This is a genomic window from Nocardia sp. NBC_01503, from assembly GCF_036327755.1.
GTDB lineage: Bacteria > Actinomycetota > Actinomycetes > Mycobacteriales > Mycobacteriaceae > Nocardia.
In genome coordinates this window covers 1,142,267-1,197,560 of the sequence record NZ_CP109596.1, presented here as the reverse complement: position 1 = coordinate 1,197,560, position 55,294 = coordinate 1,142,267, and the positions used below count along the sequence as shown (strand labels likewise).

Sequence of the window (55,294 nt, the reverse complement as noted above, 5' to 3'; positions counted from 1 at the left end):
CACCAGGGGGTTACCCTAGTGGCGGGGGAGGAAACGGCCTCAGACGGTTTGCAATTCGGCGCGCTTGGCCTCGCGGGCGAGCAACCGGTCGCGCTGTTCCTCGAATTTGAGGGTATCGGCCTCGAGCTTTTCGACGTAAGCGGCAAGGGTTTCGCGCGCCTTCTCACCGCGCGGCCCGAAATCGTTGCGCTCGAAAACATTCCAGTTCTTGAGCACCGGCTGCACCACCTCTTCGAGGTGCTGGCGCAGATCGTAGATGCCGTGCTTGGCCATGAGCACGCCATTGCGTCGGAAGTTGGGCATTCCCGCGCCCGGCATCACAAAGTTGGTGAGCACCTTGGTGATTGCCTCGATCGCCTGATCGGGCACCAGGTCCAGGCCCGCACCGCAGAGCGTGCGATAGAAGATCATGTGCAGGTTCTCGTCGGCGGCGATGCGCTGCAGCATGCGGTCGGCGATGGCGTCATCGCAGACGCGTCCGGTATTGCGGTGTGAGATACGGGTCGCGAGCTCCTGGAAGGTCACGTACGCGACGTTCTCCAGGAAGCCGCCCCAATCATCGGGAGACGCAACGCCATTGGTCATGTGGATCATCCGCGCCTCTTCCAGCGCGACCGGATCGACGCCGCGCGTCACCACCAGGTAGTCGCGAATGACGATGCCGTGCCGGTTCTCCTCGGCGGTCCACCGCCCGACCCAGGTGCCCCAGGCCCCCTCCTGGGAGAAGTTCTCCGCGATCTCCCGGTGGTAGGAGGGCAGATTGTCCTCGGTGAGCAGGTTGGTCACCATGGCGATCTTGGCGACCTCGCTGAGCGAGGATTGCGAGGGATCCCAGTCCACACCGCCCATGGCGGCGAAATTGCGGCCCTGATCCCACGGCACGTAGTCGTGCGGGTGCCAGTCCTTGGCCATCGACAGGTGGCGGTTCAAGTTCTGTTCGGCCACCGGTTCGAGTTCTTGCAGGATCTCCAGCTGGGTCAACTCTCGGGTCACACACGCCTCCTGTGTCATGCGCCGGTTGGCAGAACGGCCGGAATGGTGTTGCGCGGGACAGCTCGACGAAAGGCAAATCTGTGGTCGCCGATGCTACGCGGATGCGGCACGATTGTGCTCCAGTCCGCACGTCGGCGTGAGGCATTCTGACATCTCCGCGCGATAGGGTGCACGCATGGGTTATCCGGAGGAGGCATTGGCACCCGAGGAACGGTTGCTGTTGCATCGTCATCCGCATTGGAAGATGTTGTTCTGGCCCGCCGTGACTTTCATCCTGATCACCGCATTGGCCGGATTCGGTCTGGGTGTCGCCGCACGCAACACCGAGGGCACTCTCGCCTCCGGTCTGCTGATCGGTATCGGCGTGCTTTGGCTGGTGATCGTGTTGTGGCGCAGCGTCATCCCGTTGATCCGCTGGAAGTCCACGCATTTCATCATCACCGATCGGCGTGTCCTGATTCGGCAGGGTGTACTGACGCACACCGGAATCGACATTCCGATGAACCGCATCTCGAATGTGCAGTTCCGGCACCGGTTGTTCGATCGAATGCTGGGTACCGGCACGCTCATCATCGGGTCCGCGTCGGAGGATCCGTTGGAGTACGACGACATTCCGCATGTGCAGCAGGTGCACGCGATGCTCTATCACCAGGTCTTCGATGTGATCCACGGTGATCCACGAAAAGCGGATCAACGCGATGGTGGCTATCGCGGTTCCGCGGATAACTACCCGTAGGCTTGCTCCGTGACCGCTGTACTGCTGGCCGAAGACGACGAGGCCATTGCCGCGCCGCTGTCGCGAGCGCTCGGGCGTGAGGGCTATTCGGTGACCGTGGAGAGCTATGGCCCCGCGGTGTTGGAGCGCGCCCTCGAAGGCGGCCATGACCTGCTGATCCTCGATCTCGGACTACCCGGTATGGATGGTCTGGAGGTATGCCGTCAGGTGCGGGCGCGCGGGGCGGATCTCGCGGTGCTGATGCTCACCGCGCGCACCGACGAGGTCGACTTCGTGGTCGGGCTGGACGCGGGCGCGGACGACTATGTCGGTAAGCCCTTCCGGCTCGCGGAACTGCTGGCGCGGGTGCGAGCCCTGTTGCGGCGCAGTGGAATCGGGGACGAAACGGTCGAGGTGGGCGGAATCCGGCTGGAGCCCGCGGCGCGGCGCGTACTGGTGAACGGTATGGAAGTGAACCTCGCCAACAAGGAGTACGAGCTGCTCAAGGTGCTCATCGACCGCGCCGGACAGGTGGTTTCGCGCGAAACCATTCTGCGTGAGGTGTGGGGTGACGCCGATCTACGCGGTTCGAAAACCCTGGATATGCATATGTCCTGGCTGCGTCGCAAGATCGGTGACGAGGGCCCGGTGGCGGAGCGCCGAATCGTGACGGTGCGCGGCGTAGGCTTCCGCTTCAACACCGACTAGGTCCGTGCCGTCGATTTGTCCGTGCTGTCTTATGTGCCGTCCTGGTGCGCCCGAATCGAACGCCGAGCGAAGCGAGGCATATCGACCATGAGACGCAGAATCCTGCTGTCGATGGTGGCTGCTCTCACCCTCACCACACTGGTTCTCGGTGTGCCACTGGCCTTCACGGCCTGGCAGTGGGTCGAGGACATCACCCGCAATGAACTGCGCAACCGCCTGGATCGGATCGCCGTGGAGGTGGTGGCGCAGGAGCGGGACGACGGGCTCGTGCACGGGGAGTTGGATCTGCGTTCGGTGCGGCCGCTGATTCCGGCGGACGGGCGGCTCACCATCGTGTATCCGACACCGCAGGACAATGCCTCGCGTGTCGATGTGGGCGCGAACATGGTGGATGATCCGCTGGCGGAGTCCCTGGCCATGGGCACCTCCGGATCGCTGCGACTGGAAACCCCTGCCGCGCCCATGCATTCGATGCAGCGGCAGGCATTGGGGGCGGTCGCGGCGCTGGTGCTGATCTCGCTGGGCGCGGGGATCGCGGTGGCGGTGGTGACGGCTCGGCGGGTCGCGGATCCGCTGCGCGATGTGGCGGCGCGTGCCGCACGCCTCGCCAAGGGCGATTTCCGCGCGGATTCGCGGCGGCACGGTATTACCGAACTCGATCGCGTATCGGACGTATTGGACTCCGCGACAGTCGAAATCGCGGGTCGCCTGCAACGTGAGCACGCACTCGTCGCCGATGTCTCGCATCAGTTGCGCAGTCGCCTCACCGCGGTCCGGCTCCGCCTGGACGAACTCTCCACCCATGACGATCCCGCCGTCGTGCACGAGGCGGAAGAGGCCATGGCACAGGTGGATCGGCTCACCGACGCCATCGACGAACTCGTCCGCGCCTCCCGCGACGAAGGGGCCGCCGACCGCGATCCGGTGCCGGTGGTCGCGGAACTCCGTGGCGTAGTGGCGGAGTGGCGACATCCCTTCGCCGAGGCGGGCCGCAAACTCGTCCTGCTGGGCGATCCCACCCTGCGCGCGCCCGTCACCGGTTCCCGCCTGCGCGAGGCGGTCGCGGTGCTGGTGGACAACGCCCTCATGCACGGCGGCGGCACCTGCACCGTCTCGGTCCGCACCGTCACCGGCGGTTTGGCCTCCCGCGAACCCCTGGTGGTCGTCGAGGTCGCGGACGAGGGTGATGGCGTGCGAGACGAACTCGCCCCGCACATCTTCGACCGCGGCTTCTCCGCCGCGGGCTCCACCGGCGTCGGCCTGGCCCTGGCCCGGGCCTTGATCGAGGCCGACGGCGGCCGCATGGAGCTCCAACGCCGCCGCCCCGCCCTCTTCGCCGTCTTCCTCGGCTCCAGCGGCGTCCCCGCCCGCCCCACCCCCAACGGCCCGGTCACCGAACCCCGCTGAGAGAAACGGGGGTGGTACTGGTCATCGCCCCAACTCACAGTCATCCCGGCATGTGTTCGGCCGGGATCCACACCACCATCGGAGATCCCGGCCGAAGCTCGCCGGGGGCGGGGACTTTCTCTATCGATTCCTTAACCATTCGCTAGCGCCCACCGAGTAATCCCTCCATACCTTCGGATTCGTCAGACAGACCGGCGAGAGATCGTCGACGAACCGAAGGAGTTGCCATGCGTAAGACCACCGTTCGCCGCGGCGCGATCGTGAGCGGAATCGCGGGAGTCGCCGTATTGACCGCGCTGCTGGCCCCCGCCATCGCCAATGCGGCCGAACCGGGCGTGCCCGCGGTGGCGGAGGCCGACGCACCGATGGTGACCGAGCCGGGTGCCCCCGAAGTCACCGTCCCCGATGCGGCGGAGGTGGCGCGGCCGGGCATGCCAATCCAAGTGGACCCCAACCTGCCCTACCCGTCCGACCCCTCGGAGACCGTTCTGGTCACCCGGGACGACGAGGGTCACGTCACCATCCAGCGCGGCCGTCCGGGTCAGCTCCCACCCGGCGCCGTCCCGGCCGTCCCGCTCGAGCCGGGTCAGCACGGCGTTACCGTGGTCCCGCGCGACACCATTCCGGCGCTGCCCGCGCCATCCACCGGCAGCGCGGGCTGAGTACCGGCGCGCGGGGCGCTGTGTGAACCGGCTCGGTCGCTTGGGAATCGGTCGATGTGAGCCGTCTCGGGTGCGCGGCACGGGGTGCGCGTCATCGTGGGCGGGTGGGAGGCGGTCGGATACCGGTGGTCGGCCTCGGTCCGCGGTGGGTGAATCGTTGCCGCAGGTCGGTGGTTCGCTCACAGTCTGTGCACGGGTGGGCTCAGTAGGGTCGGGGCTGTGAACAGTCCGCTGATCTTGGTTGTGGACGATGACGCGCGGGTGCTGGCGTCGGTGGCGCGGGGGCTGCGGCTGTCCGGTTTCGAGGTGGAGACCGCGACGGACGGGGCCGCCGCGCTGGCGCGCATCACCGCGAGCGCACCGCAGGCCATGGTGCTGGATCTGAATATGCCGCTGCTGGACGGGGTTCAGGTGGTGACCGCGCTGCGATCGTTCGGCAATGACATTCCGATCTGTGTGCTGAGTGCGCGGGCGGAGGTCACCGATCGGATCGGGGCCCTGGAGGCCGGGGCCGACGACTATCTGACCAAGCCCTTCGATCTGGGCGAACTGGTCGCCCGGTTGCGCGCCATGCTGCGCCGGGCGCCCGCGCCCGCGCATGAATCGGATCGCATCGTGGTCGGCCCGCTCACCATTCAGCCCAGTGCCCGCCGCGCCTACGCGAACGATATCCGCCTCGATCTCACCAAACGCGAATTCGATCTGCTCACCGCCTTATCCGCCGCACCCGGCCAGGTGTTCACCCGCGCGCGACTGCTGGATCGGGTGTGGGGCTACGACTTCGAAACCCAGACGAAAGTGGTCGACGTGTTCGTCTCCTACCTGCGCCGCAAAATCGAGGCCACCGGTTCGCCCCGCCTGATTCACACCGTCCGAGGGGTCGGCTTCGTACTGCGGGACGACGCGTGAACCCGCCCCGCCGGTCGGGCGGCCCGGCCCGCCGCGCCGACTGCGGCGTGACGCCGAAGGCCATCTCATGAGGTGGCCGCGCTCCCTGCGGCGGCCGTGGTCGCTGCGGACCCGCGTCGCGCTGGCCAGTGCCGCGACCGCGGCCGTGGTGGTCGCGGTGATGAGTACGGTGCTCTTCGCGGTGGCGAGCAGCGATGCCCGGACGCAGGTCGGGACGGTGGTGCAGGCATTGGCGATCCGTTCGGCGGACGGAACAGTCACCACCGAGGGGCCGCAGGCGACCGTCACGACTCGGGATCCGGCCGGGTTGCCCCATCCGGCCGCGCCGCTGGTGACGGCTCCCGGTACCGAAATCAGCGCGCTCCCAGCGCTACCCGCTCCGAATCTGGAGTACGCCCGCACCATTCCGGTGGACGGTCAGACGGTGGTGCTGGCCGTACCGCAAACGGTGGCAACCGATTCCGCGACCAAACAGCGCACCCGGATCATCGCCATCGGTGTCGCCGGCACCGTGCTCGCCGCCCTGCTGGGCTGGTTCTTCGCCTCGCGTGCGGTGGCCCCGCTGCGCCGATTGACCGCCGAGACAGCGGAATTGGGTGACCGACTGGAGCTGGATTCCCCGAAACCCTCGGCCGCGAGCGAGACCGCGGAGCTGGCCGACGCCATGAACTCCATGCTCGGCCGGATCGCCGACGAACGCCGTCACACCAGCGAAGCCCTGGTCACCGCGAGGGATTTCGCCGCCACCGCCGCGCACGAACTGCGAACTCCCTTGACCGCCATGCGCACCGACCTGCAGGTCTTGCGCGGTATGCCGCTCTCGGAGTCCGAGCGCACCGAGATCCTGGATGAGGTGCTCGCCGGTCAAACCGCGATAGAGACCACCCTGCATGCCCTGGAGCGCTTGGCCGTCGGCGATCTCACCACCGAATCCGATTGGGAGGATGTCGATCTGGGGCAGCTCATCGATCAGGTGGTCGATGACGCCCTGCGAGCGAATCCCGGTGTGCGCATCGAAACCGAAGGCGTGGAACCCATTCGACTGCGCGGCCTGGCCGCGGGCCTGCGTTCGGTGCTGGAGAACGCCATCGTCAATGCCGTCCGGCACGGCTCCTCGACCCATATCGATATTGCCGCCGGAACCAGCGGCGATACCGTCACCCTCACCATCGACGACAATGGCTCGGGCGTCCCCGCATCAGAACGCGAGCGTGTCTTCGAACGCTTCTACCGGGCCAGTCGCACCCCCGGCAGCGGTCTCGGACTGGCCTTGGTCGCGCAGCAGGCAGACTTACACGGCGGGACCGCCACTCTCGACGACAGCCCGCTCGGCGGCACCCGGCTGGTGATGACGATGGAGGTTGGTCAGCGTCGCATATGGGAGGGCGACAACTGATTTGGTGAGTTCGGGGTAACTCCCGGGGTACCCCCAGCGCGTGACCGGCGGCACGCGAATGGGACTTGTCGGGCACTAACCTCGCCCATTCACCTGAATTCGTGGCACCGGCTCTGGATGTGACGAAAGGTGCTCTGACCCGCAATAATTGGCTTGTCTAGAGTCAAGTATCGCAGTTCGAGGAGCACCTTTCAGGTGAAGCTTATCTCGCCGTACCCATCGTTCACAGTCGATGACGCCGGAACCGGCATCGTCTCCCAAGCCGGTGCGGCGTTGCTGCTGCGCACCGCCGAGAAAACCGGGTTGACCAGCAACGTTTCGACGACATTGATGTCATGGCGGAAACCCCTGGCAATGCACGACCCGGGCAAGATCGTGATGGACCTCGCCGTGAGCATCGCGATCGGCGGCGACGCCGTGGCCGATGTCGCGGCGCTACGGTCCGAGCCCGGCGTGTTCGGTCATGTCGCGTCCGATCCGACGATGTCCCGGCTGGTCGCCGCTCTGGCCCAAGACACGACAAAAGCGTTGTCCGCCATCGCTTCCGCGCGTGGCGCTGCCCGTGCCACGGCGTGGAGACTCGCCGCCGAACACGCACCCGATCACAGCATCGACGCCGATCATCCGCTGATCGTGGATGTGGACGCCACGTTGTTGGACGCACACTCGGAAAAGGAGAACGCCGCGCCCACGTTCAAGAAGGGTTTCGGCCTGCACCCGTTGTGCGCGTTCATCGACCACGGCACCGACGGCACCGGCGAACCCGCCGCGATCCTGCTCCGACCGGGCAACGCCGGCTCCAACACCGCCGCCGATCACAAGAAGGTCCTCGCGCAGGCCCTCGCGCAGCTGCCGTGGTCCCCGGGCTACCGGGTAGGCCGGAAAGTGTTGGTGCGCACCGACTCCGGCGGAGGAACCCACGAGTTCCTGAACTATTGCCACCAGCGCCGCCTGCAGTACTCGGTCGGGATCACCCTGACCGAGGCCATGGAAACAGCGATCGACAAGCTCCCGAAAAAGGTCTGGACCCCGGCCTACGACGCCGACGGCCAGGTCCGCAAGGGCGCATGGGTCGCCCAGATCACCGGCCTGCTCGACCTGAAGAACTGGCCCACAGACATGCGGATCATCGTCCGCAAAGAACGCCCGCACCCCAGCTGCGGTTCACCGACCGGGACGGCCTGCGGCTGACCGCGTTCGCCACCAACACCACCAAAGGTCAACTCCCCGACCTCGAACTGCGCCACCGCGCCCGCGCCCGTTGCCAGGACCGTATCCGCCACGCCAAAGCCACCGGCTTGCGGAACCTACCGTTCAAATCCTTTGCGGCCAACCAGATCTGGGTCGCGCTCGTGCAACTCGCGCTGGACCTCACCGCATGGATGGCCATGATCGCCCTGCACGGGCACCCGGCACGCCGATGGGAACCGAAAACGCTTCGGCTGCGCCTGTTATCCGCCGCCGGGCGCATCGCCCGCCACGCCCGCACCACCCGGCTCCACCTCGCCCGCCACGCGCCCTGGACCGCACTGATCACCACCGGCCTGGACCGCCTACACGCCACCTGACCTGCACACACCGCACCGACAACCCAGGAAGGAGCACCACCCACCGGGCACGTGGAACCCGGCCGCACCGACGGACACCCGGCGATGCACCGCGCCCCGACCCGAAAAACGAGCCTTGCCGCGCCGGCTACGCCGGCACAGCAGGCTCAAGAAAGATCGAGGCTAGTAAGGGCTTTCGAGGGCGGTTGGGGTGCTGGCGATTTCCAACGCTGTTGCTGGATAGGCCGGTCCGGCAGTGTAGAAGCGGGCTCGTGTCTTACCGACTGGTTCGAGCACCCGAAGTGCGACGAGGTCGCGTAGATCGCGTTGCGCTTGTTGCAGACTCAGCCCTTCGGATTGTTCATAACGGGTTCGCCGGACTCTGCCGGACATCGCGACATCATGCAGTGCGCTGATAACACGTTCATCCAGACGAATACCTGCGACGTACTCCTCAAGTATCGCCCACACTGTTCCGGACCGGACCCAACGGGCGTGCACGGTTTGGGCTTGCTGGTGGTACGCGGTCAGGTTGAACCGAATCCATTCGGACACATCCTGATCCGGTCGGTAGGTGCTGCCGCGTCGGCCGAGGACTTGGTAGTACTCCCAGGTGTTTCCGGGCCTGCCGAGCCAGGCTTCGATGGATGAGAACTCCGGTGCGAGAACGCCTTCCCTCGCGATCATCAGAGTTTGAAGTGAGCGTGACATACGCCCGTTGCCGTCGGCCCAGGGATGGATCGACACCAGATGCAGGTGAGCCATGGCCGCACGCACGAGAGGATGCGTACCGTCGTCGGTGTTGAGCCAATCGACGAGCTCGCCTGTCAGCGCCGGCACGAGATCCGCGTCAGGGGCGGTATAGGCGGCGATGCTCGGGTCGCGGGCGTCGGTCACGTACACCGGGCCGGGTCGCCATTGCCCGGCTGGGCGACGCTCGGTGTGCCGGTGCCCTTGCAACATCCAATGCAGCGCGTTGAGGAAGCCTTTGCTGTAGGCGAAGTCGTCTACCTCGTGCAGGGTCTGGATGTACGTCATCATCCGCTCGTAGGCGAGCGTCTCTGCCTTGTTCTCCTCGGAGACCTCGACATCGCGTTCGCCGGCGATCAGATCTTCCACATCAACGGTGGAGACTTTGAATCCCTCGATGGAGTTCGACGCGGCAACAGAGTCCGCGGTGAGGAATTTACGGAGCCCACCTGCCCATTTACCAGGTTTCGCCTGAATCTCATGACGTAGCTGCTCGCGCATCCGATCCACCTCGGCCAGGACGCGGGCATCGTCGGCTGTTAGCGCGGACGCGGGAAACAACATGACACAACAATAGGGTGACGTAGTCATTACGTCAATCCATACGGGGTAGCGTGTCCCTGCTGGGTGACAGTGGGAGCAGCGCCATGTCGTCGCACTTCAAGGGTCGCCCGGCGGCATTGAACAAATGGTCCACAAATGGTCCACAAATCGTGCATCGAAACGAGCCGATATTTGGAAGTTCCAGCGTCACAAGGAGTTTCATTTCCGTCCTCACTTGACTGCGGTCAAGTGCATGCCGAACAGGGAAACCCCTGGTCAGGGCGATTTGAATGGGCCCGGAGTCGGCGATTCAACAGAATTTCGTGACTGAAAAAACAGGTCAGAGCCGGTTCGAAAACCGGCTCTGACCTGCACTCTGTCGGGCTGACAGGATTTGAACCTGCGACCACTTGACCCCCAGGACTAATGATCAGGCGTTTCTGCACGTCACACGCGGTTTTACTTTGTTCGCGAAGTCTATGCGACGTGGGAACGTTCGGAGCTGAGCAACACGTGTGGTCCCAACTTGGTCCCAGGCGGTCCGGTCCGGTTGTTCCACCCCGGGCCAACCCAACGCTTTGTCAGCCCGTTGCGCCGAACGATTTGCGCCGGAATTGGCGTGGTCGTTGGTTATCAGGGATCTCTGGGTGCTGCGAGTACCATTCGCGCATCTTCTGTGCGGCTTGGAGTTCGGGGGCCGAGGTGTAGCGGGTCAGTGAGTACACGAACATTGCCGTGAACCAGCCCACCCCGACGAACATGCCGATCGTCAGCAGTCCGGCTCCCAGCGCGGAACCACCGAACGCGGCAACCCCGGCACCCAGCCCCGCGCCTGTGACACTGGGTTGCCGCTTTCGAGGCGGGGTCAGCTGTCGTTTGGGGTTCATGTCGCGGAAGCCAAGGTAGTGACTGACCGCGACCACCGAGACCACCACGATCCACAGAATGATCCGCCCAACCGAATTCGCATCCTTGTTGATGGCCATGACCAGGCCTCCGACGAGGAGAGCTCCGACGCACAAGATGATTGCCCACAGAACCGAGGCGAGCACCCGCCTGGCCCAGTAACTCGGTCCTCGCCGGTACCACGAGGTCCCGAGACCCTTGATCGACTCGACCGGTGGCACGCTCCACGACTGATCGTTCGTGCTCATCCGAATGCCTTGTGCCACAAGCTGGTTGTCGCGCTCTTCGTTGCGTTCCAGGCACTACCGCCGAGATCAGCCATGTCGTGGCCGGTGTTGGAGAACGTATTGCCCAAGCCGTGCGTGACGCCGCTCACCACACCGCGGTCGTGTATGTCTTCGGCCCAGTGCTCATGGAAGCCCTGATAGAAGGTGTCCCCAACTCCGACGACAATTGCCCCGGCACCTGCGGCGACCGCGAGTACCGGCGCGGCTTCGGGTGCCAGCGCCACGGCGGCGGCACCGGCTGTGAGACCGAGAGCGGCCGCACCGTAGTCGTAGGCGCGAGCCGTGGTCGGGTTCTGCCCCTTCGAGATATCGTCGCGCGCTTGAATTTCCGCGACCACTCCGGAGGCGGCGACATCTACGACCGGGATCTCCTTCAAGAAGTTCAGGCCCTTCGGGGTGACCTTCTCCAGCGCCGGGATGAGCTTGTCCGCGTCTTTGATCTTCACGTTCAGCAGGTCCGACAGGGGGGCTTCGCCCTTGCCTGCCTCGGCGGCGGCGAGCTTGTTCTCCAGTTGAGTCAGGTCTTTGTTCGCAGCGAAGGTGTTCATCCGGGCAGGATCGTCGATGGGCAGTTGCCCACCCTTGGCGATGTAGTCCGAGTGGGCTTTGGTGTAGTCCTTGAACGCCTGGTCCAGTGTCTGGTCCGCGGCCTTGATCTTGTCCGGCAGGGTCTTGCCCCACAGGGTGTTCTTCTCGTTCGGCACCGCGTAGAGCCCGCGCAGGTAGTCGGCGAGGGTGACTCGTTTGTCCCAGCTGAAGTCGCTGTCGTGGTCGGTCGGCTTGATCGGGGAGGCTAGGTCGTTGAGTTCTTTGGCGGCTTGCAGCCGAAACCGTTGCGCCAGCTTCACTGCCGAATCGTAAGTGGCGCTGTAGTCCGATTGGGCCTGGCGCGCCTTCTTGGCGGTGTCTGAATCCGGGTCGCCGGTGATGACCAGCGGCAGTGGTTTGCCGTCCTCGCCGATCTGCGCGCCTAGGAGCTTCGCGTCATTGGCGGCGTTGTAGAGGTCGGCTTCGATCGCCTGTAGGTTGTCGCCCAGATCGCCGAGCGTCTTTCCGGCACTGCTGGTGACGGTGGCCACCGCACCGACCTGAATGGATGTCGAGGTCCAGGCTTTGCGGAACGAATCCGCGCCGTCGCCGGTCCATCCGGCGTCGCCGACAATGGTGTCCACCTTCGAGCTCAGCGCTTGGACGATGTCGTTGGTCGAATCCGGTGCCGTTTGCATGGCCGTGCCCATGGCCTGCAGACCTGCCAGGTCGCCGCCGATCCAGCTCATCCGGCACTCCTTTCGGTCTGTCAGTCCAGGTTCTGAGTGAGGTCGTCGAACAGCTTGCGGTTGTCGATGTCGTGGCGCTCATAGGAGTCCCGCGCGTAGGCGAGTTTGTCCGAATGCGTCTGGATAGTGCGGACCACCTGATGGTTGAGGATCTCGAGCAGCTCGAGGATGCCCTTCATCGCCTCGTTCAAGGTGCCGTCGCCCGAGTCCACCGCTGCGGGGAGGAAGCCGGGTACTCGACCTTCGTACGTCGTCGCTTCGTCGCCGAACGTCTTAGCCATCGACTTCAAATCGTCGAGAACGACTTCGAAACCACTCATATGCGGAACACCACCGTGTCGGACTCAGGAATCTCAATATTGTTTTGGTAGCGCTGCATAGCAGCGAGCCGATTGCTCGTCCACCAGGTTCGACAGGTTTTCTCGAGAGGATCGAGCACGATCGAGATGGCGGAGGTGCCGAGCAATTGGGGCAGGGCCGCCGATTGAACCATGATCCAGGGCTGGTGTTGCCCCAGCCGTTCGATCAAGCGCTCGACGTTCGAGAATACGATCGCGACCGGCGCTCCTGTGACTTCCGCGCTGAGTTCGATAGAAACACCCTCGTCGTCCGGGTGCGGGTGCGCGGGAACCACGATGACCTTGGGAAGTTCGACCCCGATCTTGGTCGGTGGCTCCATCGCCGGCTGCGGACTAACTGGTGCAGGTGGCCGGGTGGGTTGCGACGGTTCGTCATCCCAATCGTCGTAACCACCGAAATGCACATTCTGGATCACCATTCCCGAGCGACACCCCCCACTGGTTCAAGATTGGCTAGGCGGCAGCCTAGCAGGCAGAACACATATTGCCCTGTGAGGCAAATCATGCGGAAGACCGCCAACCCGGAACCGGCGATTCATGTATCAGAACGAGTGAGGAGCGGCGGCCGGGCAGAAACACGGCCACTCATTCTCCTTGCGGTACGCGGCGCCAGAAGGTGCGGCTGTAGCCAGTAGGTGCGGCAACCACGACGCCCACGACACTTTGGCGGTGTTCGGGACGCGCATTGAACCCGCCGGCACGGCCGAGCTGCGCACTGAGGACGATGGTCCTATCGCAGAGAGCTTCCGCAGCCTTCAGTGCTTCCAAGTCGGCGGGGGCGGGGTTGTCGTTATCGACGACCTTCATCGGCCGATTCCAGGCTGTATAACCCTCTGGCACATGGGCATCGATCCAGAGGATTTCTAGCTCTCGAACCCACTTACCAGGCTGATCCTTGGTAGGTGGAACGACGTCGCCATGTGCCTGGGCCCAGTCATAGAGGATATTTGTGCCCTGCTCGATCAGCGCTTGCTGTTGGGCAAGTTGGTATTCGTGGTGCCTCTTTGCAGCGATCCGTCGTTGCTCATTGAGCCTATCGAGCTCGGCAATCCAGTCCGCCGCACCGATTTCATCGATCACTGTCTCGACCGAGGGGCGATAGGTACCCAGGATGTACGAACCGTCTTGTCCATTCACATCGGCGGGCCAGTCCGGGGCGATGATTTGATACGAGACCAGGCTCCCATCGACACGGAGCCATTCGTCTTTAGCCGGGCGCTGAAGTCTCGGGGAGGCGGAAAAGCTGCGGGGCCGCGTTAATTTCAAGTTTTAACTATGTCCGAGTTGTTCCTCGTTGACGAGGTCCTCGAACTCTTCGGCGAGTTCCTTCATTTCATCCGGGAACACCCACTTGCGCATGGCCCAGAATCGGAATGCCATCTGCAGCAGATTTCCGATGATGAACGCGCTGAAGAAGTCGGCGATGTTCTCGACGGTGAAACTCACGTTCGGCTGGCGTAGGTCGAACACGTAGCTGGAGATGTACAGCGGCAGGCTGGCCAGCAGCACGCCGATACCGCTCACCGCGAAGAACAGCAGCGCTTCGTGATGCTTTTCGCGGCCGCCGCGCTTGTCGAAGGTCCACTCGCGATTGAGGATGTACGACACGATGACCGCGATGGTGCCCGACAGGATGCGGGCGACCGTGGGCTTGGTGTCCAGTACGGTCCATTTGAGCAGATAGAAGATGCCGAGATCGATGACGAAGGTCGTCGCACCGACAATCGCGAACTTGAGCAGTTCGGAATGCTGGTCTGCGAGGTCCCGCAACGGTTTGGGCAGGACGTTTATCACCTTGTCGACAAATGACACCCCGCGAGTCTACGTGCCATACCGACTCGAAGGGCAACCCGCGGGATCCGGGGGCATCCCGTCATGACAACATTTACGAACGTGAGCGCACGTTCCTTCGATTCCTCCGCGATGCCCACCGTCACCATGATCGGTGGCGGTCAGCTCGCGCGCATGACCCATCAGGCGGCCATTGCGCTTGGGCAGCGGTTGCGCGTGCTGGCCGAGCGCCCGGACGATCCTGCGGCGCAGGTCACACCGGATGTGATCTTCGGCAGTCATCAGGATCTGGCGGCGCTGCGCAAGGCCGCGGTCGGCTCGAACGCGGTGACCTTCGATCACGAGGGTGTGCCGACCGAGCATCTCGAGGCGTTGATCGCGGAGGGTGTGAATGTCCAGCCGCCGCCGCGCGCGCTGATCTTCGCGCAGGACAAACTGATCATGCGCCGCAAACTGGCCGAGCTGGGTGTGCCGATTCCGGCGTTCACCGAGGTGACCTCGATCGCCGACGCGGTCGCCTTCGGTGATGCGCAGGGCTGGCCCTTCGTGCTCAAGGCCGTGCGCGGTGGCTATGACGGTCGTGGCGTATGGATGCCCGCCGATGCCGCCGAGACCGAGCGCATTGTCACCGATCAACTGGCGCATGGGGTTTCGCTGCTGGCCGAGGCCAAGGTGGATCTGAAGCGTGAGCTGTCGGCCATGGTGGCGCGCTCCCCGTTCGGTCAGGCCGCGGCCTGGCCGGTGGTGGAGACCATTCAGCGGCACGGTCAGTGCGCCGTGGTGATCGCGCCCGCCCCCGGCCTGTCCGAGTCCCGCGCCACCGAGGCCGCGGCCCTGGCGTTGCGGCTGGCGGCCGAATTGGGTGTCACCGGTGCGATGGCGGTGGAGCTGTTCGAAACGCACTCGGGTGAGCTGCTGGTGAACGAGCTGGCGATGCGCCCGCACAACTCCGGGCACTGGGGTATGGACGGCGCCTGCACCGGCCAGTTCGAACAGCATCTGCGCGCGGTCCTGGACTATCCGCTGGGTTCGACCGCCCCGCTGGCGCCGGTGACCGTCATGGCGAACATTCTCGGAGCCGAGCAGGCTCCGTCGATGTCCATGGATGAGCGCCTGCACCACCTGGCCGCCCGCCTCCCCGAGGCGAAGGTGCATCTCTACGGCAAGGGCGAGCGCCCCGATCGCAAGATCGGGCATATCAATATTCTCGGCGACGATGTCGCCGGCACCCGCGAAAAGGCGGAGCGCGCGGCCCACTGGATGTCGCACGCGATTTGGACCGACGGATGGGATCCGCATCATGCCTGAGACCGCACAAGTTGGCCTGATCATGGGCAGCGACTCCGACTGGCCCACCATGGTCGCCGCCGCGGAAGCCTTGGCGGAGTTCGGAATTCGCTTCGAGGTAGGCGTCGTCTCCGCCCACCGCACCCCCCAGCGCATGCTCGACTACGCCAAGGAGGCCGCCGGTCGCGGCATCCAGGTGATCATCGCGGGTGCGGGCGGCGCCGCCCACCTGCCCGGTATGGTCGCCTCCGCCACCCCCCTCCCGGTCATCGGCGTCCCCGTCCCGCTCAAGCACCTCGACGGCATGGACTCGCTCCTCTCGATCGTCCAAATGCCCGCCGGGGTCCCGGTGGCCACGGTCTCCATCGGCGGCGCCCGCAACGCGGGCCTGCTCGCCGTCCGCATCCTCGCGGCCGCCGACCCCGAACTGCGTTCCCGCATGGAGCAATTCCAGTCCGCCCTGGAAAAGATGGTCCTGGAAAAGGATCAGGCCCTGCGAACCCAACTCCTGGGCTGACCGATTCCGTGCGCCCACCCAACTACGGTGGGCGTGTGGCCCCCGACGACGCGACTGCCCGCCGTTTGACGGTGGTGGATCATGCCCTGCGGCTGTTTGCCGAAAAGGGGTATGAGGCAACGACTGTGGATGAGATCGCGGAGGCGGCGGGGATATCGCGGCGGACGTTCTTTCGGCAGTTCCGGTCCAAAGAGGATGTGGTTTTCGCCGATCACGAGTCGCAGTTGGCGCAAGCTCGGGCGTTTCTGGATGGGGCGCAGGGGGATCCGTGGGACGCGGTGGTCGATGCCGTGGTCGCGGTGTTCGAGCGGTTCACGCAGTGGCGGGAGTTGGCGGCGCGCCGGTATCAGGTGGTGCGGCAGGTGCCGACCCTGCGCGAACGCGAGATCGTGACCGTGTTTCGGTACGAGCGGTTGTTCACCGACTATCTGCGGGCGCGGCTGGGGGGCGAATTCGATTTGGCGCTGGTGCAGTTCACGGCGGCGGTGACGGCAACGCACAACTATCTGCTGCGGCGCATGGTGCGGGGGGAGTCCGCGGCGAGTCCGGCGGATCTGCGGGCCGCGCTGGCCACGATTCCGCGGGGCGGGGTGGGTCGTGAGAGTGCCACCTCGGATCAGATGGTGGTCGCGGTGTTTCCGCGGGATATGCCGTCACGGCAGGTCGCCGATCTTCTGGCGCGCCGTCTCGATACGCTGTGATCGGCCCGCAGTGGCGTAAGTGACACTGCGTGCCACGCTTTCGTAGGGCAGTATGTGCATGTGGCCGCGATATCGCGGCGTATACTCGGCTTTGAATGGCACTGAGTGCCGAGACGCTGGTGAGGTTGGGAGACCAGCGGCGAACCGACCCGAACGCACAGGAGACGAACCCCATGGCGGGCAACCCCGATTTCGATCTGTTCAAGCTCGAGGACTTCCACGATGAGCTGCGCGCGGCGATTCGCGCCCTGTCGGAGAAGGAGATCGCCCCGTACGCGAAGGATGTCGACGGCAACTCCCGCTTCCCGCAGGAGGCGCTGACCGCCCTCAACGCCGCCGGCTTCAACGCCGTGCATGTGCCCGAGGCGTACGGCGGCCAGGGCGCGGACTCCGTCGCCACCTGCATCGTGATCGAAGAGGTCGCGCGCGTCTGCGGCTCCTCCTCGCTCATCCCCGCTGTCAACAAGCTCGGCACCATGGGCCTGATCCTGCAGGGCTCCGAAGAGCTCAAGCAGCAGGTGCTGCCGACCATCGTCGAGGGCGGGATGGCCTCCTACGCGCTGTCCGAGCGTGAAGCCGGCTCCGATGCCGCCTCCATGCGCACCCGCGCCAAGGCCGACGGCGACGGCTGGATCATCAACGGCTCCAAGTGCTGGATCACCAACGGCGGCAAGTCCGATTGGTACACGGTCATGGCCGTGACCGACGCCGACAAGGGCGCCAACGGCATCTCCGCGTTCATGGTCCACAAGGACGACGAGGGTTTCGTGGTCGGTCCGCTGGAGCACAAGCTGGGCATCAAGGGTTCGCCCACCGCCGAGCTGTACTTCGAGAACTGCAAGGTTCCCGGCGACCGCATCATCGGTGAGCCCGGCACCGGTTTCAAGACCGCCCTGCAGACCCTGGATCACACCCGCCCGACCATCGGCGCGCAGGCCGTCGGTATCGCGCAGGGCGCCCTGGACGCGGCCATCGCGTACACCAAGGACCGCAAGCAGTTCGGCAAGACCATCGCGTCCTTCCAGAACACCGAGTTCATGCTGGCCGATATGGCCATGAAGATCGAGGCCGCCCGCCTCATGGTCTACACCTCGGCCGCCCGCGCCGAGCGTGGTGAGAAGAACCTCGGCTTCATCTCCGCCGCCGCCAAGTGCTTCGCCTCGGATGTGGCCATGGAGGTCACCACCAACGCCGTCCAGCTCTTCGGCGGCGCCGGCTACACCACCGACTTCCCGGTGGAGCGAATGATGCGCGACGCCAAGATCACTCAGATCTACGAGGGCACCAACCAGATCCAGCGCGTGGTCATGTCGCGTCAGATCCTGCGCTGATTTCATAGCGCGCCGCTTCTTCGGAAGGCGGTATCGGGTTCGCCCGGTGCCGCCTTCTCGCGTGTCCGGGGGTGTCGCCGCGCCCCCAATTCCCGGGTGTCACAAGGGTTTGGCCTCGGACGTTGTGTGTTGCTCTGGGAAATAAGAGGTTTCAAGACTGTTCGAAGTGGGAATGCGGGGGCACTATGGAGCCATGGCCGGAGTCGAAATCACCGACACCTTCGTCCGGCGCACACTGGCCGACGGACGGGTGGAAGAAGTCGCGTGGCGGGAGCTGGCGGAGGTGCGAATCATTACCACGGCCGATGGGCCGTTCGCCGAAGACGTGTTCTTCGTGCTGATCGGGGCCACCGGTAAAGGATGCGTGGTGCCGCACTCCGCGGCGGATACCGCGTTCCTGGCTCGGCTGCAGGCGCTACCGGGATTCGACAACGAGAAGGTTGTCGAGGCGATGCTGACCACCGCGGACCGGCAGCTGCTGGTGTGGCGAGCGCAGCGCCCGGATGGTGGGCGCGCGAATTAGCCGACCAGATCGGCGTATTCGGGGTGCTCGCCGATGTACTTCTCCACGTACCAGCAGGTCGGAATGATCGAGAAACCTTGTGCGCGAGCATCGTTCAATGCGAACTCGACCACCTGCGCGGCCACGCCGCGGCCCCGGAACTCGGGGAAGGTGAGGGTGTGCTGGATATCGCGGACCCGGCGCTCACCATCGACGCGCTCGGCGTAGTCGGCGTAGCCCGCGAGCGTGTCGTCGAGATAGATCTCGTAGCGGGTGTCGTCGACATTGTGTTCCAGCCGGGTACTCATGGTCGGTGTGAACTCCCTTGTGGTGCGGATTGTTCCGTGCGGCCGGTCAGAGGACCGCGCCGGGATTCAGTATTCCGTGCGGATCCAGTGCGTTCTTGATCTGCCGCGTGAGCGCCATCACGTCCGGTCCGAGCTGATCGGGCAGCCATGCCTTCTTCAACCGTCCGACGCCGTGTTCACCGGTGATGGTGCCGCCGAGCCCGATGGCCAGATCCATGATCTCGCCGAAGGCCAGGTGCGCGCGCTCGGACTCGGCCGGATCGTTCGGATCGTGCACGATGAGCGGATGGGTATTGCCGTCCCCGGCATGCGCGATCACCGAGATCAGCACCCGGCGTTCGCGCGCGATATCGGCGATGCCGTGCACCAGGTCCCCGAGCCGGGGCAGCGGCACCCCGACATCCTCGAGCAGTAGCGGCCCTTTGCGTTCCACCGCCGGAATGGCGAATCGTCGTGCGGCGCAGAAGGCTTCGCCCTCATCGGGATCGTCGGTGCGGAAAGCCTCGGTGGCCCCGGCCTTTTCGCAGGCCGCGAGCATGATGTCGGCCTCGTACCCGGCATGCTCGCCGGGTGCGTCCGAGCGCGCCACCAGCAGTCCGGCGGCCTCGCGATCCAGGCCCATACGCAGTTCGTCCTCGACCGCGTTGATGGCCACCGCGTCCATGAACTCGAGCATGGAGGGCCGCAGCGTCCCGGTGATGGCCAGAATCGCCGCCATCGCCGCCGAGAGCGTCGGGAAGCTGGCCACCACCGTGGACTGCGGCGGCTGCGCGGGCAGTAGCCGCAGCGTGAGTTCGGTAATGATCCCGAGCGTCCCCTCACTGCCGACGAACAGTTTGGTCAGTGACAGCCCGGCGGAGTCCTTGAGTCGCGGCCCGCCCAGTCGTACCGCCGTCCCGTCCGCGAGGACGACCCGCATTCCGAGCACGTAATCGGTTGTGACGCCGTACTTCACACAGCACAGCCCGCCCGCGTTGGTGGCGGCGTTCCCGCCGATCGAACAGATCTCGAACGAGGAGGGGTCGGGTGGATACCAGAGCCCGTGCTCGGCGACGGCCCGCTTGACCTCGGCGTTCAACAGTCCGGGCTGTACCACGGCGGTCCGCGTGACCGGGTCGACGCTGATCTCCCGCATCTTCTCGGTGCTGAGCACCAGCGCCCCGGGCTGCGCGGTGGCCCCGCCGGAGAGTCCGGTCCCGGCCCCACGCGGCACGATCGGCACCCGATGTTCCTGTGCCCAGCGCACCACGGCGGCAACCTGTTCGGTGGTCGCGGGCCGCACCAGCGCGAGTGCGATTCCGGCGTCCGGGTCCAGTGCCCGGTCTTGTCGATAGGCCCCGAGGACGTCGGGATCGGTCACCAGCATGCCCTCGGGCAGCAGGGCGCGGAGCGAGTCGAGATCGGTGCGCGGTTCCACACTCGAGAACCTACGCGAAGACTCCCGAGAGGGGGCGAGTGCCCGATTGGTCGCATTTCCCGGAATTGTTTACCGACTGTTCCCCGTGTCGGGGTGCCACGGTGATTGCCGCACACACTCTTATCGGCCAGCATGCGAACTCATGCTGTCGACACCTCTCAACCCCGCCGGAGACGTACCCGACACCGGCATTCCCGCGCATCTGGCCGCCGCCATGACCATGGCCGAGCAGTACGAGTGGCATCGCGCCTATCTGCGCCGCCATTCGGTATCGCGCCGGAACTTCCTGCGCGGCGCGGCGGCCGCTGCGGCGGTGGCGACAGCCGGTATCTCACCTTTCGCCGCGCGCGCCTACGCCGAGGACGCGCGGTTGGGCGTGGCGGGACGGCATATCGGCTTCGGCGCGGATGCCACCTCGCAACTGCGCTTCTCGGCGCAACTGTCCCGAAACCCGGGCTCCACCAAGGTATTTCTGGATCATGGCGCGACACCCGCGCTGGGCGGCACCGTCGAGGCCGAGGTGCGCAATCTGGTGACCCAGATCCCGAGCGCCGACGGGGGAGTGCTCGCTGCGGAACAGTTCTACGTACACGCGCCCCTGGACGGCCTGCCCGGCCGGATGCCGCACTTCTACCGCTGGCGCACCGCAGACGGTTTCGCCGGTGATATCCGCTCGGCCGCCACCGCCATGCCCACCGCCCGCGCCGCCGTACTCCCGTTCCGTTTCACCATGATGGGTGATCAGGGCACGGACGACACCCCGGGTCAGCCCGCCGGTCTCGCACCCGGCGACTACGACGATATGTACTACAAGCCCGACAATGAACCGGGCGTACGGCATACCGAGAACGTCATGCGCCAAATCGTCGCCGCCCGACCGGATTTCCATGTTCTCGCCGGTGATATCGCCTACGCCGACCCGTCCGGCGCGGGCAAACCCCCGCAGTACGTCGCCTCCGGCGGCACCGCGGGACATGGCTTCGACAAGTTCAATCCCTATGTCTGGGACGTGTACTTCGGTGCGATCGAGTCGAGTGCGTCGACGACCCCGTGGATGTTCGCCACCGGCAATCACGATATGGAGGCCGCGTACGACACCCACGGTTACGGCGGACACCTTGCGCGCCTGGACTTTCCGGGCAACGGCCCCACCGGGTGCCCGTCGGCGTACTCGTTCACCTACGGCAATGTCGCGGTGCTCTCCCTGGACGCCAATGACGTCTCGTACGAGATCGGCGCGAATACCGGATACTCCGGCGGAGCCCAGAACGGTTGGGTGGAAAGGACTCTCGCGGGTTACCGCTCGAATCCGGATATCGATTTCATCGTCTGCTTCTTCCACCACTGCGCGTACTCGACCACCGATTCGCATGCCAGCGACGGCGGCGTTCGCGACGCCTGGTGCGCCCTGTTCGACCGCTACCAGGTGGATCTGGTGTTGCAGGGCCACAATCACGTCTTCGAGCGCACCGACCCGATTCGCGGCAATTCCCCGAGTAAGGCGGCGGGCGACAATTCCATCGTCTATCCCGAGACCGACGGCACCGTGTACTACACCGTTGGCGGCGGCGGCCGCCCCCGCTACGGTTTCCAGCCCGGCTCGCAGGAGAGCTACCGCGGCCATGAGATCGGCGATACCGCGGTCCCGAACAGCTTTGTCTGGACACCCGGCGGCACCAAACAGGATGAGGCCGCACCCTGGTCCCGCGTGCGTTTCCGCAACTACTCGTTCATCCGAGTCGATGTGCGCCCGGGCTTCTTCTCCAGCGAGATGGATGTGATCGCGGTCGACGAATACGGCCGCGAATTCGACAAGGTGACCTATCGCCGCCAGGTGCGCGGGTAACCGGGCGAATAACGAAGCGGGGCATGACATTCGGAGTGAATGTGATGCCCCGCCGGTGCGCCCGACGTGAATTCCGTTTCAGCGAGCGGTGGCGCGGGGGAGGGTGAGGGCCGCGCCGAGCACGACCGTCACGATTCCGAACGCGACCAGTGCCACGATCTCCATGGCGTGCACGAAGTCGCCGAGCCCGTGTGCCCCACCCAGTGCGCTGAAGAAGATGGTGCCCAGAACCGTTGCGCCGATGGCATTTCCGAACTGCTGTGCGGTGGTGAGCACGCCCGCCGCCATACCCGACTGGTGTGCCGGGATACCGGAGGACAGCACCGCCCCGATGGCCGAGGGAATGGTCATACCGTTCCCGGTGCCGACCAGGATCATGCCCGGAATCAGCGTCAGCGCGGTGATCGAGGACCCGTACCAGGCGAGTACGCCGACGGTGATGGCCAGCCCGGTCAGGCTGATGCCGGTGCCCAGCACCATGACTCGATTCCCGATCCGCTCGGCCACCTTGCGGGCGAACAGCGAACTGGTCGCGAAGGCGATACCCAGCGGCGCGAAGGTGAGCCCCGCGGCCAGCGGTGACATGCCGAGCCCGTTCTGTAGCAGCAGGGTCAGGCAGAGCATGAATCCCGCGAAGAAGGCCAGGTACCCGCCCGAGATGAGCATGCCCGCCGCGAATACCCGCTCCCGAATGAGCCCGGTGTCGAGCACCGGCTGCCCGCCGCGTCGCGCCAGCGCGCTCTCATAGCTCAGGGTGAGCAGCAGCACCGGCAGCGCCGCGGCCATGGACGCCCAGGTCCACACCGGCCAGCCCTCGGGCCGACCCATCGTGACGGGAATCAGCACCAGCGCGAGCGCCGCCGAGATCCCCAGCACCCCAATCGGATCCAGCCGCGGCCGATGGGTCTGCTCATGCCGGGGCAGCCACCGCGCCGCTAGCAGCGCCGCGATCAACCCGATGGGCAGGTTGATGAAGAAGATGGTCCGCCAGCCCCAGCCGAACAGGTCGAGGTCGAGCAGCACCCCGCCGAGCACCTGCCCGGAGACCGCGCCGATTCCGATGGTGGCCCCGAATGCCGCCATCGCCTTGGGTCGTTCGGCGGGCGGGAACATGGTGTTGATCAGCGCCAGCATCTGCGGCACCATGGCGGCGGCCGTAATACCTTGCAGCACACGGAATCCCACCAGCGCCCAGGCGCTCCAGGCGAGTCCGCACAGTAGTGAGGCGGCGGCGAAGGCGGTCATGCCGATGACGAACATGCGCCGATGTCCGTACAGATCGCCGAGTCGTCCGCCGGTGATGAGCCCGCTGGCATAGGCGAATCCGTAGCCGCCGACCACCAATTCGAGTGCGGCCTCGCCCGCGCCCAGATCGTGCTGGAGTGAGGAGGCCGCCACATTGATGACGAACCAGTCGAACATGGCCATGAACATGGCGGTGAGGATGACCGGCAGCACCCGCCACCGGTTCGGGTACGCCGCCGGTGCGAGAACTGCTGTGGTGGAGCGTGTTTCAAGAGTGGTCACGTCGTTCTCCCGAACGGTGAGCAGGATTGCGTGGGATGCGGCGCGACATTGCGCCGGGAAGTCTTCGCCTTCGCGACAGGCGTAACCAACTGGTTAGTTGAAACTATTCCACCCGCTCCGACCCTGTCAACTACTTAGTTGGTTATGCTGGATCCATGGCAGTCAGGGATCCGGAGGCGACGAAGGCGCGTATCTTCGCCGCCGCCACCGAGGAGTTCGCCGCACACGGCATCGCCGGTGCCCGGGTCGACCGCATCGCCCGCAATGCCAAGGCCAACAAACAGCTCATCTACGCCTACTTCGGCGATAAGGAGCTGCTGTTCCGTCAGGTCCTGGAGAAGACCATGCTGGCCGTCGCCGCCTCGGTGACCACCGATATCGAGGATCTCGACGTCTGGATCGACCAGCACATCGACTACCACCGCGAGCATCCGGAACTGCTCCGCCTGCTCATGTGGGAGGCGCTGGAACTGGGCACCGAGAACGCCTCCGCCGGTGAACTGCGCTGCGGCCGCTACCTGGAGAAGCGCGCCAAAGTCGAAGTGGCGCAGGACAAGGGCCTGATGCGCAAGGATATGCCGTCCGGCAATATCCTCATGCTGCTGATGAGCATGATCAACTATCCGCTCGCGGTCCCGCAGGTCGCCGAGTTCACCCTCGGCGAGGACAACGATCCGGAGTCGGCCCGCGCCTGGACCAAGGACGCCATCCGTCGAATCGTCGCCCCGCGCGCGGACGCATCCGCTGCGATCGCGGGCACGCGGGGCGCCTCCGCCGCCGACCCGAGCACCTGACCGGTCGGTCCGAGCCCGCTCCGCGCACCGCAGTACAGTGGCGCGGTGTCCGATCCCAAGCTCGAGATCCAAATGCTGCACGACCGCGTCATGGTCAAGCTCAACCAGGACGCGGGCGAGCGGCGCAGCAGCGGGGGCATTCTCATTCCGGCCACCGCCCAGGTGGCCAAACGCCTGTCCTGGGGTGAGGTCTGCGGCGTCGGCTCACACGTGCGCGCTGTCAAAGTAGGCGACCAGGTGCTGTTCAGCGCCGACGACCAGTACGAGGTGGAGATCCAGGCGCAGGCGTATTACGTACTGCGCGAACGCGATATCCACGCCGTCGCCAATGAGCAGGCCGAACACGGTACGGGTCTGTACCTGTAATCCGTCAGGCGGTTTTCAAGATCCCGCCGTCGATGACGAAGTCCGCGCCCAGCACATTGGTCACCCGGTCCGAGGCCAGGAAGGTGACCAGGGCGGCGACCTCGGCGGCGGTGGAGATGCGTCCGGAGGCGATCCCGAACGTCTCGGGCATGACATTCAGGAACTGTTCGTGCGTCACGCCATTGGCGGCGGCGAGTCTGCTGCCGAGGCTGTCCGCCCCGTGCCAGATATCGGTGGCCACCGGGCCCGGCGAGACGGTGTTCACGCGCACCCCCTGCGGCCCGAACTCCTCGCTGAGTCGCTTGCTGAACGCGGTGAGCGCCGCCTTCGCCTCGCTGTAGCCGACCGGTCCGGCCGCGGGCAGTCGCGAATTGATCGAGGAGACGGTGACGATCGCGCCGCGTCGCTCGACAATGCTGGGCAGCGCCGCCCGGGTAGCGGCGATAACGCCGAACAGGTTGAGGTCGAAGAAGTTTCGCATCTGCTCATCGCGTGCATCGAGAATGCCGCCGAGCCCGCCCGCGAGCTGGCTCGCATCGCCGCCGCCGACATTGTTGATCAGGATATCGATGCCGCCCAGCTCGGCGAGCGACTCGGCAACCAGTCGTTGCGCGCCCTCGGTGCTGCTCAGATCGACGGAAATCGCTGCCGCGGCGACCTTTTCGAGTTCGGGGGTGATCGTGCGGGCCGCGCCGACCAGCCGAACCCCTTCGGCGGCAAGTGTTTCGGCAATGGCGAGGCCGATGCCGCGGCTGGCTCCGGTGATGACTGCTGTTTTGCCCTCGAGGCCGAGATCCATGGTGATGCCTTTCTTGAACTGTAGGTCAAAAATTGGGGTAAAAGAAAAGGCCGCCCGCGCGGTGCGGGGGCCGGAGTGTGGTCAGAGGGTGGAGAGTGCGGTGTCGATAATGCGGTACAGCATCGCGGCGTCGGCGGTCTTGGCCGTAATCCGAAGTCCCGCCAGGGTATTCGACATGAAGTCCGCGTAGGCCCGGGCATCGATATCCGCGCGTACGTCACCATCACGTCGCCCCTGCTCGATGCGATCGGCCACCGCCGCTGTAATGCGTTCGAGGCCCGCGCGCACCGCCGCGGTGGCCTGCTCATCGTGCCCGGCGAGCTCCACGGCGGTGTTCGTCACCATACAGCCGCGCCGCACCGACCCCTCCAGGTCGGCGTCCACCGCGAACCGGAGCCAGGCGCGCAGCCGCTCCCGGGTGGTTCCGGGTTGTGACAGGATCTGCGTGACGAGCCGTACCCCCATCTGTTCGTAATGAGCCAGGGCCAGGTCGAACAGCTGCCGCTTACTTCCGAAAGTGTTGTACAGACTGCCTTTTCCGATCCCGGTCGCCTCGGCGAGCAGGGCGGGTGAGGTATTGGCATAGCCATGGGTCCAGAACGTCTCCATCGCCTGCTCCACTACGGAGTCGGCTTCGAATTCGCGCGGGCGGCCCATGACATGAAGATACCCCGTTCTAGACCTTGAGGTCAAGAACGGGGTATCCGGGTGAAAACCCTAGAGCGCCTTGAGTTCCTCGGTGACCGCACCGACGGACTTCTTGGCGTCGCCGAACAGCATGGAGGTGGTGTCGGCGTAGAACAGCGGGTTGTCGATACCGGCGAAGCCGGAGTTCATCGAGCGCTTGAGCACGATCACCGACTTGGCCTGATCGACATTGAGCACCGGCATGCCGTAGATCGGCGAGGAGGGGTCCTCACGCGCGGCCGGGTTGGTGACATCGTTGGCGCCGATGACCAGGGCGACATCGGTGCGGCTGAATTCGCCGTTGATATCGTCCATTTCCTTCATGGCGTCGTAGGAGACCTCGGCCTCGGCCAGCAGCACGTTCATATGCCCGGGCATGCGACCGGCGACGGGGTGGATGGCGTACTTGACCTCGACGCCCTTGGCCTCGAGCAGCGCCGCCATCTCCTTGACCGCGTGCTGGGCCTGGGCCACGGCCATACCGTAGCCGGGGACCACGATCACCTGGTTGGCGTAGGCCATCTGGATCGCGGCATCCGCGGCGGAGGTGGCCTTGGCCTGCTTCTGCTCACCGTCACCCGAAGCACCGGGAGCCGTTGAACCGCCGCCGAATCCACCCGCGACGATCGCGGGGATGGAGCGGTTCATGGCCTTGGCCATCAGGTTGGTCAGGATGGTGCCGGACGCGCCGACGATCATGCCCGCCACGATCATGGCGGTGTTGTTCAGCGCCAAACCCGCTGCGGCGGCCGACAATCCGGTGAGAGCGTTGAGCAGCGAGATGACGACGGGCATGTCCGCGCCGCCGATGGGTAGTACGACCATCAAACCGAGGATGCCCGCGAGCACCAGCACCAGGATCATCCAGTACTGCGGCACACCGTCTTTGGTCGCTCCGATGCCGATGACGACCGCGGCGGCGATGGCACCGGCGAACAGCAGCAGGTTCAGCGGCTGCTGCAGCTTGCCGACGCTGATCGGCTTGCCGGACAACAGTTCCTGCAGTTTCGCGAACGCGATGCAGGAGCCCCAGAACGACACCGAGCCGATGATGGCCGCGAAGAGCGAGGCGATCACGATATGCGCGGTCGGCTGTTCCCCGGACGGGAAGTCCGAGAAGCCCTTGGTCTCCAGGAATTCCGCCCACGCGATCAAGGCCACCGTGCCACCGCCGACACCGTTGAACGCGGCGACCAGCTGCGGCATGGCGGTCATCTTGGTGAACCGTGCGGGCGGCACGCCCAGGCCGATACCGACCACCAGACCGGCGACGATGATGAACCAGTTATTGGAGTCCCGGATGGAGAGCAGGGTCGCGCCGACCGCGATCGCCATGCCGACCGCGGCGATCTGATTACCGCGCACCGCGGTCTTGGGGCCGGTCAGGCCCATCAGACCGTAGATGAACATCGCGAAGGCGACGATGTACAGAATATTGACCAGATTATCCATGGCTTATTTGCCCGCCTTCTCTTCCGCAGCGGGCTTCTTCGCCTTGAACATGCCGAGCATGCGGTCGGTGACGACGAAGCCGCCGATCACGTTCAGCGTGCCGAAGACGACCGCGACGAACAGGATGATCTGCATGAGCACCGAGGGGTGCTCGATCTTGCCGAACACCACCAGCGCGCCGAGCACGACAATGCCGTGAATGGCGTTGGTGCCGGACATGAGTGGGGTGTGCAGGGTGTTGGGCACCTTGGAGATGACGGCGAAGCCGACGAATCCGGACAGCACCAGGATCGCGATATTCGCGAGCAGTTCGGTGTACATCAGGCTTCCACCTCACGGGTGACGCAGGAATCGGCCAGCACCTGATCACTGAAATCGGGTGCCAGGGCACCGTCCTTCAGCATCAGTTCCAGCAGCGCGGAGATGTTCTTGGAGTACAACTCCGAGGCGTGCTCGGGCATGGTGGCCGGGAGGTTCAGCGGTGAGGCGATGGTGACCCCGTGCCGCACAACGGTTTTGCCGGGTTCGGTGAGCTCGCAGTTACCGCCGGTCTCACCCGCCATATCCACGATCACCGAGCCGGGCTTCATACCCTCGACCGCGGCGGCCGTCACCAGGCGCGGTGCGGGGCGGCCGGGCACCAGCGCGGTGGTGACCACCACGTCGAAGCCCTTGATGGCGTTCTCCAGGGCGGTCTGCTGCTGGGCGCGCTCCTCATCGGAAAGCTCACGGGCGTAACCGCCTTCACCGGCGGCGTCGATACCGAGATCGAGCCACTGCGCGCCGACCGAGCGCACCTGATCGGCGACCTCGGGCCGCACGTCGTAACCGGTGGTCCGCCCGCCCAGGCGCTTGGCGGTGGCCAGGGCCTGCAGGCCCGCGACACCGACGCCGAGGACCAGGACGGTCGCGGGCTTCACGGTGCCCGCCGCGGTGGTGAGCATGGGGAAGAATCGGGTGGATTCGCTGGCGGCCAACAACACTGCCTTGTAGCCCGCGACATTGGCCTGTGAGGACAGCGCGTCCATCACCTGCGCGCGCGAGATACGCGGAATCGCCTCGACCGCGAAGGCCTGTACGCCCGCGTCTTTGAGCGCGCCGATCTTGGTGTCCGCGTTGCGGGGTGCGAGGAAGCCGATCAGCGTCTGACCGGAGTGCAGTTTGGCGATCTCGGCGTCATTGGGCGGGGCCACCTTGACGACCACATCGGTGTTCCACGGATCGCCGATGCTGGCGCCCGCGTCGACGTAGGCTTCATCGGGAATGAGCGCGCCCAGACCGGCACCGGACTCGACGATCACCTCCACGCCCTGCTTCAGCAGCGACGGAATGATCTTCGGCACCAATGCGACACGTCGTTCGTCCGCGTTCGTTTCCCGAACCACGCCGACGCGCGCGCCGTGCGGAGCACGAGAATCAACGCTGTTGGGCGCTCCGCTCGGATCGCTCTGCGTTGTGTCCACTTGTCAAACTTCCTTCTCGTGGTGAGCCCGGGCCACCCGGTACTTCCTGATGGGCCGTATCACCGGTCCAAACGGTGGGCCGAACTTACTTGTGAGTAAGTTCGTGAGAATTCTCGCAACTGTACCTGCTTCGCGGTGAGCGTAGCGGAGATAGGCGTCACACAGCGCGGTGAGAAAACCGGACAACCCGCTCATTCGAGGGGTGTCGCGCATCACTCTTACGCCGTAATGTCTGCGAGGTGAGCGGCTGCATCTTCTGCCGGATCGTAGGGGGCGACGCACCCGCGACCAAGATCTTCGAGGACGACATCCTCGTGGCGTTTCTGGACATAAGGCCCATAACTCGGGGTCACACGCTGGTGATTCCCAAAAGCCACGCCACTGATCTGGATGAACTGAATCCCGCCCTCGGCGCCCAGCTCTTCGCCTTCGGCCATCGGCTGGCAAAGGCCGTGCGTCGCAGCGAACTCGGCGCGGATGGCGCGAACCTGGTCATCAATGACGGGAAAGCCGCCTTCCAAACCGTGCACCACGTACACCTGCACGTGGTCCCGCGCTGGAAGGGTGACACCCTGACCTTCGCCAAGGGATTCGTACTGCGTCGCCCGCACGACCGGGAGCGCACCGCAGCCGCCATCCGAGCCGGACTGGACCGGCTCGCCGACGAGGAGAAGGAGACCACCGCATGACCGACACGGTGCCGGACCGCGCGGAGATCACCGCCGCCTTGTCCGACCAGTGGGACGCACTCACCCGACTAGTGGACGGACTGCCCGAAGAGCGCATTCGTATGTCCTCGGCGCTGCCCGGCTGGACCGTGTTCGATGTGCTCGCACACATCATCGGCACCGAATCCATGCTGGCGGGGGAGCCGACGCCGGATCTGGACGTCGCGGGCGAGCACATTCGCAATGAGATCGGCGCACTCAATGAGAAGTGGATCGAATCGCTGCGCCCGCTCGCCGGATCCCAACTGGTGGAACGCTTCCTGCAGGTGACCGGCGGGCGATCGAAGACGCTCGAAGGTCTGAGCCCCGAGGCGTGGGCACAGCCGGTGCCGTCACCGGTGGGTATGACGCCCTACGGCCGGTTCATGCGAATCCGCCTCTTCGACTGCTGGATGCATGAGCTCGATATCGCCGACGGACTCGGCGTCACCGTCCACGAGGGCGGCGGTCGTGCCGAAATCGCCTTCGCCGAACTGGTTTTCGGCCTCGGCCGCGCGGTGGTGAAGGGTGGCGGCGCGCCCGAGGGCGCGCGTATCACCTTCGAGCTCACCGGTCCGGTGCGGCGAACACTGCATATCGCGGTGGTCGGCGGCCGGGCGAGCCTGGTCGAAAAACTGGATGGCCCGGCCGATGTCGTGCTCACCATGGGTTCCGGGCTCTTCGCCCGGCTGCGCGGCGGCCGCACCACGGCGGACGCGCATCTCGGCGAATTCACCATTGCCGGCGATACCGAACTGGGCAACCGCCTGGTCCGCGGCCTGACGTTCACCATCTGAGCCCCGGTGCGATTGTTCCTGTCCAGCTACCGATTCGGCGCGCACGCGAATCGGCTGCTCGACCTGGTCGGTCCGCCCGGCCGGGTCGCGGTCATCGCCAATGCCTGTGATGCCTGGCCCTCGGCCTGGCAGAGCGCGGTCACCAGTGATCTGTTTCCGCTGCGCCGCTTGGGTTTCCAGCCCGAGGTGGTGGACCTGCGCGATTACATCGGCAGGCCCGAAGCGTTGGAGCAAACCCTCTCCGGCTTCCCGATGGTGTGGGTGCGCGGCGGCAATACCTTCGTACTGCGCGCCCAATTCGCCCGCAGCGGAGCCGATGTCGTACTGACCCGGCTGCTCGAAGCCGATGCCCTGGTCTACGCGGGCTACAGCGCCGGGGCCTGTGTGCTGACCCCGGACCTGCACGGACTCGAATCCACCGATGATCCCGCCGAGGTGCGCACCGCCTGCGGTATCGAACCCCGCTGGGACGGACTGGGTTTGGTGCCGCGCCGGATAGTCCCGCATCTGGATTCGCCCACCGACCCGGAGGGCCACTCCCGCAAGCTGGTTCGCGACTATCTGGCCTCGGGTATCGCGCACTGGGCACTGACGGACGATCACGTGGTCGTTGTCGACGGAGACAACACCGAAGTTCTCACCTAGCCCGGAACCCGTAAAACCCCGTCATCCCGGCATGCTTTTGGCCGGGATCCACCTGTTCGAAGTGGATCCCGGCCAAGAAGCGCGCCGGGATGAGACGGGGGTTGGTGCCGGGCTACTCGCCGCCGTGGCGCAGGCCGTGCACCACCGCGATGACCGCGGCCAGCAGCGCCGCCACACCGAGAATCGTGAACGACAGCACATACGCGTCCAGCGTCGGCACCTTGGTGTGCGCGATGACCTGCGAGGTCAGAATCGATCCGGTCACCGCGCCCGCGACACTGCCGCCGGCGGTCCGCACCAGCGAGTTGATACCGCTGGCGATACCGCTCTCACTCATCGGCACATGCATGACGGCCAGGGTGCCGAGTGCGGCGTATCCGATACCGAAGCCGGTGCCCTGCAGCACATTCGAGACCACCATCTGCCAGCCGTGCTCATGGAACGCGGCGGTCCACAGCAGCGCCGCCGCGGCGAAGGCCGAGCCGATGGCCAGGGTGTACGCCGCGCCGATGCGCGCCGCGATCCGTCCGGTGCGGAAGGAGAACAGCGTCATCAGCAGTGCGCTGGGCACGCCGTACAGGCCGACCGCCAGCACCGATCCGGACAGGCCGTAGCCGACCTTGTCGGCGGGCGTCTGCACGAAATTGGAGACCAGCGTGAACGAGCCGAACAGCGCCGCGCCGAGCAGCAGCGAAATCAGGTTGGCGGTCAGCGATTTCGGGCCGACCAGCAGTGGCAGCCGCACCAGCGGCTGTTCCACCTTGAGTTCCACGATCACCCACACCACGGTCAGCGCGACGGCGGCGGCGAACAGACCGAGCACGCTGCCCGAGCTCCAGCCCCAGCGCGGGCCCTCGCTGATGCCGAGCAGCAGCGTGATGAGCAGACCGGCCAGCAGTGCCGCGCCGATGTAATCGGGCGAGCCGCCGTGCCGGACGCCGGTGTCCTTGGCGCTGAACTGAATCAGCACCATGGCGACCACGCCGAGTGCCGCGGTGATCCAGAAGACCGGGTGCGGGTTGGTGGTGTGATCGGCGATCAGACCGGTCATGAGCATGCCGACGGTGCCGCCGACGCCCATGGTGCCCGAGACCACGCCGATGGCGGTGACCATCTTCTCCGGCGGGAAGGTATCCCGCAGAATGCCGATGGCCAGCGGAATCATGGCCGAGGCGGTGCCCTGCAGCGCGCGGCCGATGATGTAGACGCCGAGCGAGGTGGCGAAGGCGCAGACCACCGAGCCGACGATGAGCAGGCCCATGGCGATGAGCACCATGCGCTTCTTGCCGTACATATCGCCGAAGCGGGACAGCAATGGGGTGGCGACCGCTCCGGAGAGCAGCGCGGCGGTGAACAGCCACTGGATGCCCGCGGCGGTGGTGCCGAGCTGGACCATCATGTGCGGCAGCAGCGGAATGACCACGGTCTGCTGGAGCGAGACGACCAGACCGGCGGCGCCGAGGGCGAGCAGGGTCAGCGCGAGGTGGCTCTGGGGGCGGTCGTCGGTGCCGGTTCCGGCGGCCTGACCGACGGCGGTCGTAGTCATGCGGCAATCCTTCAGATTACTTACCAAAATTAAGTAAATGGGTTTCGTAAGATAACCACATGTCCCCGCCGGAAGCCACCTCCGTCCACCAAGTTGACGCGGCTCACATCGTGGAACTCGAAGGCGCGCTGGCCCGCGTCGCCTACCTGCTCACGCGCGTCCGCCGCCACGACTACGCCATGATCAAGTGCGGCATCACCATGGATCGCGCCAGCGTGCCACTGCTGCGCATACTCGCCGACGCCGCCGAACCCATGCGCCTGGGCGAACTCGCCACCCGCCTCGATGTCGAGGCCCCGCACGTGAGCCGCCAGATCCAACGCCTGGAAAAAGCGGGCTATGTGGAACGGGTCACCGACCCCGACGACCGCCGCGCCCAGCGCGTCTGCCCCACCCCCGCCGGCCGCCACGCGGTCGACGCCGTGCGAGATGTCATGCGCCACTGGATGACCGAGGCCCTCGCCGACTGGACCACAGAAGACCTGAAGGCCCTGGCCGTCCTCAACCATCGCATGGTCGACGGCTTCCTGGCCCACGCCGAACAAATAGGCGACCTCGGCGCGACCGCCCGCGAACCCCGCACCCCCCAGGCCGACTGACCCGCCCCGCGCCGACTGGCTTCCGCGCTGCTCGTTCAAGCCCTCACCGCCGGGACGCCCATCCCGTCGTCCCGGCATGTTTTTGGCCGGGATCCACACCCCGGCGGCCCGCGACCGCGTCCGCCTAGCTCCGCGTCCGCGTACCCACCGCCCCGGCTGCCAACGCGCACAACAGCAATGCCGCCAGCGGCACCGCCATGGCCGTCGTCAGCGGCACCAGCTTGGTGAGCCAGCCGATGATCGCCGGACCCGCGAGCAGCCCCATATAGCCGAGCCCGAATACTCGGGACATATCCGTCGCCGCCGTCGCCGAACCCAAATTCCCCGCGGCCGTGAACACCTGCGGCACCGTGCCGGAGAGCCCGATCCCCACCAGCGCCCATCCGAGCAAGGTCAGCGGCAGCCATCCGGAGATCGCGATCAACCCGAATCCGAACGCTCCCAATATGGTTCCCCAGCGCACCACCGCGACCCGGCCGATCCTTCCGCTCACCCGGTCGGCGACCAGGCGTCCGGCGGTCATGGTGGTGGAGAACGCGCCGTAGGCCAGCGCGGCGGTGCCGACATCCACGCCGAGTCGATCGCGGAGTTGCAGTGCGCTCCAATCCGCCGCCACTCCTTCGGCCATCAGGACGGTGAAGGCGATCACGCCCAGCACCAGTACTTTTCGGACCGTGCTCGCGGGGTCGGCGGTCGCGGGATCATCACCGGCCACCATGCGTGCCGTACCGGCGACCGCGCGATCCGGCTGAGCCGCCGGGCCGTCGCCGCTGCCGGTCGGTCGCCGACCGCGTGCGGCATAGTAGTCGGTGACATCGAGCTGCGATGCGGGAGCGGCATTCTCGGCGGGGGTCGCGTGCGCATGGGGGAGCAGGCGAGGCGTGCAGACGGCCACGAGTGCCAGCCCCACGATCGCCGACACCGTTAGCGTGGTGTGGACGCTCCAATGCGCGCGCTGCGTCGCCGCCCCCGCGAGCGAGCCGACCAGACCGCCCAGGGAGAAGAAGGCGTGGAACGCCGACATGATCGGCCGGGGGTAGGCGCGTTCGATGTGCACGGCCTGGGCGTTCATCGAGACGTCCAGCATGCCCATGCCGATTCCGAAGGCGGCCAGGGCTATTGCGAGGGCGAGCGGGCTGGTCGCCAACCCCGGACCGATCAGGGCGATCGAGAGCAGGCCGGCGGCGGTGGCGGTGAGGGTGCGGCTGCCGAAGCGGTCGGCCAGCGGACCGGCGGCCTGCATACCGATGATGGCGCAGCCCGCCATGAGCAGGATGAGCATCCCCAGCAGGCTGTGCGAGACGCCGGTCCGCTCGGTGACGGCCGGAATGTGCACAATCCACAGGGCCGAGAGCATTCCATTCAGGCCGAACACCGCGAACAGTGCGATACGAGCGTTCCGGATCGGAGGAGCGGGCGTCGCGGCGGCCATCGGCACGACGCTACCGGTCAGGGCAGCTCCTCGTCAGCCACAACCTTTCGCGGCTTCGGCGACGCTCCGGGATGTGATCCGAAATTGGTGTACTACAAGCTGTTTCGTATTGATTGTATGCCCGGGCACCGACAGATTACGCATGCGCTGTGGCCGACCAGGCACCGGAAGATGCCACGTCACGGGCGTATTCGGCGAAGTCGCGGGGCCGACGCCCGAGCGCCCGGAACACCCCGTCGGTGAGTTGCGAATTCCGCCCGTCCAGGATCGTGCCGAAGAGATAGTCGAGCAGACTCACCTCATCGGCGGGCACGCCGTAGGAGGTCAGCGATGCGACGAAATCCGTTCGGGACAGCGGTATGAAGGCGATCTCCCGACCGGTGGCGCGGGCGATCTCCGCCGTCGCCTCCGCGAAGGTCAGTGCACGCGGGCCGGTGAGTTCGTAGATCTCGCCGCCATGTCCGTCCTCGGTCAGCGCCGCCACCGCCACATCGGCGATATCGTCCGCGTCCACGAACGGTTCGGGCACATCACCCGAGGGCAGCGCCACCTCGCCCGCCAGAATGTAATCGGCGAACGAACCCTCGCTGAAGTTCTGTGCGAAGAAGGCGCAGCGCACCACGGTCCACGGAATACCCGAATTCCGTACGATGCCTTCGCATTCCAATGCCTCGACCTCGCCGCGACCTGAGAGCAGCACGATCCGGCGCACACCCGCCGCGGCCGCCAGCGCGGTGAGGGATTTGATATCGGCGGCCGCGCCCGGCACCGCCAGATCCGGTTGATAGGACAGGTACACCGCGCCGACGCCGGCCAGTGCGGGCCCCCAGGTTTCTCGGTCCGTCCAGTCGAACGGGATTGTGGCCGTGCGCGAACCGATGCGCACCGGTACCCCGAGCGCGGTCAATCGGGCCGCCACCCGGCTGCCGGTCTTACCGGTCCCGCCGATCACCAGAATGGTGTTTTCGCTGTTCACAGTCTCTTTGTTCGTCATGACACAAGTACATCGAGAAACCGTGAGCGCGAACATGGTTGAGAAGCGCAGCGGCATTTGCCATCGTCTTACCCATGGACGCGTTGGCCAGCCTGCTCGAAGGACCACGTGCGCGGGCGGCTTTCGTCATGCGCTCATCATTCGACCCGCCGTGGTCCCTGCGGATTCGGGACGAGGCCCCGCTGACATTGGTGGCCATGGTGCGCGGTGGCGGCTGGATTCTGCCGGATCCCAAGGGCGGTAAGCCCGTTCCGCCGCGGCAGTTGCGCGCCGGCGATATCGCACTGTTCCGCGGACCGGACCACTACACGGTCGCCGATGATCCGGGCACCGAACCGCAGGCGATCATCCATCCCGGCCAGATCACCACCACCCCCGACGGTGAGGTGCTCTGTGAAACCCTCAGCCTGGGCATTCGCAACTGGGGGACCAGCGCCGCCGCTCAGACGGTACTGGTCACCGGCACCTACGAGCAGGAGTCCGCGGCGAGCCGCCGGCTGCTCCGCGCGCTGCCGCCGATCGCGGTGCTCGGCCGCGGCGAAATCGACTCCCGGGTGCTGGATCTGCTGGTCGACGAATCGGCCAAGGACCTGCCCGCCCAGGGCGCGATGCTGGATCGCCTACTGGACCTGCTGCTGATCGCCACCCTGCGCGCCTGGTTCGCCCGCGCGGACGCCCCCGCCTGGTATCACGCCTACGGTGATCCCCTCGTCGGCAAGGCCCTGCGCCTGATGCAACACAACCCGGCGCACGCCTGGACCGTCGCCTCGCTGGCCTCGGAGGTGGGCGTCTCCCGCGCCGCGCTGGCCCGCCGCTTCACCGAACTGGTCGGCGAACCGCCGATGGCCTTCCTCACCGACTGGCGACTGGCCCTGGCCGCGGACCTACTACACGAATCCGATGCCACCCTGGAGTCGATTGCCCGCCGCGTCGGCTACGGCAGCGCCTTCGCCCTCAGTACCGCCTTCAAACGCCATCACGGCATCAGCCCCCGCGACCATCGCAACGCCTCCGACCAGCGCACCGCCTGAGAACGACTCGAAGGTGAGCGGCCGTCCCGGTTCTGGACCGACGGGTCGGCTACGCCAGTGCTCTCGCCCTGAGCACCGCCTTCAAGCGCCATCACGGCATCAGCCCGCGCGCCCATCGCAACGTCTCCGACCAGCGCACCGCCTGAGAACGACTCGAAGGTGAGCGGCCGTCCCGGTTCTGGACCGACGGGTCGGCTACGCCAGTGCCCTCGCCCTGAGCACCGGCTTCAAGCGCCATCACGGCATCAGCCCGCGCGCTCACCGCAACGCCTCCGCCCACCGCACCGCCTGAGAACCACCCAAAGGCTCGCGGCCGTCCCGGTTCTGGACTGACCGGAGGCGGGGGAGCGAAGCGGAGGAGCCGGAGGGAGGGAAGAACCGGGACTTCAGGGCCGCGAACCCGCCCGTAGCGGAGCGGAGGGCAAATAACACAGCAGCGGAACGGAGGGCAAAATAGGCACAGTGAGTGATCTGGACTACCCCGTGCTGTGGCCGGTGCCGACCCGTTGGGCGGATAACGACCACTACGGCCATGTCAACAATGTGACCTACTACAGCTACTTCGACACCGCTGTGAACGCGTGGCTGATCCACGCCACCGGCGTCGATATCCGGGACCTACCCGCGATCGGCGTGGTAGCCCAGACCTCCTGCACCTTCGTGGGCTCGATCAGCTTCCCGGATCAGCTCCAGGTCGGTATTCGCATTGCCCGCCTGGGCAATTCGAGCATCGCCTACGATCTGGCCATCTTCCGGGACAGCGGCGACTCCCTGGACCTGGCCGCCACCGGCACCTTCGTGCACGTCTACGTCGACGACGAAACCCGCAAACCGGTCCCCATTCCCGCCGTGATCCGCGCCGCCGCGGAGCCTTTGGTGATCGGCTAGCCGCTAGTCATATGGGCGGGGAGTCTCCCCGTCATCCCGACGCGTTCTTGGCCGGGATTCACACCGTGCAGGGCAGCACATCGGGGTGTGGATCCCGGCCAAAAGCATGCCGGGACGACGGGAGATGCTGGGGGATGGCGGGGGAGGGCTAGACGCGCCCCAGCAGAGTGAGCGGGTCTTCCAGTAGGGCGGCGATGCTGGCGAGGAAGCGGGACCCCTGTTCACCGTCGATGAGGCGGTGATCGAAGCTGAGCCCGAGGGTGGTCACCCAGCGCACCGCGAGTTCATCGCGGTGCACCCACGGGCGTTTGCGGATGGAACCCAGGCACAGGATCGCCGCCTCGCCCGGATTCACCAGGGGCACACCGGTATCCACGCCGAAGACGCCGACATTGGTGATGGTGAAGGTGCCGCCGGTGAGATCGCCGGGGGTGGCCCCGCCGCCGCGGGCGGTCTGGGCGATATCGCCGATCTCCTGGCACAGGTCCCGAAGGCTGTGCGAGTGCGCGTCTTTCAGGTTGGGGACCATGAGCCCGCGCTCGGTGGCGACCGCGATACCCAGATTCACATAGTGCTTGGTGATGATCTCCTGATTCGCCTCGTCCCAGGAGGTGTTCAGCTCCGGGAACTCGGTCAGCGCGACCAGGGTCGCCTTGGCCACCAGGGCCAGCGGCGTGAGCGTCAATCCGGCGAAGGTCGGGGTGGCGCGCAGATGATCCAGCAGCTCCATGGACCCGGTGAAATCGGTGGTGACGAAGGTGCTCGCCTGTGGAATGTGCTGTGCGCTGGAGACCATGGCGGCCGCGGTGCGCTTGCGGATTCCGGCTATGGGCGTGCGGGTTTCGCGTTCGGCGGGTGTGGTGCGCGCACCCGCCGCGGTGTGCATGGGCGGTACCGGCGGTGCGGTGTGGATCGGAATGTGTTCGCCCGCACGCCCTCCCGGTACGCGCAGATCGTCCACGGTGACCGCGCCCTCGGGTCCGCTCCCGGCGACTCCGCCCAGATCGACCCCGATCTCGCGGGCCAGCTTGCGCGCCCCGGGTGTGGCTGCGGGCCGCCCCATATCGGTCCCGAAGGCCGACCCGGCCTTCGATTCGCCCACGGGCACAGCGAGTTTCGCCGCGGCCGAGCGCGCCCGCCGCGAGACGGGTTCACTGTCCGGCCCGTACCCGACGAGTACCGATTGGCGCGTGGGAGATTCGCTGTCCTGAGTCAGCCGCTGGCCCAGGGTTTGTGTGCCCGCGGCGATCTGACCGGCGGTCGAATCGCCGGTGTAGAGCCGTTCGGCGCTCGCATCGGCATTCACCTGCTGTGCGGTGACCGCACTGCCGATGCGGATGAGCGGCGCTCCGACCAGCACCGTATCCCCGGGTTCGGCGAGTAATTCCAGCACCGCCCCGGCGTATGGGCTGGGCAGTGCCACCTGTGCTTTCGCGGTTTCGACCTCGGCGATGACCTGGTTCAATTCCACGGTATCGCCGACCTGTACCGTCCAGGACACCAATTCGGCGTCGGCCAAACCTTCACCGAGATCCGGCAATGCGAATTCCATTACTTGACGCTGTTCTTCCACCGAGCTTCCTCCGAAGGCAGACCGTTAGGCGGCGAGCGTGCGATCGACCGCGGCGAGAATGCGGTCGGGGTCGGGCAGGTGGTGCCGTTCGAGCTTAGCGGGGGGATAGGGGATGTCGAAGCCGCCGACCCGTAGGACCGGCGCTTCCAATTGATAGAAGCACCTTTCGGTGATGCGCGCGGCGATCTCGGCCCCGAGTCCGCCGAATACCGGTGCCTCATGGGCAATAATCAACCGACCGGTTTTGCGCACGGAGGCTTCGATGGTGTCGAAGTCGATCGGCGACAGACTGCGCAGATCGATCACCTCCAGCGAATGTCCTTCGCTCGCCGCGATATCGGCGGCGGTCAATGCGGTGGCGACGGTCCCGCCGTACGCGACCACCGTGGCATCCGTGCCCCGCGTACATACTCGCGCCTGGTCCAGCGCCAGCCCGCCCTCCTGATCGAGCACTCCGAAATCCACTTCGGCCTTGTCCCAATACCGCCGCTTGGGTTCGAAGAAGATCACCGGATCATCGAGTGCGACCGCCTGCCGGATCATCAGATAGGCGTCCGCCGGATTGCTCGGCGACACCACCCGCAGTCCCGCGGTATGCGCGAAATACGCCTCGGGTGATTCCGAGTGATGCTCCACCGATCCGATCCCGCCGCCGAACGGAATACGAATGGTGATGGGCGCGACCACTTTTCCCTTGGTCCGATAGTGGATCTTCGCGACCTGGCAGACAATCTGGTCGAAGGCCGGATACACGAATCCGTCGAACTGTATTTCACATACCGGCCGCAACCCGCGCAGCGCCATTCCGAAAGCCGTTCCGATGATTCCGGATTCGGCCAGCGGGGTGTCTATGACGCGATTGTTGCCGAAGTCCTTCTGCAATGTGTCGGTCACCCGGAACACGCCGCCGAGTCGCCCGATATCCTCGCCCATGAGAATGACTTTCGGATCATCCTCGAGCGCGCGCCGCAGTCCGAAATTGATGGCCCCCGCGAAGGTGGTTTTCATGACCGGACTCCCTCCAGATAGGCGGCGTACTCGCGGCGTTCCTCGTCGATCAGGCGATGCGGGGTGGCGTAGACGTGCTCGAAGAGCCGCATCGGTTCGGGATCCGGCATGGCGAGCGTGGCGCTGCGCAGCCGGGCCGCGATCTCATCCGCCCGGACCGCCACCTCCTGTTCGAAATCGCTGTCCCACATGCCTTCCCGCTCCAGCAGCCGTTTCATCCGATCGAGCGGATCACGCTGTCGCCACAGCTCCAGCTCGGCGGCGGTGCGGTATCGGGTCGGATCGTCGGCGGTGGTGTGCGGTCCCATCCGATAGGTGATGGCCTCGATGAATGTCGGCCCACCGCCGGAGCGGGCGCGCTGCAGCGCCTGCCGGGTCACAGCCAATACGGCCAGGACGTCATTACCGTCCACCTGCACACCGGGAATCCCGTATCCGAGCGCCCGCCGCGCGATCGGCGTCGCACTCTGCACCCGCACCGGAGCGCTGATGGCCCAGTGATTGTTCTGACAGAAGAACACCACCGGCGCACTCCAGGAGGCGGCGAAGCCGAGCGCCTCGGAGATATCGCCCTGACTGGTGGCGCCGTCACCGAAGTAGGCGATGGTGGCGATCTCGGCGCCCTCGAGATGTGCGGCATAGGCGTAACCGGTGGCGTGTAATCCCTGCGCGCCGACCACGATTGCCGGATTGGTCATTTTGAACTCGTCGGCATCCCAGCAGGAGTGCGCGACACCGCGCCAGAGCGGGGTGAGCTGTTCGGGTGGAATACCGCGGCAGTAGGCGACACCCGCCTCGCGATAGGAGCAGAACACATAATCGTCGGGGAGCAGGGCGTGCGCCGAACCGATCTGGGCGGCCTCCTGGCCGAGCAGCGGCGGCCACAATCCGAGCTGGCCCTGGCGTTGCAGTGCGGTCGCCTCGGTATCTATGCGCCGGGCCACGACCATATCCAGGTACATGGCGCGCAATTGATCTTCGCCGACATCGGCGACGAGTGGCGAGTGCGTGCGATCGAGCACGCGATGGCCGTCGGGCTGGACCAGCTGCACCGGGTAGGTGTTCTTTTCGGGCATGGGTATCGCCTCCTGGGAAACACCGGGTACACCGTTATCGCCGAGGGATTGTGTCCCGTGAGCAACGATGTGTGTCCTGTATCACCCAGCATCCTCCATCGAGCTAACTGCGCAAGTATTACGGGCGAAACTGTGCAGAATGCTCGGTCAGCGGGGTGTACGGCGTGTCATACTGCCTCTCATGTCCAGTAGGGAGCCGCTGACCGGGACCTTGGACGCCACCGACGCCCGGCTATTGCTGGAGCTGGTGGCCAACCCTCGCGCCACCGGGGTGGAATTGGCTGCGAGACTTGGGCTTTCCCGCAATACGGTGCAGGCCAGACTGGCCCGCTGGGAGGCGAACGGGGTACTGGCCAGCTTCGAGCGGCGGGTGGACCCGCGGGCCCTGGGCTATCCACTGGCAGCCTTCGTGGCGGTGGTCGTGGACCAGCATCGGCTCGATGCCGTGGTGGCCGAATTGGCGGAGATCGCCGAGGTCACCGAGGTATGCGGGATGACCGGACCGACCGATCTGACCGTGCGCGTGGTGGCCCAGGATGCCGACGATCTGTACCGGATCGCCGGGCACATTCTGAAGATTCCGGGGGTGGAGCGCACCAATATGGCGTTGATCATGCGCTCACTGGTCGGTCCGCGCGCCGCGCCGCTGCTGGACCGGCTCATCGGCGCGAATGGTGAATCGGGTACGCCCGGTGTGAACGCCGGGGATGACGCGGCCCGTGCGGTCGGTGGCACCGGTCCGAGTGCCGGGGACCGCGTACCGACGCCCGGCCCGTAGCGCGAATTTCAGTCCAGTTTCGGTGGATTGGCTGGTGACCTGAGGTCGACTGGACCGGGACCATGACCCGATGAGCACTACCGCCGCCGAGACTCCGGCCCCTGAATCCGCAGAGGTCCCCGAGGCCGTCGACACCACGCCCGATGCGGGTATCGGCCAACCCGTCGGCGCCGGTGTCGTCACCGCGCTGGTCGGCTTCACCAGTTCGTTCGCGGTGGTGCTGGCCGGGTTGAACGCCATGGGAGCGACCGCGGCACAGGCGGCCTCGGGTCTGATGGCCGTCTCGGTGACCATGGCCGTCGGCATTCTGCTGCTCAGCCTGCGCTATCGCATGCCCATCACGCTGGCCTGGTCCACACCCGGTGCGGCGCTGCTGGCCAGTACGGGTGCGGTCTCGGGCGGGTGGGCGGCGGCGGTGGGCGCGTTCGCGGTGGCGGGCGTTCTCATTGTGCTGACCGGATTCTGGCAGCGGCTCGGCGCGCTGATCGCGGCCATTCCGGTGGAGATCGCACAGGCCATGCTCGCGGGGGTACTGCTGCCGCTGTGCCTCGCGCCCATGAAGGCATTGACCGTCAGCCCGGCGGTGGTGGTGCCGGTGATCGCGACCTGGCTGATCCTGCAGAAGTACGCCGCGCGCTGGTCGGTCCTGGCGGCGTTCGCGGTCGGGGCGGTCGGCGCGGGGATCGATATCGCGGTGACGCATCGGGCCCTGGACTGGGCGGCCATGACCCCGCGGATCGAATTGACCATGCCGCACTGGAGTTTTCCGGCGCTGATCGGTGTGGCCATACCGCTGTACGTGGTCACCATGGCCGCGCAGAACATTCCGGGCACCGCCGTCATGAGCTCCTTCGGGTACAAGGTGCCGTGGCGTTCGGCCATGACCGTCACCGGGCTGGGCACCGTGCTCGGCGCACCGGCGGGCGGCCACGCCATCAACCTGGCCGCGGTGAGCGCCGCGCTCGCGGCCGCGCCCAGCGCGCATCCGGATCCCAAGCGGCGCTGGATCGCCGCCACCACCGCGGGCTGCACCTATCTGCTGCTGGCGCTGGCCTCCGCCGCGCTGGTGACCTTCGTGGCCGCCGCACCCAAGGGAGTCCTGGAAACCGTTGCGGGCCTTGCCCTGATCGGTACCCTGGCCGCGGCCCTCACCGCCGCCCTGACCCCCGCCGAGCATCGCTCGTCCTCCGCGCTCACCTTCCTGGTGGCCGCCTCCGGCGTCACCCTGCTCGGCATCGGCGCGGCCTTCTGGGCCTTGGTAGCGGGACTTGTCGTCCGCTGGCTCCTGCGCCCCCGCGGCGACCAGCCCACCGCTGTCGGCGCGGCGACCAGCCCGTCGGCGGCTGTCCGCGCTGACTAACCCGTCGGCGGCTGTTCGCGGTGGCTAGTCCGTCGGCGGCTGTCCGCGGCGAGTAGTCCATCGGCGGGCTGCTCGCCTCGTCATCCCGGCGTGCTTGTGGCCGGGATCCACACGTCCCCGAGATCTGCGGTCGCGAGGGGGATTACGGCCAGTAGGGTGGGGGCGTCTGATTTTCGGAGTGGAGATGCTGCGAAGAGGAGTTGGGTTGAGCGCGGTGCTGATATCGGCCGAGGAGTTGCGGGAGCGGCTCGCCGACGGGGATTCCCGGATCCGTCTGCTGGATGTGCGGTGGGCGCTGGGTGATCCCGATGGGCCGCAGCACTATTTGGACGGTCATATTCCGGGCGCGGTCTTCGTGGACCTGGAAACCGAACTCGCCGATCCGCCCTCGCCCGCCAAGGGGCGTCACCCCATGCCGGATCTCGCGCACTTGCAGAAATGCTCCCGCAGTTGGGGTTTGCGCACCGGTGACACGGTCGTCGCGTACGACGCCACCGGCGGTATGGCCGCGGCCCGCGCCTGGTGGCTGCTGCGCTGGGCGGGCCTGGCCGGGGTACGCATTCTCGACGGTGGTCTCCCGGCCTGGGAACGCGCCGGCGGCAAGGTGATCGCGGGCGAGGAGCCCGCTCCCGAACCCGGTGATGTGGTGCTGACCCCGGGCGGTATGCCGGTCGTCGACGCCGATGCCGCCGCGAACTGGGACGGCCTGCTCCTGGACGCCCGCGCCGGTGAGCGCTACCGCGGCGAGGTCGAGCCGATCGACCCGCGCGCGGGCCATATTCCGGGCGCGGTCAGTGCGCCGACGGCCGAAAACCTCACGCCCGAAGGCACTTTCAAGCCCGAAGGCGAATTGCGTTCACGCTTCACCGAATTCGGCTCCGGTCCGGTCGCGGTCTACTGCGGTTCCGGCGTCACCGCAGCGCACCAGGTGGCCGCCCTCGCCGTGGCGGGTATTGACGCCGCACTCTATCCGGGCTCGTGGTCACAATGGTCGAATGACCCGAAACGCCCTGTCGCCGAAGGTAGTTGATACCTGAGGGCGTGGATCCCGGCCACAAGCGCGCCGGGATGACGGGTGCTTCCTCCTGGGTGTTTCCGCTCAGGGGCAGTTCCGCGCTATGCGCTGTAGCGCGGTGCGGTCGGCTTTGGTCAGGGGTAGGTCGTAGCGGATGGCGACGGTGAGGTACTTGCCCGCGTAGAAGCAGTGATTCGCGCGGGCGGGTGGGAGCCAGTCGGCGGGGGTGCGGTCGCTCTTGTCCTGGTTGGCTTTTCCGTCCACGGCCAGCAACTCCAGGTCGAGGTCATTGGCGAAGCGCATACGGAGCTGCGGGGTCCAGCCGGAGGCGCCCAGATCCCATGCCGCCGCCAGTGGGAAGACATGATCGATCTGTACGGCTTTGGCATCGCCCTTGTCGAAGGTGATGTTGCGGCCGGTGTAGGGATCGTTGAGCGTGCCGCCCACCACGACGCAGTCCTTACCGCCGGGCCGGAAGGCCGGACCCGAAAGCTGGCGGGCGAGCACATTATTGCGGGTATCGCAGCCGTCGTGTCCGCCCGGAGCGTCCTGATCATCGCTCCAGGCGGGCCCGAAGACACAGCGCTGCCCGGCTTTACACCCGCGCTCGTAGCCGCCCGGGCGAACCCGTTCGGATACGGTGCGGACCTGCGTCAGCAATTGTTCGAGATATGCCCGGCTGGGACTGCCCGGTGCGGGCGGTACGTGCGGACCGATCACCTCGCACCCCGCGGTGATCAGCACGACGATCGCGGCGATGAACGTCGCGAGGACCCTGCGTGATGTCGTCCCGGTGGACCGCACATCTCAGATCTACCCGAGCGCACCGGGTCCGTCGCGCATCCGCGCGACTTCGCACCCCGGCGCGCCGGAAAAAACTACAACCAGGCGTGTGCGAGTAGATCGTCCGCCGCGGTCTCGGTGAGCTGTGGTGGGAATCGCATGGCCGCAATGGATTCGGCCCGCACCCCGTCATGTCCGATCAGCCATGATCCGCCGCGCTCCTCACATTCGGCGATCTTGGCGAAGGTGGTGAGCAGAAATGTTATGGCGTCGCGTGGCTCCAGCGTGCGCGCCAGGCGCTGGGATTCCCCCGGTCGGGACAGATCGAGCCACACCCCCGCCTGGCCGTCCAGCCGCATGTCCACGATTTTGGTCGTGTCCACGAACGTGAATTTGCGTCGTTCCCACGGCGTTGTCGGCGTGAAGGACTGCTCTAGCACTTGGAGCAGGATCGTCATCTTCACGGCCTCCCTCGGTCTCGAAATTGCCACGGCTCCGGATTGAGTCGCGGTGATATCAGGGTGCGCCCCGTCCGACTGTCATCGCGCACGCCGAACTTGCCGTCAATGCGCACAGCCGACACCGCCGTATGCGGTGACCTGGGGTTATATCAGTATGTGCTGGATTGCGGCAGAAATAAAGACCCGGTAGGGGTCGTGATTTGCCGGATTACGAATCGAACCCTCGCTGTCTGATTCGTCCAGGTCGGCGGCGGGTGCGCGCATGGCTGCGCGCGGGTGTCGGTGGCGGCTGGTTGGATGGTCGGATGCTGCACGGACTGTGGTCACCGGGATCGGGCTTGGTGCTCTGGCACGACCCGGCCGGTGGCGACGTCGAGGCCGATGCGCTGCCGGATCCCCTCGGCAAGATCCTGCGCTCAGCGAAGTTCCGGCATAGGGCGCAGGTGCTGGTGGCGGGTGCGTACGGACCCGAGAAGACGCAGGTCCGGGCGCACGCCCTCGCCCCCGAGGCGGCGGCCGAGGTGCTGCTGCAGAATCTGCCCACCGGATTGGTCGCGGCCGATCTGCGCTATCTCGGCCATGTCGCGCGCGGTATCGACCGGTGGGTGCGCGCGGGCCGCATCACCCCCGAGGTGCGCCGCGATGACGGTGAATGGTGGGTGCGCTGGCGGCTCGTCGGCGGTCAGCGGCAGCGGGCCTGGCTCGCCGAACTGGCGGTGGCCATGCCCGCCGCACTCCAGGTGCCGGGTAGGCCCGCCGAGATTCTGGACAATCTCACCGCGGAATTGACCGACCCCGTCACCCGGCGACGCCTCATGCCCACACTGCCGAACCGAACCGGGGCGGCGGGCGCACCCGCTCGGCGATCGGATTCCTCGAGCTCGGGCGGTTGGGATCCCGCGGATGTCGAGGTCGAATCGGCTGCGCCGCAAGAACATCCACTTCTCACGGCGCTGTTGGACGCAGTTCCGCTGGAGAGCGGTTCGCATCGGGTGGCGGCGGTGCTGGAGGACTGGCGCACGAGTTTGACCGCGGGCGAACCGGAGTTGGTGCTGCGGCTGCTCGAACCCGAGGCCGAGGACGCGGCCGAGGCGGGAGCGCTGTGGCGGCTCGAGGTATGCCTGCGGGAGGAGGGTGAGGCCCCGCAGCCGGTGCTGCTACCGGGTGACCCGCAGCTGGTGCGGTTGGCGGGGGAGAAGCTGGCCGCTGCCAAACAGGCGTATCCGCGACTGCGGGACCTGCCGGGGGACGGGCGCAGTATGGACCTTTTCCTGCCCACCGAGGTGGTACTGGATCTGGTGGCGCACGGGGCGAATGTGTTGCAGGCGGAGGGGATTCGACTGCTGCTGCCGCGCGCCTGGCGGGTGGCCGCGCCGACCCTGAAGCTGCGGGTACAGAGTCCGGCCGCCACCGAGAGCGCGGTCGGCTTGAACGGATTGGTGTCGTTCCGGTGGGAACTGGCGCTGGGGGACACCACGCTCTCGCCCGCCGAGATGGCGCGGCTGGTGCAGTCCAAATCGGATCTGGTGCAGCTGCGCGGGGAATGGGTGCAGGCCGATCGCCGCATGCTGGTGGCGGCGGCCGACTACGTCACCGGCCGTACCGACGCCACCGAGACCACCGCGGGCGCACTCTTCGCCGAATTGGCCGCGAGTCCGGCCATCGGCGTGCCGATCGAAACGGTCTCCGCGACCGGTTGGGCCGCACAGCTTTTCGATGCCGAACACTCCGATGAACCCGTACCCGACCCGATCGGGCTGAAGGCGCAGCTGCGCCCCTATCAGCAGCGTGGCCTGGCCTGGCTCGCCACCATGAGCCGTCTCGGCTGCGGTGCCATCCTCGCCGACGATATGGGCCTGGGTAAGACGGTACAGGTGCTGGCGCTGCTGCTGCACGAACGCGAAACGGCCGCTGCCACAGTGACTTCCCCCGGTGCGGGAGTGGCGGAGGTGCCCGCTGACGCGCCACCGCGGGGTCTCGGCGGCGTCGGGCCGACTCTGCTGGTGTGCCCGATGTCGGTGGTGGGCAACTGGCAGCGGGAGGCGGAGCGGTTCGCGCCGGATCTGCGGGTGCTGGTGCATCACGGACCGGGGCGGCGGTCCGGTGCGGAATTGGATGCGGCGGTGGCGGATTCGGATCTGGTGGTCACCACCTACGCGCTGCTGGCCCGCGATGTGGAGGAGTTGAAGCGGCAGCCCTGGCAGCGCACGGTTCTCGATGAGGCCCAGCACATCAAGAATGCCGGGACCAGGCAGGCGCGGGCGGCGCGACTGATACCCGCGCGACATCGATTGGCGCTCACCGGAACTCCGGTGGAGAACCGCCTCGAAGAGCTGCGCTCGATTATGGATTTCGCGAATCCGAAGCTGCTGGGCAAGCCCGCCGAATTCCATTCGCGGTTCGCGGTGCCGATCGAGCGGGAACACGATGAGAATGCCGTCACCCGATTGCGCGCGCTCACTTCGCCTTTCGTGCTGCGCCGGGTGAAGACCGATCCGGCCGTCATCTCCGATCTGCCCGACAAGATCGAGATCACCATGCGCGCCAATCTCACCGTGGAGCAGGCCGCGCTGTATCAGGCGGTGCTGGACGATATGTCCGCCAAGTTGAAGGCCGCCAAGGGTATGGAGCGCAAGGGCGCGGTGCTGGCGGCGCTGACCAGGCTCAAACAGGTCTGCAATCATCCCGCGCACTACCTGCGCGACGGGTCCGCGGTGCTGCGGCGCGGGCATCACCGTTCCGGGAAACTCGCACTGGTGGAGGACATTCTGGAATCGGTCATCGCGGACGGTGAGAAGGCGCTGCTCTTCACCCAGTTCGCCGAATACGGTGATCTGGTCGGCCCGTACCTGTCCGAACGCTTCGGCGCGGAGGTGCCCTTCCTGCACGGCGGGGTGAGCAAACAGCGCCGCGACGATATGGTGACCCGCTTCCAGGAGGATCCGGACGGGCCGCCGATCATGCTGCTCTCGCTCAAGGCGGGCGGCACCGGCCTCAATCTGACCGCCGCCAATCACGTTGTGCACCTGGACCGCTGGTGGAATCCGGCGGTGGAGAACCAGGCCACCGACCGGGCCTTCCGGATCGGGCAGCGTAAGGATGTGCAGGTGCGCAAACTGGTCTGCGTCGACACCATCGAGGAGCGGGTGGACGATATGTTGCGCGGTAAGGCCCAGCTCGCCGACCTCACCATCGGCGCGGGCGAGAAGTGGATCACCGAACTCGGTGATGACGAACTGCGCGCACTCTTCGCGCTCGGCGCGGAGGCGGTGGGCGAATGAGCGGCGATGACGGCATGAACACCTATATCGACTTCGGCGAATTCGCTCCCCGTCGCCCGGTCGACGGCGGCGTCGCCCCGCGGAGTCGCCGGGGTGCGGCCTTCGCGCGCACCTGGTGGGGGCGATCATTCCTCGAATCCGTCGAGAAGGTCGCGGACCCGGGCCGTCTCACGCGTGGGCGTTCCTACGCGCGCACGGGCCAGGTCATCAGCTATCACCTGGAGCCGGGTGCGGTCGCCGCCGAGGTGCAGGGTAGTCAGCCGCGCCCGTTCGTCTCGGTGTTCACCCTGCGCCAGCTGCGTGGGGACCGGCTGGAGGAGTTGGTCGACCTGGTGCGGGCCACGCCGGGCATGCTCGGTGAGATCGCCTCCGGATCACTTCCCAAAACCCTTGGGCCGCTACTGCTTCCGGATACCGCATCGGAGCTCGACTTCTCCTGCAGCTGCCCCGATTTCGGCTGGCCGTGCAAGCATGTGGCCGCCATCTGCTATGTCATCGCCGAACGCCTGGATGAACAGCCGCGGGATCTGCTCACCCTGCGCGGTGTGGAGCTGGAGGATTTGATCGCCAGCGTCCAACGCGCCGATGACCCAATGGATTCGACCGATATCTACGGTGCGGACACCGAACTCCCGGCGCTGCCCAAGCCCGAATTCCATCCGGCCCCGGAGGATCTGGACGCCATCCTGCTGCGCCAGGCCCTGCGCATGACAGCCGAGGACGAGCGCTCCGCCGAGACCGGCTACCGCCAACTCCGCAGCCTCTATACCGCCTTGGAGAGCTGAGCCCCGTCATCCCGGCGCGTTTTCGGCCGGGATCCACACCGTGCAGGGCAGCACTTCCGGGTGAGGATCCCGGCCAAGAGCATGCCGGGATGACGGGGGCGTTAGTGCACGGCGGCTCGGGTGGCGGTCGCCGGCGTGCTGTCACGCTTGCCGAGCCTGTCGAAGGTGTAGTCGTTGAGATCGAAATGGCCTGCGCGCCAGAAACCTTCGGGTGTGGTCATGGCGCGCAGCGGCACATCGCCGTTCTTGTCGAAGTAGTAGCTGTTGGCCACGGTGCAGGATTCCTGCCAGAAGACCTGGGTGCCGCGGCGGTCGAGCATCTCCTGGAAGAAGCGGTCATTGGCCGCGGCGGTGACCTCGATCTTGGTGGCTTTCCCGCGGCGGGCCTGGCGCAGTAGCCGCAGGATGTGCCGGGTCTGCATTTCGATGAGGGCGAAATAGGAGGAGCCGTTGTAGCCGTACGGGCCGATGATGGTGAAGAAGTTGGGGAAGCCCGGAACGCTGACGCCCTCGTAGGCTTGCAGGCGGTGGGTGTCCCACCAATCCTCCAGGCGCACACCGCCGGTGCCGTGCAGGTCGAAGGTGGGCATATTGCCCGACTCCATCACCTTGAAGCCGGTGGCCATGATCAGCACATCCACCTGATGGTGCGCCTGCGCGGTGCGGACACCGGTCGCGGTGATCTCGGTGATCGGCGCGGTATCCAGATGGACATTCGCCCGATTGAACGTTTTCAGATAGTCATTGGAGAAGGACGGCCGCTTACAGCCGAGCGCGTAGTCCGGGGTGAGTTTCGCGCGCACCCCCGGATCGTCCACCTGATCCTTCAAATGCGCCAGGCCGGTGCGCTCGCCCAGCTTGGACATGGGCAGCACCCGGTAATAGTGCGCGGCCAGCGGGAAGGTGAGCTCCACGAAGGCCTGGCTCATCCAGCGGGTCAGCAGTTTTCCGCCGGGCAGGGCCAGCAGCTGATGCACCAGGGGCGGCAGCGCGGTATCGGGGCGCGGCAGGCACCAGATCGGAGTGCGCTGGAAGACAACGAGTTCCGCGACCTCGGCGGCTATCTCCGGAATCACCTGCACCGCGGAGGCCCCGGTGCCGATGATCCCCACGCGCTTTCCGCGCAGATCCACGCCATGGTCCCAGCGCGAGGTATGCATGACCGTGCCGGTGAAGCGTTCCGCCCCGGCGATTTCCGGCATCTTCGGCCGGGTCAGCACTCCGGTCGCGCCGATGACATACCGCGCCGTGAGCTCCTCGCCGTCACCGGTGCGCAGTCGCCAAAGGTGCAGTGCCTCATCGAAATCGGCTCGGTCGATGGTGGTGGAGAATCGAATTCGCGGACGCAGCCCGTACTTCTGAACGCAGTGCTCGGCATAGGCCTTCAATTCCCGTCCGGGCGCGTACACCCGGGACCAGGTGCGCTGCTGTTCGAACGAGTACTGATAGCTGAACGACGGAATATCCACGGCGATACCGGGATAGGTGTTCCAATGCCAGGTCCCGCCCACCCCGTCGGCATCGTCGACCATGAGGAAGTCGTCGAATCCCGCCTGGCGCAGGGCTATCGCCGTACCGATTCCGGAGAATCCGGCCCCGACGATAATGATCTCGTGATCCACCACGGTGCTGTTCACGGTCTGTCCTCCGCGTAGATGATGCAGTCCACCCGATGCTCGACGCCGTCCACGGTGCGGATACCGAGGGGTGCGAGCCGGGCGATCGGCCAGGTGACGAGTTCGCAGTTGGGGCGGTTCAGCGCCCGGTAGTAGCCGCCGTGCAGGCGTACGCCGGTGGCGATATCGGGTGTCAGCTGCCGCCGTATCCAGGAATCACGGACCGAGACACGAAGATTCGCACTGGCGGCCAGCCGCAGGATGCCCGCGAGGAGAGCATTCGACGGCCCGGGTACGGCCGGTCCGGACGGCGACCGCGATCCGGCGGCACCGGGCAGCGGTCGCGCGCTGGCACTGGGCAGCAGGCCGAGTAGGTCATCGGGCAGTTGCCGCAGCAGGCGACGGCCCGGAACCGGTGGTGCGGGCAGTATCCAGACCGGCTCATGCTGGAATACGGTGACCCTGCGCGCCTGCGCGGCGATACCCGGCAGCACTCGGGCGACCGCCGCGCCGGTGCCGATCACCGCCGCGTGCCGGGTGCGCAGATCGAGCTGATCCCGCCAGCGATCGCAGTGCAGCTGCGGTCCGGTATAGCCCGCCGCGCCGCGCGCCCTGCCCGAATCACCGAGCCGCGCGGCGGCATTCATTTCGCGACCGGATCATAGGTGAGCCCCTGCGACCAGGTCGGCGGCTTACCGAGCACCCGAATCGGGAAATGGTCGATGGCCCGGTTCAATGCGTCATTGATGCCCTGGATCGGCTGCAATCGATTGATGGTGGCCATCCCGTGCATACGCACCACATGGAACAGCGGTAGCCGCTTGATACTCGGCGCGCGCTCACCGGCCTTCTCGTACCGCCGCACCGCATTCCACAGCTTCTCCTCATCCAAGCCCATCGCCATGATGTTGGTGGACATGCGGGACAGCAGCGGTGTGTAGAGCAGTGCGCCCATGAGCAGCGTCGGCCGCAGCGCGAAACCCGCTGTCTCGATGGCGATTCGCCGCATCGGACCCGCGCCGAGCTGTTCGAGCACCTGGAATCCGACGGCCAGGTGCCGGGATTCATCGCTGTTGATATGCCGGAACACCTCATGGCACAGCGGATCTCGCACCTCGTCGAGCAGGAACTTGACCAGCGCCCCGTCCAGTGCGCACTCCAGTGACGGAATCACGGTGCCGAGCACCGGCAGGGTGAGGTCATCCCCGTACCGATCCACCCACTGGATGACCATGCGAATGTTCTTGTTGGGCACCGGCATCTGATCGCCCTCGAGCATGCCCCAGCGCCGCATGAGCGCCAGTTCGGCATTGGCGTGCTTCTGCTCCTCGGCGTGGAAGTACCGGTAGATCTCCTTGAGCGGCCCCTCGGGCGCGCGTTTGGTGAGGGCCGCGAAGCCGCGCGCCCCCACATGCTCTATCCATACGAGATCGGCCATGAAGGCCGCGAGTCCGGGGCGCTGCTCCGGGGTGATGAGCTCGGCTCCCGGTGCGTCCCAGTCGATATCGACCAGTGCCCACTGTTTGTCCTTGATCACCGTGAGCATGTCGGAATACGCGAACGCCATTGTTCACTCCTTCTCGTGAATGGCCGGGGTGCTACCGCACCAGCCGCTCCAGTAGTCCGGCGGCGCGGGTATAGGGTTCGGGCAGTAGTCGTTTGGACTGCCAGATGAGCTTGGCCTCGATCTGTGGGACCACGTAGAGCTGACCGTGATCGACGGCGTCGAGGGTGGTGCGGGCGATCGAGGCGGGCGGACGGCCGGTCCAGCGCAGCAGTCGATCACCCCACTCCGAGACGGTCTCGTCGCCGATCGAAACACCCTGCAGGATATTGGTTTTCACGGCCGTGGGGCACAGTGCGGTGACGCTGACCCCGGTACCGGACAGCTCCGCCGCGAGGGTCTCGGACAGGGCGAGCACGCCCGCCTTGCTCACGTTGTAGGCGCCCATCCGCGGTGCGGAGCCGAAGGCCGCCGCCGAGGCCACATTCACGATCGCGCCCTGTCCGGCGGCGCGCAGACGCGGCGCGAAGACATGGCAGCCGTGGATGACACCCCACAGATTGATATCGAGGACCTGATGCCACTCCTCCAGGGAGGTATCGCCGACAACCTCACCGCCGCGGCCGATCCCGGCATTGTTGATCACCACATCGGCGGTCTTGCCGAACCACTCCTCGGCGGTATTCGCCAGCGCCTGGACCTGTTCGATCCGGCGCACATCACAGACCGTATCGAAGGCTTTACCGCCGGTGGCGCTCACCAATTCGACTGTCTCGCGGGCTCGTTCGGCATCGATATCGGAGCAGATCACCCGCCCGCCGCGCCTGCCGAGTTCGATGGCGAAGGCGCGCCCGATTCCGCTGCCCGCGCCGGTCACCACCGCGTCCGCCTGCCGAGTGCGGTGTGAACCGCCGAATGGGTTGAGTCGCATGGGAACTCCCGGAGCTCGATGGTCCGGTGCGGCAACTGGTGGCATCTGCCACCACTGGCCGCGCCTGCCCCCAATTAGGCGCTCGATAGGGCAAAATGTCAATGATGAACGTGCGCGCACCCGCCCGGACCTGGGGTGGGCGAACCCAGGAGGAACGCCGTACCGAACGCCGTCGCCGGCTGATCGGCGCGGCGCTGGCGATCTGGCTCGAAAACGGCTGGGCCGCAGTCACAATGCGCGGCGTCTGCACCGCCGCCGGACTGAACGACCGCTACTTCTACGAACACTTCGCCGACCGCGACGAACTGCTCGCCGCGGTCTGGGACCAGGTCTGTTTCGAGGTCTTCGGCGAGCTCTCGGGTGTGGTGGCCGAACATCTGGACCTACCCCCGTTGGAGATCCTGCACGAGGCCATCGCCCGCGCGGTCGCCCTGCAGGTGGACAGCCCGGCCCGCATCCTCTTCGGTGATCACGCGGGTAGTCGTGTACTGGAGGAACGCCGCAAAACCATGCTCACCGAGGCCACCGATCTGCTCATCGCCACCGGCCGGCCGTACCTGCGGCCCGGTTTCGACGAATCGGATCTGCGCATGGGAACCCTCATGGGCATAGGCGGTTTCGTGGAGCTGCTCACCGCCTGGCGCACCGGTGCCATCGAATCCGATACCGAGCGCATCATCGACCACGTGACCCGCACGGCGAATCTGCTGGGGGCGCGATATCTCGCCCTGCCCGAGTGATCAGGCCAGTGCGCGCAGGGTTCGGGTGGTGAATTCGTCGAGGGGATAGAAGAGTTCGATGGCCAGCTCCGAGAGCGTCACATCGGCGGGTGCGCCGAAGGTCGCCATCACGCTGAACATGGAGAGTTCGCCCGCGGGGGTGCGAATACGGAGTGGTACCTCGAAAGGGCTCGGCGGATAGGCCGCGCCCTCGGGATCGGCCGGAATCGGATATCCGGCAACCTCTTCGAGGAGCGCGCGCAATGCGGGATCACCGGTGGCATTGGCCTGATCGGTGAGTCGCTCCAGGAACAGGTCGTACACCTGCCGGGCATTGGCCGGATGCGCGGACAACCCTTCCGGATGCAATACCAGCCGATACACATTCGGCGATTGCGAAAGATGTTCGGGAATCCCGTTCATGAGCACACCCATGGCGCGATTCCTCGGCACCACATTCCAATGACGGTCCACCACCCCCGCCGGATAGGGGTCATGCGCGCTCAACATGGCCTCGA

At 66.2% G+C, this 55,294-nt stretch carries 54 protein-coding genes and 2 pseudogenes (1 of these 56 only partly in view); 27 read left to right on the top strand and 29 right to left on the bottom strand.

Features of this window, described 5'->3' with window-relative positions:
• Positions 1-39: 39 nt before the first annotated feature.
• A complete protein-coding gene (locus OHB26_RS05630; protein WP_330183164.1) occupies positions 40-993 on the bottom strand; it encodes an acyl-ACP desaturase in 954 nt (317 codons plus the stop codon).
• Between the two features lie 175 nt (positions 994-1,168).
• Between OHB26_RS05630 and OHB26_RS05625 the strand changes: the two genes are divergently transcribed.
• The 7 genes and pseudogenes from OHB26_RS05625 to OHB26_RS05595 all read left to right on the top strand — a co-directional run bounded on the left by OHB26_RS05625 (position 1,169) and on the right by OHB26_RS05595 (position 8,358).
• Positions 1,169-1,729: a PH domain-containing protein gene (locus tag OHB26_RS05625; protein WP_330183163.1), complete on the top strand. Its 561-nt coding sequence runs from the start codon at positions 1,169-1,171 to the stop codon at positions 1,727-1,729.
• Positions 1,730-1,738: 9 nt separating this feature from the next.
• Positions 1,739-2,416 (top strand): response regulator transcription factor, encoded by a 678-nt coding sequence (locus OHB26_RS05620; RefSeq protein ID WP_067562164.1) that lies wholly within the window; start codon positions 1,739-1,741, stop codon positions 2,414-2,416.
• Positions 2,417-2,503: 87 nt separating this feature from the next.
• Positions 2,504-3,823 carry a sensor histidine kinase gene (locus OHB26_RS05615; protein ID WP_330183162.1) on the top strand — a complete coding sequence of 440 codons (1,320 nt, stop codon included), beginning with the start codon at positions 2,504-2,506 and terminating at the stop codon, positions 3,821-3,823.
• A gap of 227 nt (positions 3,824-4,050) precedes the next feature.
• The gene (locus tag OHB26_RS05610) at positions 4,051-4,485 is read left to right on the top strand and encodes a hypothetical protein (protein ID WP_330183161.1); all 435 of its coding nucleotides are present in this window, start codon (positions 4,051-4,053) and stop codon (positions 4,483-4,485) included.
• Between the two features lie 219 nt (positions 4,486-4,704).
• The gene (locus OHB26_RS05605) at positions 4,705-5,394 is read left to right on the top strand and encodes a response regulator transcription factor (RefSeq protein WP_442942861.1); all 690 of its coding nucleotides are present in this window, start codon (positions 4,705-4,707) and stop codon (positions 5,392-5,394) included.
• A gap of 67 nt (positions 5,395-5,461) precedes the next feature.
• On the top strand, positions 5,462-6,790 hold the full coding sequence (locus OHB26_RS05600; protein ID WP_330183160.1) for a sensor histidine kinase: 1,329 nt from the start codon (positions 5,462-5,464) through the stop codon (positions 6,788-6,790).
• A 195-nt stretch (positions 6,791-6,985) separates the two neighbouring features.
• Positions 6,986-8,358: pseudogene (locus OHB26_RS05595) on the top strand (IS1380 family transposase).
• 162 nt (positions 8,359-8,520) lie between these two features.
• On the opposite strand, the gene OHB26_RS05590 reads toward OHB26_RS05595, so the two are convergent.
• The 7 genes from OHB26_RS05590 to OHB26_RS05560 all read right to left on the bottom strand — a co-directional run bounded on the left by OHB26_RS05590 (position 8,521) and on the right by OHB26_RS05560 (position 14,271).
• Entirely contained in the window at positions 8,521-9,651 is a 1,131-nt protein-coding gene (locus OHB26_RS05590; RefSeq protein ID WP_330183159.1) for a Fic family protein, read from the bottom strand.
• A 560-nt stretch (positions 9,652-10,211) separates the two neighbouring features.
• Positions 10,212-10,616, bottom strand: coding sequence for a hypothetical protein (locus tag OHB26_RS05585; protein ID WP_330183158.1), 405 nt, complete (start codon positions 10,614-10,616; stop codon positions 10,212-10,214).
• Between the two features lie 164 nt (positions 10,617-10,780).
• Positions 10,781-12,100 carry a WXG100 family type VII secretion target gene (locus OHB26_RS05580; protein WP_330183157.1) on the bottom strand — a complete coding sequence of 440 codons (1,320 nt, stop codon included), beginning with the start codon at positions 12,098-12,100 and terminating at the stop codon, positions 10,781-10,783.
• A gap of 20 nt (positions 12,101-12,120) precedes the next feature.
• Positions 12,121-12,420 (bottom strand): DUF6317 family protein, encoded by a 300-nt coding sequence (locus OHB26_RS05575; RefSeq protein ID WP_330183156.1) that lies wholly within the window; start codon positions 12,418-12,420, stop codon positions 12,121-12,123.
• A complete protein-coding gene (locus tag OHB26_RS05570) occupies positions 12,417-12,878 on the bottom strand; it encodes an SAV_915 family protein (RefSeq protein ID WP_330183155.1) in 462 nt (153 codons plus the stop codon). Before OHB26_RS05570 ends, OHB26_RS05575 begins: the two co-directional genes overlap by 4 nt.
• A 166-nt stretch (positions 12,879-13,044) precedes the next feature.
• Entirely contained in the window at positions 13,045-13,725 is a 681-nt protein-coding gene (locus OHB26_RS05565) for a hypothetical protein (RefSeq protein WP_330183154.1), read from the bottom strand.
• Between the two features lie 3 nt (positions 13,726-13,728).
• Positions 13,729-14,271 (bottom strand): GtrA family protein, encoded by a 543-nt coding sequence (locus OHB26_RS05560; RefSeq protein ID WP_330183153.1) that lies wholly within the window; start codon positions 14,269-14,271, stop codon positions 13,729-13,731.
• A gap of 81 nt (positions 14,272-14,352) precedes the next feature.
• Here OHB26_RS05560 and OHB26_RS05555 point away from each other — a divergent pair, with 81 nt between their 5' ends.
• The 5 genes from OHB26_RS05555 to OHB26_RS05535 all read left to right on the top strand — a co-directional run bounded on the left by OHB26_RS05555 (position 14,353) and on the right by OHB26_RS05535 (position 18,609).
• Entirely contained in the window at positions 14,353-15,558 is a 1,206-nt protein-coding gene (locus tag OHB26_RS05555) for a 5-(carboxyamino)imidazole ribonucleotide synthase (protein ID WP_442942860.1), read from the top strand.
• Positions 15,551-16,054, top strand: a complete 504-nt coding sequence (gene purE, locus OHB26_RS05550) for a 5-(carboxyamino)imidazole ribonucleotide mutase (RefSeq protein WP_330183152.1) — start codon at positions 15,551-15,553, stop codon at positions 16,052-16,054. The genes OHB26_RS05555 and purE overlap by 8 nt, the downstream gene beginning before the upstream one ends.
• A gap of 35 nt (positions 16,055-16,089) precedes the next feature.
• Positions 16,090-16,755, top strand: coding sequence for a TetR family transcriptional regulator (locus OHB26_RS05545; RefSeq protein WP_330183151.1), 666 nt, complete (start codon positions 16,090-16,092; stop codon positions 16,753-16,755).
• Positions 16,756-16,928: 173 nt separating this feature from the next.
• On the top strand, positions 16,929-18,086 hold the full coding sequence (locus OHB26_RS05540) for an acyl-CoA dehydrogenase (protein WP_330185509.1): 1,158 nt from the start codon (positions 16,929-16,931) through the stop codon (positions 18,084-18,086).
• 193 nt (positions 18,087-18,279) lie between these two features.
• Positions 18,280-18,609, top strand: coding sequence for a hypothetical protein (locus OHB26_RS05535; RefSeq protein WP_330183150.1), 330 nt, complete (start codon positions 18,280-18,282; stop codon positions 18,607-18,609).
• Here the strand turns inward: OHB26_RS05535 and OHB26_RS05530 are convergent.
• Both OHB26_RS05530 and OHB26_RS05525 read right to left on the bottom strand, forming a co-directional pair.
• Complete coding sequence (locus OHB26_RS05530) at positions 18,606-18,896, bottom strand: GNAT family N-acetyltransferase (RefSeq protein WP_330183149.1); 291 nt, start codon at positions 18,894-18,896, stop codon at positions 18,606-18,608. The genes OHB26_RS05535 and OHB26_RS05530 overlap by 4 nt on opposite strands.
• Positions 18,897-18,942: 46 nt before the next feature.
• Complete coding sequence (locus OHB26_RS05525) at positions 18,943-20,262, bottom strand: FAD-binding oxidoreductase (protein ID WP_330185508.1); 1,320 nt, start codon at positions 20,260-20,262, stop codon at positions 18,943-18,945.
• A gap of 193 nt (positions 20,263-20,455) precedes the next feature.
• Here OHB26_RS05525 and OHB26_RS05520 point away from each other — a divergent pair, with 193 nt between their 5' ends.
• Positions 20,456-22,159, top strand: coding sequence for a metallophosphoesterase (locus OHB26_RS05520; RefSeq protein ID WP_330183148.1), 1,704 nt, complete (start codon positions 20,456-20,458; stop codon positions 22,157-22,159).
• 78 nt (positions 22,160-22,237) lie between these two features.
• Here OHB26_RS05520 and OHB26_RS05515 read toward each other — a convergent pair whose 3' ends face one another.
• Positions 22,238-23,686, bottom strand: coding sequence for an MFS transporter (locus OHB26_RS05515; RefSeq protein WP_330183147.1), 1,449 nt, complete (start codon positions 23,684-23,686; stop codon positions 22,238-22,240).
• A gap of 155 nt (positions 23,687-23,841) precedes the next feature.
• Between OHB26_RS05515 and OHB26_RS05510 the strand changes: the two genes are divergently transcribed.
• A complete protein-coding gene (locus OHB26_RS05510; protein WP_330183146.1) occupies positions 23,842-24,480 on the top strand; it encodes a TetR/AcrR family transcriptional regulator in 639 nt (212 codons plus the stop codon).
• A 45-nt stretch (positions 24,481-24,525) separates the two neighbouring features.
• Positions 24,526-24,846, top strand: coding sequence for a GroES family chaperonin (locus OHB26_RS05505; RefSeq protein WP_330183145.1), 321 nt, complete (start codon positions 24,526-24,528; stop codon positions 24,844-24,846).
• Positions 24,847-24,850: 4 nt separating this feature from the next.
• Here OHB26_RS05505 and OHB26_RS05500 read toward each other — a convergent pair whose 3' ends face one another.
• From OHB26_RS05500 to OHB26_RS05480, 5 genes are all read right to left on the bottom strand, one after another.
• Positions 24,851-25,645: an SDR family oxidoreductase gene (locus tag OHB26_RS05500; protein WP_330183144.1), complete on the bottom strand. Its 795-nt coding sequence runs from the start codon at positions 25,643-25,645 to the stop codon at positions 24,851-24,853.
• Positions 25,646-25,726: 81 nt separating this feature from the next.
• Entirely contained in the window at positions 25,727-26,302 is a 576-nt protein-coding gene (locus tag OHB26_RS05495; RefSeq protein ID WP_330183143.1) for a TetR/AcrR family transcriptional regulator, read from the bottom strand.
• Positions 26,303-26,362: 60 nt separating this feature from the next.
• A complete protein-coding gene (locus OHB26_RS05490; protein WP_330183142.1) occupies positions 26,363-27,784 on the bottom strand; it encodes an NAD(P)(+) transhydrogenase (Re/Si-specific) subunit beta in 1,422 nt (473 codons plus the stop codon).
• 3 nt (positions 27,785-27,787) lie between these two features.
• Entirely contained in the window at positions 27,788-28,105 is a 318-nt protein-coding gene (locus OHB26_RS05485; RefSeq protein WP_330183141.1) for an NAD(P) transhydrogenase subunit alpha, read from the bottom strand.
• Positions 28,105-29,247: a Re/Si-specific NAD(P)(+) transhydrogenase subunit alpha gene (locus tag OHB26_RS05480; protein ID WP_442942859.1), complete on the bottom strand. Its 1,143-nt coding sequence runs from the start codon at positions 29,245-29,247 to the stop codon at positions 28,105-28,107. Before OHB26_RS05480 ends, OHB26_RS05485 begins: the two co-directional genes overlap by 1 nt.
• 239 nt (positions 29,248-29,486) lie before the next feature.
• Here OHB26_RS05480 and OHB26_RS05475 point away from each other — a divergent pair, with 239 nt between their 5' ends.
• Genes OHB26_RS05475 through OHB26_RS05465 form a run of 3 tightly spaced genes read left to right on the top strand, consistent with a single transcriptional unit; the run spans position 29,487 to position 31,396 of the window.
• Positions 29,487-29,936 carry an HIT family protein gene (locus tag OHB26_RS05475; RefSeq protein ID WP_330183140.1) on the top strand — a complete coding sequence of 150 codons (450 nt, stop codon included), beginning with the start codon at positions 29,487-29,489 and terminating at the stop codon, positions 29,934-29,936.
• On the top strand, positions 29,933-30,751 hold the full coding sequence (locus OHB26_RS05470) for a maleylpyruvate isomerase family mycothiol-dependent enzyme (RefSeq protein WP_330183139.1): 819 nt from the start codon (positions 29,933-29,935) through the stop codon (positions 30,749-30,751). The genes OHB26_RS05475 and OHB26_RS05470 overlap by 4 nt, the downstream gene beginning before the upstream one ends.
• A 6-nt stretch (positions 30,752-30,757) precedes the next feature.
• On the top strand, positions 30,758-31,396 hold the full coding sequence (locus OHB26_RS05465) for a Type 1 glutamine amidotransferase-like domain-containing protein (RefSeq protein WP_330183138.1): 639 nt from the start codon (positions 30,758-30,760) through the stop codon (positions 31,394-31,396).
• 112 nt (positions 31,397-31,508) lie between these two features.
• Here the strand turns inward: OHB26_RS05465 and OHB26_RS05460 are convergent, their stop codons facing one another.
• The gene (locus OHB26_RS05460; protein WP_330183137.1) at positions 31,509-32,942 is read right to left on the bottom strand and encodes an MFS transporter; all 1,434 of its coding nucleotides are present in this window, start codon (positions 32,940-32,942) and stop codon (positions 31,509-31,511) included.
• A gap of 59 nt (positions 32,943-33,001) precedes the next feature.
• On the opposite strand from OHB26_RS05460, the gene OHB26_RS05455 reads away from it, so the two are divergent.
• Complete coding sequence (locus tag OHB26_RS05455) at positions 33,002-33,541, top strand: MarR family winged helix-turn-helix transcriptional regulator (protein ID WP_330183136.1); 540 nt, start codon at positions 33,002-33,004, stop codon at positions 33,539-33,541.
• Between the two features lie 124 nt (positions 33,542-33,665).
• Here the strand turns inward: OHB26_RS05455 and OHB26_RS05450 are convergent, their stop codons facing one another.
• Both OHB26_RS05450 and OHB26_RS05445 read right to left on the bottom strand, forming a co-directional pair.
• Entirely contained in the window at positions 33,666-34,973 is a 1,308-nt protein-coding gene (locus OHB26_RS05450; protein ID WP_330183135.1) for an MFS transporter, read from the bottom strand.
• Positions 34,974-35,109: 136 nt separating this feature from the next.
• Positions 35,110-35,967, bottom strand: a complete 858-nt coding sequence (locus OHB26_RS05445; RefSeq protein ID WP_330183134.1) for an NmrA family NAD(P)-binding protein — start codon at positions 35,965-35,967, stop codon at positions 35,110-35,112.
• A gap of 74 nt (positions 35,968-36,041) precedes the next feature.
• Here OHB26_RS05445 and OHB26_RS05440 point away from each other — a divergent pair, with 74 nt between their 5' ends.
• Positions 36,042-36,998 carry an AraC family transcriptional regulator gene (locus OHB26_RS05440; RefSeq protein WP_330183133.1) on the top strand — a complete coding sequence of 319 codons (957 nt, stop codon included), beginning with the start codon at positions 36,042-36,044 and terminating at the stop codon, positions 36,996-36,998.
• Between the two features lie 462 nt (positions 36,999-37,460).
• A complete protein-coding gene (locus OHB26_RS05435) occupies positions 37,461-37,886 on the top strand; it encodes an acyl-CoA thioesterase (protein ID WP_330183132.1) in 426 nt (141 codons plus the stop codon).
• A 148-nt stretch (positions 37,887-38,034) separates the two neighbouring features.
• Here the strand turns inward: OHB26_RS05435 and OHB26_RS05430 are convergent, their stop codons facing one another.
• From OHB26_RS05430 to pdhA, 3 genes are read right to left on the bottom strand one after another with little or no spacing between them, the layout of a single operon-like run.
• A complete protein-coding gene (locus OHB26_RS05430; protein ID WP_330183131.1) occupies positions 38,035-39,438 on the bottom strand; it encodes a dihydrolipoamide acetyltransferase family protein in 1,404 nt (467 codons plus the stop codon).
• Between the two features lie 45 nt (positions 39,439-39,483).
• Positions 39,484-40,467 (bottom strand): alpha-ketoacid dehydrogenase subunit beta, encoded by a 984-nt coding sequence (locus OHB26_RS05425; RefSeq protein WP_330183130.1) that lies wholly within the window; start codon positions 40,465-40,467, stop codon positions 39,484-39,486.
• Positions 40,464-41,543, bottom strand: coding sequence for a pyruvate dehydrogenase (acetyl-transferring) E1 component subunit alpha (pdhA, locus tag OHB26_RS05420; protein ID WP_330183129.1), 1,080 nt, complete (start codon positions 41,541-41,543; stop codon positions 40,464-40,466). The genes OHB26_RS05425 and pdhA overlap by 4 nt, the downstream gene beginning before the upstream one ends.
• 181 nt (positions 41,544-41,724) lie before the next feature.
• Here pdhA and OHB26_RS05415 point away from each other — a divergent pair.
• From OHB26_RS05415 to OHB26_RS05405, 3 genes and pseudogenes are all read left to right on the top strand, one after another.
• Positions 41,725-42,204 (top strand): annotated as a pseudogene (locus OHB26_RS05415) (Lrp/AsnC family transcriptional regulator); the annotation flags it as partial.
• Between the two features lie 187 nt (positions 42,205-42,391).
• Entirely contained in the window at positions 42,392-43,681 is a 1,290-nt protein-coding gene (locus OHB26_RS05410) for a benzoate/H(+) symporter BenE family transporter (RefSeq protein ID WP_330183128.1), read from the top strand.
• A 184-nt stretch (positions 43,682-43,865) separates the two neighbouring features.
• The gene (locus OHB26_RS05405) at positions 43,866-44,711 is read left to right on the top strand and encodes a sulfurtransferase (RefSeq protein WP_442942858.1); all 846 of its coding nucleotides are present in this window, start codon (positions 43,866-43,868) and stop codon (positions 44,709-44,711) included.
• A gap of 69 nt (positions 44,712-44,780) precedes the next feature.
• Here the strand turns inward: OHB26_RS05405 and OHB26_RS05400 are convergent, their stop codons facing one another.
• Both OHB26_RS05400 and OHB26_RS05395 read right to left on the bottom strand, forming a co-directional pair.
• Positions 44,781-45,500, bottom strand: coding sequence for an HNH endonuclease family protein (locus OHB26_RS05400; protein ID WP_442942857.1), 720 nt, complete (start codon positions 45,498-45,500; stop codon positions 44,781-44,783).
• Positions 45,501-45,574: 74 nt separating this feature from the next.
• Positions 45,575-45,937, bottom strand: a complete 363-nt coding sequence (locus OHB26_RS05395; RefSeq protein WP_067562375.1) for a hypothetical protein — start codon at positions 45,935-45,937, stop codon at positions 45,575-45,577.
• 308 nt (positions 45,938-46,245) lie between these two features.
• Between OHB26_RS05395 and OHB26_RS05390 the strand changes: the two genes are divergently transcribed.
• Together OHB26_RS05390 and OHB26_RS05385 are read left to right on the top strand one after the other, a co-directional pair.
• A complete protein-coding gene (locus OHB26_RS05390; protein ID WP_330185504.1) occupies positions 46,246-49,221 on the top strand; it encodes a DEAD/DEAH box helicase in 2,976 nt (991 codons plus the stop codon).
• Positions 49,218-50,006 carry an SWIM zinc finger family protein gene (locus OHB26_RS05385; protein ID WP_330183127.1) on the top strand — a complete coding sequence of 263 codons (789 nt, stop codon included), beginning with the start codon at positions 49,218-49,220 and terminating at the stop codon, positions 50,004-50,006. Before OHB26_RS05390 ends, OHB26_RS05385 begins: the two co-directional genes overlap by 4 nt.
• A 101-nt stretch (positions 50,007-50,107) precedes the next feature.
• Here OHB26_RS05385 and OHB26_RS05380 read toward each other — a convergent pair whose 3' ends face one another.
• Genes OHB26_RS05380 through OHB26_RS05365 form a run of 4 tightly spaced genes read right to left on the bottom strand, consistent with a single transcriptional unit; the run spans position 50,108 to position 54,057 of the window.
• The gene (locus OHB26_RS05380) at positions 50,108-51,643 is read right to left on the bottom strand and encodes a flavin-containing monooxygenase (RefSeq protein ID WP_330183126.1); all 1,536 of its coding nucleotides are present in this window, start codon (positions 51,641-51,643) and stop codon (positions 50,108-50,110) included.
• A complete protein-coding gene (locus OHB26_RS05375) occupies positions 51,640-52,269 on the bottom strand; it encodes a hypothetical protein (RefSeq protein ID WP_330183125.1) in 630 nt (209 codons plus the stop codon). Before OHB26_RS05375 ends, OHB26_RS05380 begins: the two co-directional genes overlap by 4 nt.
• On the bottom strand, positions 52,266-53,189 hold the full coding sequence (locus tag OHB26_RS05370; RefSeq protein WP_330183124.1) for a ferritin-like domain-containing protein: 924 nt from the start codon (positions 53,187-53,189) through the stop codon (positions 52,266-52,268). The genes OHB26_RS05375 and OHB26_RS05370 overlap by 4 nt, the downstream gene beginning before the upstream one ends.
• A 31-nt stretch (positions 53,190-53,220) precedes the next feature.
• Positions 53,221-54,057, bottom strand: a complete 837-nt coding sequence (locus OHB26_RS05365; protein ID WP_330183123.1) for an SDR family NAD(P)-dependent oxidoreductase — start codon at positions 54,055-54,057, stop codon at positions 53,221-53,223.
• Between the two features lie 104 nt (positions 54,058-54,161).
• Here OHB26_RS05365 and OHB26_RS05360 point away from each other — a divergent pair, with 104 nt between their 5' ends.
• Positions 54,162-54,797 (top strand): TetR/AcrR family transcriptional regulator, encoded by a 636-nt coding sequence (locus OHB26_RS05360; protein WP_330185503.1) that lies wholly within the window; start codon positions 54,162-54,164, stop codon positions 54,795-54,797.
• Here OHB26_RS05360 and OHB26_RS05355 read toward each other — a convergent pair whose 3' ends face one another.
• A protein-coding gene (locus tag OHB26_RS05355; protein WP_330183122.1) for an MmyB family transcriptional regulator crosses the window boundary here: on the bottom strand, positions 54,798-55,294 show its 3' portion. It continues 145 nt past the right edge of the window; the window shows 497 of its 642 coding nt (coding positions 146-642); its start codon lies beyond the right edge, outside the window; it ends in the stop codon at positions 54,798-54,800.

What these genes read in the sequence shown, in the direction of transcription:
- OHB26_RS05425 (WP_330183130.1), bottom strand. Translation starts at nt 40,467, where the DNA reads ATGAAAACCACCTTCGCGGGGGCCATCAATTTCGGACTGCGGCGCGCG.
- OHB26_RS05490 (WP_330183142.1), bottom strand. Translation starts at nt 27,784, where the DNA reads ATGGATAATCTGGTCAATATTCTGTACATCGTCGCCTTCGCGATGTTC.
- OHB26_RS05440 (WP_330183133.1), top strand. Translation starts at nt 36,042, where the DNA reads ATGGACGCGTTGGCCAGCCTGCTCGAAGGACCACGTGCGCGGGCGGCT.
- OHB26_RS05540 (WP_330185509.1), top strand. Translation starts at nt 16,929, where the DNA reads ATGGCGGGCAACCCCGATTTCGATCTGTTCAAGCTCGAGGACTTCCAC.
- OHB26_RS05460 (WP_330183137.1), bottom strand. Translation starts at nt 32,942, where the DNA reads ATGACTACGACCGCCGTCGGTCAGGCCGCCGGAACCGGCACCGACGAC.
- OHB26_RS05535 (WP_330183150.1), top strand. Translation starts at nt 18,280, where the DNA reads ATGGCCGGAGTCGAAATCACCGACACCTTCGTCCGGCGCACACTGGCC.
- pdhA (WP_330183129.1), bottom strand. Translation starts at nt 41,543, where the DNA reads ATGCCCGAAAAGAACACCTACCCGGTGCAGCTGGTCCAGCCCGACGGC.
- OHB26_RS05470 (WP_330183139.1), top strand. Translation starts at nt 29,933, where the DNA reads ATGACCGACACGGTGCCGGACCGCGCGGAGATCACCGCCGCCTTGTCC.
- OHB26_RS05365 (WP_330183123.1), bottom strand. Translation starts at nt 54,057, where the DNA reads ATGCGACTCAACCCATTCGGCGGTTCACACCGCACTCGGCAGGCGGAC.
- OHB26_RS05600 (WP_330183160.1), top strand. Translation starts at nt 5,462, where the DNA reads ATGAGGTGGCCGCGCTCCCTGCGGCGGCCGTGGTCGCTGCGGACCCGC.
- OHB26_RS05590 (WP_330183159.1), bottom strand. Translation starts at nt 9,651, where the DNA reads ATGTTGTTTCCCGCGTCCGCGCTAACAGCCGACGATGCCCGCGTCCTG.
- OHB26_RS05510 (WP_330183146.1), top strand. Translation starts at nt 23,842, where the DNA reads ATGGCAGTCAGGGATCCGGAGGCGACGAAGGCGCGTATCTTCGCCGCC.
- OHB26_RS05495 (WP_330183143.1), bottom strand. Translation starts at nt 26,302, where the DNA reads ATGGGCCGCCCGCGCGAATTCGAAGCCGACTCCGTAGTGGAGCAGGCG.
- OHB26_RS05405 (WP_442942858.1), top strand. Translation starts at nt 43,866, where the DNA reads ATGCTGCGAAGAGGAGTTGGGTTGAGCGCGGTGCTGATATCGGCCGAG.
- OHB26_RS05500 (WP_330183144.1), bottom strand. Translation starts at nt 25,645, where the DNA reads ATGGATCTCGGCCTCGAGGGCAAAACAGCAGTCATCACCGGAGCCAGC.
- OHB26_RS05385 (WP_330183127.1), top strand. Translation starts at nt 49,218, where the DNA reads ATGAGCGGCGATGACGGCATGAACACCTATATCGACTTCGGCGAATTC.
- OHB26_RS05625 (WP_330183163.1), top strand. Translation starts at nt 1,169, where the DNA reads ATGGGTTATCCGGAGGAGGCATTGGCACCCGAGGAACGGTTGCTGTTG.
- OHB26_RS05580 (WP_330183157.1), bottom strand. Translation starts at nt 12,100, where the DNA reads ATGAGCTGGATCGGCGGCGACCTGGCAGGTCTGCAGGCCATGGGCACG.
- OHB26_RS05370 (WP_330183124.1), bottom strand. Translation starts at nt 53,189, where the DNA reads ATGGCGTTCGCGTATTCCGACATGCTCACGGTGATCAAGGACAAACAG.
- OHB26_RS05410 (WP_330183128.1), top strand. Translation starts at nt 42,392, where the DNA reads ATGAGCACTACCGCCGCCGAGACTCCGGCCCCTGAATCCGCAGAGGTC.
- OHB26_RS05610 (WP_330183161.1), top strand. Translation starts at nt 4,051, where the DNA reads ATGCGTAAGACCACCGTTCGCCGCGGCGCGATCGTGAGCGGAATCGCG.
- OHB26_RS05360 (WP_330185503.1), top strand. Translation starts at nt 54,162, where the DNA reads ATGAACGTGCGCGCACCCGCCCGGACCTGGGGTGGGCGAACCCAGGAG.
- OHB26_RS05455 (WP_330183136.1), top strand. Translation starts at nt 33,002, where the DNA reads ATGTCCCCGCCGGAAGCCACCTCCGTCCACCAAGTTGACGCGGCTCAC.
- OHB26_RS05430 (WP_330183131.1), bottom strand. Translation starts at nt 39,438, where the DNA reads ATGGAATTCGCATTGCCGGATCTCGGTGAAGGTTTGGCCGACGCCGAA.
- purE (WP_330183152.1), top strand. Translation starts at nt 15,551, where the DNA reads ATGCCTGAGACCGCACAAGTTGGCCTGATCATGGGCAGCGACTCCGAC.
- OHB26_RS05520 (WP_330183148.1), top strand. Translation starts at nt 20,456, where the DNA reads ATGCTGTCGACACCTCTCAACCCCGCCGGAGACGTACCCGACACCGGC.
- OHB26_RS05585 (WP_330183158.1), bottom strand. Translation starts at nt 10,616, where the DNA reads ATGGCCATCAACAAGGATGCGAATTCGGTTGGGCGGATCATTCTGTGG.
- OHB26_RS05570 (WP_330183155.1), bottom strand. Translation starts at nt 12,878, where the DNA reads ATGGTGATCCAGAATGTGCATTTCGGTGGTTACGACGATTGGGATGAC.
- OHB26_RS05485 (WP_330183141.1), bottom strand. Translation starts at nt 28,105, where the DNA reads ATGTACACCGAACTGCTCGCGAATATCGCGATCCTGGTGCTGTCCGGA.
- OHB26_RS05445 (WP_330183134.1), bottom strand. Translation starts at nt 35,967, where the DNA reads ATGACGAACAAAGAGACTGTGAACAGCGAAAACACCATTCTGGTGATC.
- OHB26_RS05530 (WP_330183149.1), bottom strand. Translation starts at nt 18,896, where the DNA reads ATGAGTACCCGGCTGGAACACAATGTCGACGACACCCGCTACGAGATC.
- OHB26_RS05375 (WP_330183125.1), bottom strand. Translation starts at nt 52,269, where the DNA reads ATGAATGCCGCCGCGCGGCTCGGTGATTCGGGCAGGGCGCGCGGCGCG.
- OHB26_RS05615 (WP_330183162.1), top strand. Translation starts at nt 2,504, where the DNA reads ATGAGACGCAGAATCCTGCTGTCGATGGTGGCTGCTCTCACCCTCACC.
- OHB26_RS05450 (WP_330183135.1), bottom strand. Translation starts at nt 34,973, where the DNA reads ATGGCCGCCGCGACGCCCGCTCCTCCGATCCGGAACGCTCGTATCGCA.
- OHB26_RS05390 (WP_330185504.1), top strand. Translation starts at nt 46,246, where the DNA reads ATGCTGCACGGACTGTGGTCACCGGGATCGGGCTTGGTGCTCTGGCAC.
- OHB26_RS05525 (WP_330185508.1), bottom strand. Translation starts at nt 20,262, where the DNA reads ATGCTGGTGACCGATCCCGACGTCCTCGGGGCCTATCGACAAGACCGG.
- OHB26_RS05395 (WP_067562375.1), bottom strand. Translation starts at nt 45,937, where the DNA reads ATGACGATCCTGCTCCAAGTGCTAGAGCAGTCCTTCACGCCGACAACG.
- OHB26_RS05575 (WP_330183156.1), bottom strand. Translation starts at nt 12,420, where the DNA reads ATGAGTGGTTTCGAAGTCGTTCTCGACGATTTGAAGTCGATGGCTAAG.